Genomic DNA, 57,671 nt, shown 5'->3' with positions numbered 1-57,671 from the left:
ATAAAGCGCTCTGACGGATTGGCGTCGTACAGCTCCGGTACAAGGACTTCCTCTGTCAGTTCAAAGGCGGTCTGGTTCTCAAGATATAAAATATATTCCTCAGACGGATAGTAAAGCACCAATTCCACTTCCCGCGGTGATTTTTCAATCGAAAGAAGGATGCTGTTCACAATGGTAATGAAAATCTGGATGGAAAACGGGTTAAAAAAGTAAAACCGGTTGTCCTCCGGATGGAGAGGATACTCTTCTGCGAGGATGTTTTCGAAATGGATGGTCTCCCTGCTTCTTTTTGTTTTCTTTCCGTAGCGCTCCAGGTTATCAAGCGCTCCTTCGAAGAGGCCTTTATTCATTTCAATTCCGGTGACGGTGCAGCCGAAGAGGTAATGCGTATAAAAAATGATCCGGCCCTTTCCGCTGCCGAAGTCGACCACACGGTCCTGTTTATCAAGTTTATACGTTTCGTAGAGAGCTTCAAGTGCTCTGTACGGAGTCGGTTCATACCGGTGGTAATGATAGTGCACCGCCTGAAGGATTTCCTTTTGGTTCCTTCCGGTTTTCACGTTCATGATGTGGTCATAGTAGGCTTCTTTCATATGGTCACTCCTGTTGATCCTTTGTTCCCATATTATCCTATGAAAACCTGCGGCGGTGCAACCATCACCTTTTTAAGAGAGCTTTAACTTGAAGGTCTTAATCTCAAAAGGTTTCAGTTCAAAAGAAAACTGGTTCTTTTCCACCTTAATTGATGATAATTCGTTTTCCATCAGATCGCACTCTGTTACGGCCTGGACAGGGCTGTTGAATGACAGGACTGCTTTGGTCCGGCGTTTGAAGCTCTCGTACACGCGGATAATGACATCATCGCTGTCTTCTGCCTTTTTGATCACTTCCGTAATGACGTTTGGCTGATTCGACTGGACAAAGGAATATTCTGACGGGAGTGCTCCTGCATGGGCCTCCTCCGTAATCGAGATGAGAGGATTGTTAAAGGCATAGGCTTCCTCAACCGTTCCCGCTTCCCTCCAGTCCCCGCTGTGCGGATAAAGCGAATAGGAAAATTCATGTGTTCCTTTGTCCGCATCGGGACTCGGGTAAGTTCCTGACTTCAGCAGAGTCAGGCGCATCACACCGTCTTTAATGTCGTGGCCGTATTTGCAGTCGTTAATCAGGCTGACACCGTAGTTATCCTCTGAGAGGTCGGCCCATTTATGTGCGCACACTTCGAACTTCGCTGCGTCCCAGCTTGTGTTGGAGTGTGTCGGTCTTTCTACATTTCCGTATTGAATCTCATATGTCGCTTTATCCGTCTGGACATCGATTGGGAAGGCTGCTTTTACGAGAATTTGCTGTTCCTTCCAGTCCACTTTTGTATGGAAGTCAATGGCCGGCTTATGTTCATACAAGTAGATGGTCTGCTCGATAACAGAATCCATAAAACGCTTTTTAATGGTGAGTCCAGTTCGGAGCGAGCCTTTTCCGGCGGACTCTATGCTTACGACTTCGTTAATTTCCCACATTTTTTCTTCGTAGTATTTATTGATGTCCCAGGCATCGAACAGAACAGGCTTGTCTTCAAATGCCTGCAGAACATTCCCTCTCGAACCGGGCTTGAGCAGTTCTCTTTCGTTCTTTTTGTCATAGATTGAAATCATGTTTCCTGCTTCGTCAAATTGAATGTCAAAAAATGAGTTGGAAAGCCTTTGAAGATCTTCTTTTGCTTCAACTGCTTTATGCTCTGCTTTGCGGAGTGTAAACACCCTGTAGCCTTTCGCTGGAACGTTCTCCGCTAAAAACAGCCCTTTTCCTGTTGGATCCTGCTCCATTTTCATAACGTTTCCTGCTTCATCTGACACTTCCGCATGTTCAAAACCTTCGGGCAGCTGAAGCTCTGCCAGATCGGTCCGGTTCGTGCTATGCGGATTAAAAACAATGACAGATGTCTCTTTCAGGTCCATATTCGATGCAATCTGCTTCATAGCAGCATGCAGCATCTCCCGGCCGCTGCCAATCAGTTCCTCATATTGACGGTGTGAAGTTTCGTATACTTGCGGAATCGAGCACCCCGGCAGAATATCATGGAACTGGTTCAGCAGAATCAGTTCCCAGCCTTTATGGAGCTGTTCTGCAGGATAACGGAACGACTGATCCAGGTTTTTCGCCATTACAGACAGCCATTCTACTGTCTGGTAAAGAAACTCAGAAGTCCGGTTGTACTTCTTGTTTTTCGCCATGCTCGTGTACGTTCCGCGATGATACTCGAGATAAAGCTCCCCTGTCCATTTCGGCAGACGCGGATGACCTGCTGTATCCTGATCGAGCTTTTCAAAGAAATCGAGGGCTTTTCCCATTTTCACTTTTGGGCTTCCCGGAACTCCCTTCTGCAGACGGCGTCCGTTCTCAAGCATCTCTCTTGTAGGCCCGCCTCCCCCATCGCCGTATCCGTAAGGGAACAGCACTTCACTGTTCAGCTCTTTTTGCTGATATCTCTGCCAGGCTCCGGCTGTCTGGGAAGGATTCAGCATGCCCCCGTAAACCGTATAGAAACCATCGACAACTCTTTCATATTCCCGTGCCATGATAAAGTGAGTCAAAACTTCTGTTCCGTCGATTCCCTTCCACATGAACGTATCATAAGGCATCTTGTTGTACTCATTCCAGCTGAGCTTTGAAGTGAGGAAGTAATCGATGCCAGACTTTTTTAAGATTTGGGGCATCGCTGCACTGTAGCCGAAAACATCCGGCAGCCAGACGATTTTATTTTGCACTCCGAATTCTTTTTGGAAAAATCTCGTACCCATTAAAATCTGCCGGACGAGCGACTCCCCAGAAATCAAATTGCAGTCCGGCTCGACCCACATGGCACCTTCCGGCTCCCAGCGGCCTTCCTTTATTTTCTGCCTGATCTTTTCATATAAATCCGGTCTTTCTTCCTTAACGAATTGATACAGCTGGGGCTGGCTTGACATGAATATGTACTCTGGATACTCTTCCATCAGCTTAATGGCGGTCGAAAAACTTCTGACCACTTTATGTCTTGTCTGGGCGACCGTCCATCTCCAAGCCACATCGATGTGTGTATGCCCAATCGCCTGTAAGGTTGTTCCCTCATGCCACATGTCTCCGCTGTATACGGTCTTTTCCAGATACGCATTCGCCTCTCTGACAGATGTATGGAATGCATCCGACTGCGGTTTTCGCAGATCCAGCAGATTCACGGCATGGTTCAGCATCTCAATTAGATCCGCTCGGCGTTTATCTGTATCCGCCAGGGCGCCGCTTGATTCCAATGCTACTTTCAGATTGAAGTAAAGAGCTTCTGTTTCTGTTTCTAAAACGGATATTCTCGTCTTCAAATCTACTTGAACGTCTTCCAGCCCGGAGTGGGCATGCAGAACAATCTCATAGTGTTTTCCCGCTTCGGCTGATTCCGTAAGTCTTACAATTCGGTGGTTGTGGTCGAGCCCCTGAACCAATTCTCCGTTCACAAAGACCTTAAATTGAGGATTGATGCTGTCCCAAAAGGACTCCCTGCCTGTAATGACTTCGTATACGACAGGCTTTCCGTGCATTTCCTCAGGGACGGAGAATCCGGTTCGGAACCAGAAATTTTTGTCATACCCTCCCCAGCGGTCCTTCCCCGCTGTAAACGGACTCCAGTTTTCCGGATTATCGATCGGAGCCTCTTCTTCTCCGGGACCTGCTTCGGTTATTTGATAGTCTGCCAGAGTATGAGAATGGCAGTACCTGTAAGAATCCAGTTCCGAAATGATTTTCTGTATACGTTCTTTGAGCATAAGCATAGCTGTCCCTCTTTTCTTTTATTATCCTTTCGTTGCTCCAGCCCTTAAGCCGTCTTCCATAAAACGCTGGGAAAGCAGGAACAATAGTGTAATCGGGATCGCGACCAGCACCGCACCCGCTGCAAATGTAGTAAACTCGGAGTTTCCTCTTCCTGTTACCATTTCATAGAGACCTATGGCTAGTGTCTTATTTTCATCCGAACGGAGCAGCAGCCTTGCAAAAATGAAGTCCATCCATGGCCCGATAAAATTGCTGATTGCAATAAACACCATGATTGGTTTTGAAAGCGGCAGCATGATTTTCCAAAAGATCTGAAGATGGCTCGCTCCGTCAAGCTTGGCTGCTTCTTCAAGCCCCTTGGGCAGTCCATCAAAATAGCCTTTGACCAGCCAGGCCCCGAAAGGAATGGATCCGCCTGCATAGACGAGAATCATTCCCCAGAGATTATCAAGCAGGCCAAGCTGTAATAGGAGGATATAGACCGCAATCATCCCCATAAACCCGGGAAACATCTGCAGAATCAGCATCGCCATCAGCCCCTGCTGCCTGCCGGGAAAGCGGAACCTGGAAAACGCATATGCCGCCGTTACAACCAGAACGGTGGAAATGACCATGTTGAAGAAAGCGATCATCAAGGTGTTTTTATACCAGATGACGTAATCTGTTTCTGCAAATAAATAGCGAAAGTGCTCCAATGTGAGGCGATCCGGAAAGAGCTTGGTCGAAAACAGAGAATTTCCGGGATTTAAGGAACCGATAATAATCCAGTAAACCGGGTAAAGCACACTGATTGCGATAAGCCCTAAAAACAGATAGATAAACAGGTTCGTCCATTTTTTCTTTTTCATCATGACAGCATGTCCTCTTCCTTAAACGCCTTTGTTCTTCGGAAATTCCACAAGGAAATTCCTCCTACGATGAGAAAAATCAAGATTGAAACGACTGAGGCCATCGCAAATTGGCTCTGGTCGAGCGTCATTTTGTAAATCCAGCTGATCAGAATATCGGTTGACCCTGCGTAACTGTAGTCTACATTTACCGGGTTCCCCTCCGTCATCAGGTAAATGATGTTGAAGTTATTAAAGTTGCTCGCAAAATTCATTATCAGCAGTGGTGCCGTCGAAAACATAATCAGCGGAAGAGTGATTTTCCGGAATTTTTGCCCTTCAGTTGCACCATCAATTGAAGAAGCTTCATATAATTCTTTATCAATCGACGTCATCACTCCGCTCATCAGCACCATCCAAAAAGGAAAGCCAAACCAGAGGTTCACCATGATCAGAGTCGTTTTCGCCCACATCGGATCTGACAGCCAGGGGATGGCACCGAGACCAATTAGTTCGAGATACTGATTTATGGGACCGAATTCTCCGTTAAACAGATTCCGCATGATCAGGATGGAAACGAGCTGCGGGATCGCCCAGGGCAAAATAAAAATTCCTTTCCATACTCCTTTAAAGCGGATGCCTTGCCGGTTGATAAAAACGGCCAGAATCAGACCAGCCATAAAGGTGGTAACTGTGGCTAGAACTGCCCAGATAATCGTCCATGAGAAAACGCCGTAAAAGGTACTGCTCCAAGTATTCATGCTGAAAAGGCTGATAAATGTGTCAAGGCCAACCCAGTCCACCAACGCCTTTGGCGGGAGATAATTAGGGGCTGAGTAGTTAGTGAAGGCAATCAGCACACCGAAAATCAGCGGCAGGACTGTCAGAAAGGCAGTAAAGAGCAGGGCAGGCGTCAATAGAATATATGGAAAACCATACTCCATCACATGCCGCCAAGTCTGTGAAAAGCTGTTCGGTGTCACCCCAGCCTCTCTTAACCGCCCAACCTTATAGGCGTCTTTAACCGTTAAATAGTAGATCCATAGAAAAAGACAAAAAAGAATGAAAAAGATGATCCCTTCAATCAGCAGGAAGATCGAGTGGTCACCTCTTGTGACCTCAAAACCAACTTGCTTTTGAGGGGTCTCCCCCAGTGTAGTCAGGCCCCACATCGCCCACCTGAATGGAAGTGTCCAGAAAACAAAAAGGTAAACTTCCAGAAGCATGAGCAGAATCCCTTTTACAAATTGACGGTGATACAATTGCCCAAGGCCCATAAAAATAAGGGACAGGACGGCCCCTATTACGGCCGGAGAACGTCTGGACGGCTGCGGATAAGGTTTTGCTGTTTCAGCACCAAGATGCATGTTCCTCTCCCCTTTCTTAAATGAACAGGGGACAAACCAACTCGGCCCGGCCCCTATTGATTATTTTTGCTGTGTGCGGATGGTATCTTCTATCTGTTTAATCGCTGAGTTTAACGTACTCTCCGGCTCTTGGTTATTGTTCCAGATTGCCGTAAGCGCTTTATTCATTGGCTCCCATACAGCCTGCATTTCAGGAATATTCGGCATACTCTCTGCAGACTGTGCCTGCTTTAGAAAGCTTTGGGCATATTCATCATTCTTAATGGCATCACTATCAAGCAGGGCTTTGTATGGAGGAATCTGTCCGGTCATTTCAAACCGCTTTTCCATCATTTCATTGCTTGAAGCAAATTGAGCCAGCAGCGTAGCAGCTTTTGGATAGTCAGAATAAGCGTTTACAAAATAAGCTTTCGTTCCGGCAAAGCTTTTAGGGGTCTGGCCGTTATCAAGCTTTGGAAGCGGAACGACGCCAAAATTCACACCTGCATCCGCATAAGTTTTAATATCCCATGGACCGTTGATCCGGTATGCCAGATTGCCTTCGCTGAAAAAGGATGTGACAACATCCCCTGTCAAGTCCTCACTTTTAAGCGGCAGCAGTTCTTTATGAAAGCGCTGAAGCAGTTTTGCACCCTTGACAGCCCCTTCATTGTTTAAACCGATATCAGCAGCATCTGTTCCTTCCTTGCCAAAAACATAGGCGCCGTAGCCAGCCATAAATGAGTAGTTCGTATAAAGCATATTCGGCTCCAGCATAAAGCCATATTTGCCGTCGCTTCCGCTTTGGATCTTTTTGGATTGCTCAATCAATTCATCCATTGTCTCTGCTGGCTTTTCAACGAGATCTTTGTTGTAATACAACGCATACGTTTCAATCGTCGCAGGGAACCCGTAGACTTTTTTCTCGCCATTTTCCAAGTAGGAAATCCCATTCAGAGCAGCTTCCATCACTTCGGTTTCATAGTTTTCCGCAACCATGTTTTCAAGAATCAGACCTGACTTAACGAGTTTCCCTACCTGATCATGCGGAGCTAAAAATACATCTCCCCCAAGGCCGGCCGGGCCGTCTACTTCAAGCTTTTTCAATGCATCGATATCTGCTACTTGCTGGGTTTTAACCGGAATTCCATATTTTTCTGTAAATTTTTCCGCCACCATTTTTGCCCATTCCGTTTCTTTTCCGCTGTTGTTCCAAAAAATAAGCTCGGCATTCTCTTCTGGCTTGATTTCACCTGTTGCTTGGCTGTTTTGGTTTTCCTGCCCCTTACTTTCTGTGCTTCCTCCCGGTTTGCTGCATCCTGCTAAAGCAATCAGCAGCACCAGCATCCATAGACATGCCTTTTTCATCTCATCCCCACCCCTTTAATTAATTCAATGAATAAATCAATTATATATATAAGAAGGAGCTGATTACTCAACTCCTATGAAACCTTACTCTACTATTTTCGAGTAAAACTCATTCCAAAGTGCAAGCGCTCCCGCTCCGGCCACTTCAATATCTCTTCCAAAAATAGAATGAGCGACCTCAATTGGCTGTTTTTTTGCTAAAAATGATTTATTGTTGACTCCCTCGCTTATTTTTTCTACGATGGGAAGATTTTGATCTGCGAGCATGCCGCCAACGACAATCTTCTGGACGTGAATCATATTCACAAGCGAAGAAAGGACAATCGAAATTTTTTCTCCCGCCTCTTCAAGAACTTTCACAGCACCGTTATCGCCTTCATGCACTCTGCCAATGACTTCTTCAATGGAACCGGCACCTAGTTCTTCCAGCAAAATCAGCTCAGACACATACTGTTCAAGGCACCCTTCATTCCCGCACCAGCACTTTCTGCCGCCCGGCATATACGTCATATGGCCGAACTCTCCAGCACCTGTAACTCCGCTTCTGTATAAATCATCGTTTAAAATCAATCCGCCGCCCACTCCCTGGCCGATATAAATATACATAAAATCCATCATCGTCCTGCTAAGGCCGAACATCTTTTCGGAAAGCGCCATGGAACTTACATAGTTATCAAGAAAGACCGGCAAATCAAATTCTTTTCGAAGATTGGATAATAAATCAATATCCGGCCACCCCGTTTCTTCATTACCAAAGATCCGTCCTGCCATGTAATCGACAATGCCAGTGGAACTGATTCCGATACCGGAAGGGTTTCGATGGGAATGGGCAGACAAGTACTCATTAATCTCCGTGATGATAAAATGGACATATTCATCCTGATTAAAGCAGGGTTCTGCTTTTTTCTCATACAGATCCTCCACTTCGCCCTTCAGGTTCACTAGTCCTATTTTCAATTCAAACATGCTAATGTGGATGCCAATCACCCATACTGCATCACTTTTTAAATCTAGTCCGACCGACCTCCTGCCTGCACTGTTTTTTTCTGTAATCAGAGCTCCTGTTTCCTGAACAACCCCTTCCTCGATCAGCTGGGAAGTGATGTATGTAATGGTTGCTCTCGTCAAGTGAGTCATTTCAGCAATTCTTTGTCTCGGAATCGGTCCATACCTTAATAAAGTCTGGAGGACCAGTGATTTATTCATTCGTTTTGTACGGCTTGTGTTTTGTCCTTTTGCCAGCATTCTTAAAACTCCTATTGGTAAATGTTTGTTTTCATTATACCAAGTGTTCGGTTATGGTAGAATGCCTGATCTGATTATTTTGTTAATTCAATGAATTAATTATAATTATAAGACGTTCTATTCTTTTTGCAAGCGATTTCACTAAATCTTCAAATTTTTTCTGACTTAAGCTAAAAACTGAAGAGAGTTGGCTGAACTCTCTTCAGGCTTAAAATCATCTGATCTTTTGCAGGGAATGCAGGATAAACTGTGCAGCCTCTTTTGCTCCCTGTTCTTTTCTGATCTTCTCTCCCAGTTCCCCGGCAGTATGGACTATATCAGAATGCAGTGCGCGGTTTACAGCAGCTGTCAGTTTTTCAGCAGTCAATTGCTTTCGTCTGATCGGTTCAGGTCCGACACCGAGTTCGCGGACACGCCGCCCCCAGGCAAATTGATCGTTGCTGTGCGGGACGATGATACTCGGTATACCGGCTCTTAATCCTTCGGCCGTAGTCCCGGCCCCGCCGTGATGGATGACTGCGGCCATCTTTGGAAACAGCCAGGAATGCGGTGCGCTCTTCAGAATAAAAACATCCTCCGGAATTTCTTCGGATTCAGCGAGTCCATTCCAGCCTGTAGCCAGAATGCCGCGCTGGCCCGTTTCCTTAAGGGCATCGAGAATCATGCGGGTAGTTTCCTTAGCTTCCTTCGGATTGGATACACTTCCGAACCCCGCATACACGGGAGGCTTTCCCGCTTGAAGGAACTGAACAAGATCGGCTGGAGGCGTCCATTTTTCGTGATCGTGGAACCAATAGCCAAACGCATCCGAATCTTCCGGCCAGTCTTTCGGCCTCGGGAACACATGGCGGCTGATGGAAGATACGGCAGGCTGTTTACTGAAAGGCGCAGTAAAATTTTTCGGAACAGGACCAAGCTCCTTCTCCCAGAACTTTTTACCCGGCCTTTTTGAAGCCATCCACATTCCTTTTTCAAACAATTTGTGTGTCAGCCAATTGTACGTCCGGCCAAGCCGCCTGCTGTCATAAAAAATCAAAGCCGGATACTCTTTTGTCGGAGTCATCGGAAAAGGGCTGGCCAGAATCACCGGGATGTTCAGCTTTTGCCCGATGTAATAGCCAAGAGCCGCACCCGGATGATAAACAATCGCATCCGCACCGATACACGCTTCATAAAAATCCTTTTGCAGTCCTTCCATCAAAGGCATGAGCTTGCGGAAGCTCCGGAAAAATTTGATCGGGTGATCGGCCTTCATGGCATCCTCAACCAGGTCGCTTTGGGTCAGCTGTGAGACATCCCCTTTTATCGGATGGTAATCAAGCCCCGCTTCTCTTACAAACGCTTCGAAATTTTCAAAGGCTGCTACTTTTACTTTTGCCCCTGCAAGCTGTAATTCCTTTCCCAATGCCAGATAAGGCTGGGTGTCTCCTCTTGTACCGGTTGTCAGAATGGTAATATTCATTTCAATCCCTACTTATTAGTTTGGCAAACTAACTTTAAATTAGCGGCTAAGCCTATTTAAACAGCTTAACCAGTTTGCCTAAGATGTGCTGCAATTGTTCTGCCTCTTCCTTAGAAAGGGCACCGTTAATAAACTCTCCATATTTTTTCAAAGCCTGGTATTTTGCATCGATCAGCGTGGTTCCATCCTCTGTCAGGCTGACATGAAAAACACGCTTATCCTCCTGAGACTGCACCTTTTTAACATAGCCCATGCTGATTAATTTGTTCAGCCCTGCTGTGACAGAGGCTTTTGTAAAATTCATCCGCTCCGCCACTTCGGTGAGGGTGGGGTTCCCTAACTGGTGAACCGCATCAATATAATGAAACTGATTGATGGTCAGTTTAGCGGTTCCGGCTTTTACCCCCGCTTCAGATTGAATTTTTGTCAGTGAGTCTTCGAGCGTTTGTATGAACTCAATTAGCAGTTTTTCCAAAGGTAGTCACCCTTAATTAGTTTGTTAAACTAATAATATTACATCGTTATCATCTCCGTCAACTGGAATTCCCTTCCGGCATTAATAGAAAAAGCCGGAATAGACTCCCGGCTTTTTTTCACTCAAACCCCCGAGTACGCACTAAACCCTCCATCCACCGGAATCACCGTGCCCGTCACAAATCTTGAAGCTTCCTCACATGTCAGCCAGAGCAGGGTGCCGGTGAGGTCATCCGGGATGCCGAACCGCCCGAGCGGGGTCTGGGAAAGTATTTTTTCTGCCCGGTCTGTATAGGTTCCGTCCGGGTTAGTTAAGAGCTGCCTGTTCTGTTCAGTCAGGAAAAAGCCCGGGGCGATGGCGTTGACACGGATACCGGCCTTGGCCAGATGAACGGCGAGCCATTGGGTGAAGTTGCTGACGGCGGCTTTTGCTCCGCTGTAGGCGGGGATTTTGGTGAGCGGTGTAAAGGCGCTCATAGAAGAGATGTTAATAATGGTGCCGCCTCGGTTCATGTCTCTCCCAAAAATTTGCGAGGCCTGAAAGGTGCCGAGGAAATTCAGGTCAAATACAGCACTTACGCCTTCCGTTGACAGGTCGAAAAAGGAGCGGGAAGGTTCTTCCGAAGCAAAAGATTCCACTTCCGTTGTCCCCCCTGGATGGTTTCCTCCCACCCCGTTGATTAAGATGCTGCATGGGCCGAGCTGTTCATGAATGGCGCGCTTTGCCTCTGCCATGCTGTCCCAATCGAGTACATCTGCGGCGTAAGCTCTGGCGGTTCCTCCATCTGCCCGGATGTCTGCTGCTGTCTTTTCGGCTGCTTCATGCCGCCTGCCGAGGACGGCGACATGAGCTCCACTGGCAGCGAGTGCCTTCGCAAAACCTCTGCCGAGAACACCGCTGCCTCCGGTGACAACCGCTGTTTTCCCGGATAAGTCCGTCTGAAACGTACTTTTCATCCTTTTGCCGCCCCCTTCGTCACCGCTTCCCATAAGCCGTTCAGGTAAACGGCACCGAGCGCGCGGTCATATAGACCATAGCCGGGCTTCCCGGTCTCCCCCCAGATCATCCGGCCGTGATCAGGCCGGTATGGACCGGTATAGGCAGTCTCACTAAGCGCCTGGACAATCTCGAACATATCGAGCGACCCTTTTTCGGAAAGATGCGCCGATTCCTGGAATGATTTCTCACCCGTCCGCAGAATGTTCCTCAGATGCATAAAATTAATTCTGCCCTTCCTGCCAAAATGGCGGACGAGTTCCGGAAAATCAATGGACGGTTCCGCTCCAAGCGAACCGCTGCACAGGCATAACCCGTTGTGGGGACTGTCGTATAAACGGATAAACCGTTCAAGGTTCTCTTTGCTGCGGATGATTCTCGGCAGCCCGAAGATCGGCCACGGCGGGTCATCCGGATGGATCGCCATGAAGATGCCCACCTCTTCTGCGACCGGGAGGATTTCTTTTATAAAGTACGCGAGGTTCTCCCACAAGTCTTCTTCCGTCACCGTTTGATAGTGTTCAAGCAGGCTTTTCAGCTCCCCGGGTTCATAGCTTGAATCCCACCCCGGCAGTGACAATTCTCCGTTCAGCGGGTTCATCCGCCTTACTTTTTCCTCTTCATAAATAAGGGCGTTCGAGCCGTCCTCCAGTTCAAAATTGAGCGATGACCTTGTCCAGTCGAATACCGGCATAAAGTTGTAGCATACCGTCTTCACCCCTGCCCGGGAAAGATTCCGGAGCGTTGTTTTATAGTTTTCGATATACTGGCTCCTCCCCGGCATTCCAAGCTTAATGTCTTCATGAACCGGCACGCTTTCAATGACACTGAGCTTCAGTCCGGCCGCCTCAATTGTTTGCTTCAATTCAGCGATCACTTCGTAAGGCCAGACTTCCCCCGGCGGAACGTCATAAACTGCTGATACGATTCCCTTCATCCCCGGGATTTGGCGGATAAATTTGAGCGGCACAGGGTCCGATGCCCCGTACCAGCGAAAAGTCATTTCCATTATGCTCCCTCCAATCCAAAATAGGCGCTGGCATTGTGATAGCAAATGTCCTGAACGATTTTTCCGGCCAGTTCATAATCACCCGGCATCTCTCCTTTTTCAATCCAGCCGCCCATCATATTGCAAAGGATCCTCCGGAAATATTCATGCCTCGTGTAAGAAAGAAAGCTGCGCGAATCTGTCACCATTCCGGTAAAGTGGCTTAAAAACCCCATTCCGGCAAGGTCCGCCATCTGCTTGATCATCCCATCCTTCTGATCGTTGAACCACCAGCCTGCACCGAACTGAATTTTTCCTCGGATGCCTTCTCCCTGAAAATTGCCGATCGTCGAGGCGAGGACGGGATTATGAGCCGGATTCAGATTGTACAGGATCGTTTTTGGGAGGGACCCTGTTTTATCGAGCTCGTTCAAAAACCCGTTCAATGGCTGTGCCAGCTGAAAATCCTTCATGCTGTCATACCCTGCATCCGCCCCGAGCAGGCTGAACATCCGGCTGTTGTTATTGCGAAGAGCCCCGATATGGAGCTGCATCGTCCAGCCAAGTGAGGCATAAAGCCTTCCTAAAAAGAGCAGAGTGAACGTTTTATACTGTTTTTCCTCCTGAACGGTAAGAGGCTCCCCGTTTAAAGCCCTCCGGAAAATATGAGCCGCCTTTTGCAGGGTGCATGCTTCAAACGGCAGCTCCTCCAGCCCATGATCTGAAATCCGGCATCCGGCCCTGTGAAATACATGAACCCGCTGTTCCAGGGCATCAAGAAAATCAGTGTACGTTTTGATTTCGCCAGATAAATCCTTAACGAAAGGGATGAACAGTTCCTTCCCAATCTCCAATGCTTTATCTGGCCGGAAAGCAGGAAAAACAGCAGCCGGCGCAGCCGGATTTTCTTTTATTGCTTTATGGCTTTGAAGCGAATCAGCGGGATCGTCAGTTGTAACAATCACGCGGACATTCGACCGTTTAATGAGGCTCTGCGCAGAAAACTCCTTTCTCTGCAGCAGCACATTGCAATGCTCCCAGATGTCATCTGCCGTTTTTTCATTCAGCAGCACATCCACATCGAAATAGCGTTTCAGCTCCAGATGAGTCCAGTGGTACAGCGGATTCCCGGCACAGTTCGGAACTGTAACGGCCCAAGCCCTGAACTTTTCCCGATCGTCCGCCCCGCCGGTTATCCAGTCCTCCCGGATCCCGTTTGCCCGCATCGCTCTCCACTTGTAATGATCGCCTGTGAGCCAAATCTCAGTCAGATTTTGAAACTGCTTATCCTCCGCGATTTCGTCGGGATTCAGGTGACAATGATAGTCATAGATCGGCATGTTTTTCGCAAATTGGTGATACAGGATTTCCGCACTGTCGCTTTCCAGCAGGAAATCCTCGCCCATAAACCTTTTCATGGTTTTCTCCCTCCTTCTTTTAGATGAAAAACGGCTGTCCGGCTCCTGCCATAATCCGTTCCATTAATGACGAGCTTTCGTTTTTCTGCTTCCGGAAACCGGAGTTCGATCGTTTTGTACGGAAGCACAAATCCCCCTTCTTTCCAGATCTGCAGCTGAATTTCTTCGGCATTGGAAAGGAGTTCGGCGTGCAAAACGGCAAAGCTTCCTTTTTGAAGAAGGGATTCACCATCATCCTCGAAAAAATGGAACGAAGAGTAGGCTTTCTCTTTTGCCGGAAAAACAAGCAGTCCTCTTTCTTCAGCCAGTTGGACAGGAAGGATGCTGCCGCCTTTTACGAGAAGCGGTACCTGTCCGAGCGGTGCCGGCATAATAGCAGTCCTCCCTCCCTCGTGCCATTTGCCGCTGTGGTACTCATACCAGCCTCCTTCATGCACTGGCAGATAGACGGAGCGCTCTGTCTGCCCCGGCTCCGTGACGGAAGCAGCAAGGAGCGAATCCCCCAGCATAAAATCATCGCAATCCGTGAAGGTCTTTTCATCTTGTTCATGGTCATAGAACACAGGCCGGATCACCGGTTTATCATCCATGTGGGCTTCATAAAGTGCGGTGTAAAGATACGGAAGGATTTCAGTCCTGAAATCCATCAGTTTCTTCACGTAAGGAAGCATGTCGGGATACATCCACGGCTCGTTCACCGTCCCATCCTCATTCCAGGAGTGAATCGTAAAACGAGGATGCATGACGCCATTTTCAATCCAGCGGACGAACAGCTCCGGATCGGGAGCAGGTCCCGAAAATCCGCCGACATCATGGCCGAAATTGTATATACCTGAGAGGCTTAGCCCGATTCCCATCCGGATGTTGTACTTCAGCGTCTTCCAGCTCGTCCGGTTATCGCCCGTCCAAGTCTGAACATATCGCTGCATCCCTGGCGCACCTGAGCGGGAGATGAGATAAGGCCTTTTCTCCGGGCTGTGTTCCTTTTGTGCTTCAAAGGACGCCTTCATCATAAGGAGCGGCTGCAGGGCCCGGACGAGATGGAAAGGAAGGGTCTCACTGCATACAGCCGTCCTGCCCCAGATTTCGTACTCGTTGTTGTCATTCCAGAGCGAGGCGATTCCATAGTGAAGGAGGGTCTCTGTCACTTTTGCTTTCCACCAGCTCACGGTTTCCGCTTTTGTAAAATCGAGAAACGCTGCAGCACCGTCCCAGTATTGAGCCATTTCCGGTTCCCCAGTGTCCGCATTTTGGATAAACAGCTCTTTCGCTTCTTCAAAAAGTGGATGGTCCTTTAGAAGAGCCGGCTTTACATTGGCACACAGCTTCACCCCGGATGCCGCGAACGTTTCGGCGAGCTCTCCCGGATCGGGAAATTTTGACCGGTTCCAATGAAACACATAGCGTCTGCCGCCAATTGAGGTATAACCTGAAGAAAGCTGAAAAGAGGAGCAAGGTATGTCGTGCCGGCTGCAACTTTCAAGAAATTCACCGAGCTTCTCCTGTGAATCCGGTGCCTCTGTATAGCTCATCGATGAGCCGGAGTAGCCGAGACTCCACTTTGGCGGAAAAACAGTTCTTCCTGTCATCCATGCATAGGTCTCTGTCACATCTCTCACCTGCGGACCGGCCAGAAAGTAATAGTCCAGATCCCCCGCCTCTGCCTGAAAATAGCGGTATAACCCGTGATACTGATCGAGCTCGGCCCCCATATCAAAGACCGATGTGCAGTAGTGGTCATAGAACAGTCCATAGGAAATCCCGGACTTCGGATTTCTGGTGATATAAAAAGGAAGATGCTTGTAGAGCGGATCCGTCGTTTCCGCATCATACCCCATCGCATCCATCGGCTGCATCCGGTACCGGCGGCCGTGCTTATTCACCGGACCCGTCTTCTCCCCAAGCCCGAAATACTGCTCTTCCGGATCCCGCTCTAAATAGTGGGCAGGTCCTTCACTGAAGATGTACGCCTGGGTGCGGCGGTCCCGGGCAACTGGGATCCAATCGCCGCCTCCTTCTTTAAAGAACCAGCTGATTTTAAAGCCATCCAGCTCGATTTCAAGCTGAAGCCTGCCGGTCCGGATGGAAAAAACCTGGCCGGTCTGCTGCATAAAATAATCGGGAAGCGAAAATCCCGACGTATCAAGGCGGTCACGCCCTTCAAACGGAAGGTCTTCCAAACCCGGTGCAATGCTCCACGTTCTGCCAAGCTGCGGCTCAGGCCCTTTCGTAAAAAGCACACGGATCAGTCCATGCTCTAAAATGAATAGTCGAACAATCGTCTCCTGTCCCCTAAATTGCAGGACATTTCCGTTGCTGCCAGTGAACAAAAAATAATGATGCGGAAGTAAACTCATCCGGTTCATATCCTCCCCGCCTTGATCACGAGCCAAAAGAGGCTAGTCCAGACCATTTTATTCAGGGGGAAGGGCGATTATTTCGGTTTTTGGGTTTTAGGGGGATTGGCGAATGGGGTTGGGGGTTTGGCTTTGGGGAGTCGAACTGGTTTTGGGGCTGGGATTCGGTTTGGGGAGTCGAACTAGTTTGGGGCTGGGATTTGGTTTGGGGAGTCGAATTGGGTTTGGGGCTGGGAATCTGGTTTGAGTGAGTCGAACTAAATAAAGTCGGCGAAATTTGTCGAAAAGTCGATATATCAGGATTTTGACCGATATATTTAGATTTTGACCGATATATCCATATTTTGACTGATATCCTGTGGATTTGACCGATATATTCAAATTTCCGCCGATATCCGTTTGAAGAGGGCCTCTGTGTTACTGCTGATGAGCTTCATGTGCATCTATTTTTTATATTCCTTCTTTCTTGAAGTGAGTCCTTGCTCATTTGTCTGGAAAGCGCCCTTCTTTCGCACCTTTTGGGTAATCAATCAGCATAAACCACCAAAACCCGCCTGTATTTCCTATTCCCGCCTCAGCTTATGTAGATATTTATCGGCATGTTTTTGCAGGAGAAAAAAGAACCGCCAAGTAATTAATAGATAGGGAGAAAGAACGCCCTATCAAAGAGAAAGGTGGCAAAAAAGGGTGAATACAGATATGACACTGCAGCAAATTGTTGAGGGGATACCCAAATCGTTACTGAACGCTTCGGACCGGGACCTGGAAGGGTTCCAAAAAATATTGGAAGAAACCATTAAACTGAGAGAAGGACACCGGAACCTGCAGAAGATGATCAAAAACTTCTCTACGTCCGCTATCCAGCGCTCCTGACCTTTTCAGCTGTTGATTACTCAACGGCTTTTTCTTTTAGATGTTTTGTTTTAAAAACGGGGATAACAACGGTATCCCCGTGCAGTGTTCAGCATCCTCTTTTTGGATAGAATTGATTTCTGCCTCTTGCTTCTTATGTACTACCTTATTTGTTCGCCTTTATCGCAGGAGTTCAGTTCGTGGGGGTTGATGAAAAGAATAGGCAGTCCTATATGAAAAATCAGAAATGGAGCCGTACCCGTTTGCTGACAGCAAGGAAAAGTCCGTTCAGAAAAGCAATGTGGAATACACTTGTATAACAAAAAGCTGCTGTCTTCGCGGGAGGCACAGCTTTTTTCTATGATTCCATGCTTTCCATGGCCTCTTCGATAAATGAAATGACTCTTCGATCAATAGGGAACAGGTTTGCTGAGACATCTTCGGACTTTCTAACTTCCCAAAACTTTTCCATAAGCGAATGGTTGCCATCAAACATTTCCTCTGAAAGAATACGGATATCTTCTGCAATTAGCCTGCCTTCCTTTGAATTCGGGCTCTTCCCTTCCTCTATACACCATTCAATCCGCTTCAGCAGGTTGATCCACTTTTGCGTTATTCCACTTTCGCTCTCCAGTTTAGGCAGCTTTTCCATCAGCAGAGCTTGTTCTTCCGTACTAAACCATTCACCAAGGTCTTTCTTTCTCTCTTTAGCTTCCGATCCGTTCTTAATAAGCAGAAGCAGCTGCTCCCAGCGGAGGGTCCCTTCAATTTTAACAACATTCAACAGAGTGTTTGTATGCTGAAGAGCGTGTTCCATACGAATGATTGCCTCTTTCAACTCCATCCGGTGAATGGACAGCACTTCCTGAATCGTCACTTTTTGAATAACCTTCTTGATGTCTTCGAGAGACAAAGAGGCCTCTTTAAGGAGAATGATCTTCTCAAGCTGTAATAAATCTTCATCCGAATAATACCTTTTACCGCTCTCCTGCTTATGTGCCGGACGTACGAGTCCAATCTGGTCATAGTAGCGGAGTGTGCGCACCGAAATGTTTAGCTTCTTTGCTGCTTCTCCCGTTGAATATCCCAACATGATCCCTGCCTTTTAAAAAAAGATTTGCAGGTGACGCTGCGTCACCCTTTATAGTAAAAGTAACATACTTTATGGAGGCATGATTCATGAGTCAGCAAGTATTCAGAACAACGGAATGGACATGGAAGGAATTTACTCTTTTGCTAGTACTCGCTCTTGCAGCTGTACCGGTCATAATTGAAAACAGCTTTTACTCTTATGTATACGGATACCTTCAGGATTCTCTTTTGGCAGGTACGCTAACGGGTTTAGCGATTGCTTTGTTCCTTACCGCAGGGGTATATGTCGTAGCCATCAGACCTCATAAGCTGTCTTGGAGGGATATCGGGCTCCGCAGCTTTTCCCCGCGATACTGGATTCATATCTTCGGAGGCACCATTGCCCTTATTGCAGCCAGCATCCTGATCCTTCTTTTGATGAGTGAACTTGGGATAGGGGCTGAAAATCAGAAAACCAAAGCACTCGAATCCTCACCTGCCCAGACAGCAGTCCTGATCGGATTCGTTTCAGCAGCCGTCATCTCTCCTATATATGAAGAAATCTTTTACAGAGGATTCATCTATAAATGGATAAGAATGAAATGGGGTATATCCGCAGGCATCCTAATCAGTTCCATCATTTTTACCATCGTACACATCCCAACCTACAATACCCTGCCAGTCAACTTTGTTTCCGGTGTCATTTTTGCCTGGGTGTACGAAAAATCAGGATCCGTCTGGCCCGGGATCATTATACATGCACTGTTTAACGGAATAGCGGTAGCATTGACTGCTGCGGGATAAACAAGTCAAGTGGCGGTGCTTTTAAATAGATCGTCCTAAGGAATTTGACGGCTGGTTGCGGAAAGAGCACCGAATTTGTCAATTCTTGTTTATTTAGACGCCCCCTGTTTATTTTGGCTGTTCCGGTAAGAAATTTGGCTGGTCTGTTTTTTTCCCGTTCCTGAACTGACTCTGGCCGATTCTGCCGAAATTTAAGTTACCCTTTGGCCATGCAGGTTTCAACAACGAGAAAAACCGGGAAAAAGCTTCCCGGTTTTGTTTATATCTCCATCGTCCACCGCTCCTGCTCTGTCTCCTTAAGCTGCTTCTCCGTCTCTTCAGGGTGAACGGTACGGAACTTGTGGTGGTCGGCCGGGATAATCTCGATCATTTTTTCGATCATATCCTGAGGGTCAAACTGATCCTTCAGCCCCTCTGACTGCTTCAGCATATCTTCTTTTTTCGTAAAATGCTTTTCTTCGTCAAACCACTTCCATTTTTCTTCTGCACTCCGGTCGTTGAACCCGGTATCATAGGCTCCCGGGTTAATGGTCGCTACCTGGACTCCAAAATCCTTCAGCTCCGCCTGCATCGTTTGGGCGATGCCTTCCACTGCGTGCTTCGTTGCGGTATATGGACCTACATACGGCGTGGCGGAGATACCCGCCATCGAACTCATAAAGATGATTTTCCCGCTTCCCTTTTTCACCATATTGCGCGCTGCAACCTGGACGGTTTCAAGCGTTGCAAAAACATTCACTTCAAACAGCTCGCGGAACCGGTCCATCGGCACTTCTGCAAGCGGACCGCCCTCGTTGATGGCCGCGTTGGCCACGAATACATCTATATCATATTTTTCAATCTGAGCACGGTCCCTGTCATTTTGGATATCAAGTTTAAATACTTCTATATTTAAGCCCTGCTTTTCAGCTTCCAGCATTAAATCCGTTTTTTGCGAAGTCGTTTCCGTGGTGGCAATGATGTGATGGCCCTGTTTTGCAAGTCCAAGCGCTACCCCTCTTCCAAGTCCGCTTCCTGCTCCAGTAATAAAAATAGTTTTCCCCATAAATAGTCGCCTCCGTTTTACTTGCTATCCCTCTTCTTCCCACTGCATGAGAGACTAAAACTCCCGGAGGTGCAGGTTACTCAGTCTAATGACTGTTCAATCGAGGAGTACAAAACCTGTATTCCCTCAGAGGTGGCTGAAAATTCATGGGCACACTCTGCCTGGATCCCCAGACTGTCTGCCTCCTGCATGACATCAATATTGGCGCCCAGGAATAGAAATTCCCAGCTGTACGCCTCTCTCTGATGGGAGATCAATTCCTTCACTTTTGCATACGTGAAATTTCGGCTCGCGTTCTCCATCCCGTCTGTTGTGATCACAAAGGTCACCTTGCCCGGCCTTTCATTCTCTGGTGTATCGTTCAGCCGGAGGCCTACATCGGTAATGGTCTTGCCAATCGCATCAAGCATGGCCGTAGCCCCGCGCACATAATAATCTTCTTCCGTCAGACGGACTTCCGCTGCATCCGCTCCGTTCCACAGCAATTCATATTGGTCATCAAAAAGGACAACGGTCGCTTTTAAGTCGCCGCCGCGCTCGGTCTGGTTCTTCATCATCGCATTAAAGCCGCCGATTGTATCCTGTTCAAGGCCAGCCATCGATCCACTGCGGTCCAGTAAAAACACAACCTCTTTAAGCTTCTGATTCATGTGTATTTCCCCTTTCTCCTTGCATGATATAATCATAATCAAATAGAGAATGGAAATGGTCGCCTGAAAAGCGACATTTTAGGAGGTCCCATGCATACGGAATTTTTAAAGGAGCTTGAGCAATACCTTCAGGATCACCTGCACCGCGAATATCAAGTGATTGAAGCCCCCCTCTACTCCTATCCTTCCTATGAAGAGATGGATAATTTTCTTAAAAAGAATAAACAGCCTGTCTTCAGTGAAACACTGTTCCGTTTTATTGAAGAAAAGAAACTAACCGATGCCGAGGTATATAAAAAAGCAGGGATTGACCGCCGTCACTTCTCCAAAATCCGCAATCCCGAGTATAAGCCACGAAAGAAAACCGCTCTCCTATTAGCACTTGCATTGGAGCTGACAGCTGATGAAACAGACGCCCTGCTTTCTTCTGCGGGATATTCGCTTTCCGGAAGCAGCCGCCGTGATTTGATCGTGCAATTTTTTATGAAACAAGGGATTTATGACTTGAATGAGATTGAAGAGGCACTGGCCATTCATATGGAAGAAGGATTGAGGTTTTAGGGAGATTTCCGGTACTCGCGGGAGTCTCTTTTTTTTGCAGAGAATCTCGGCCGTTAAACAGGGGAAGGTTCTTCCGTAAAAATGTTTGTTACCCAGCACGAAACTGCAAAATTAAGTTTTTCCGATTAAAAATTGGATTCTTATATAAGGATAACTTCAGGGGAAATCATCCAATCCACTGCCTCTAAAATCCCCAGTCTCCCTTGCAAATTAACAATTTACTATTGGTCTAAATTCCATTACAATCAAGTAGGTTATAAGAACCAAAAATGAATTTTGGAGGAAAAATGAAGAAGATTTTAGCATTTTTGCTGTTCATTGCTGCGTCTTTTACGATTGTTGCCCTGTTTGGCAATTATGGAATCGCTTTTACTGTGGCAGCTTTGCTGCTGTGGGGAGCCAGAGTTATTTCTGCCAAACGCTATTTAACGTTCCGATATAAATTATTGCCGGTTCTTTTCTCAATTTTTGCATTCATGTTGGTGACCGGATGCTCGATGTCGGCAGAGCCTGCTGAAGAAAAACAGGCAGCCAAGGAAGAAAAGATTGCCGGAGATACAGCTAAGAAACCGGAAGAAACACAAGAAGCGAAAGAAGAACCGAAAGCTGAAAAAGCTGCTCCAGCCACTGCACCTGCTTCAGATTCAGCTCCTGCTAAAAAAGAAGCCGTAAAGCCGAAAGCAGTCTCTAAAGGCCTTAAAGCAACAGTGATTCGCGCAGTAGACGGAGACACTCTTGAAGTGAAGGTTTCTGACACAGGGAAAACAGAGAAAATCCGTTTGATTCTCGTCGACACACCAGAAACGAAGCACCCTCAGCTTGGGGTTCAGCCGTTTGGAAAAGAAGCAAGCGCGTTTACTGCTGATGAGCTGACTGGAAAAAACGTCGAGCTTGAGAAGGATGTAACGGAACGGGACCGGTACGGAAGGGTCCTGGCCTATGTATGGATCGACGGAGTGAATTTCAATAAGCTCCTCATTGAAAAAGGTTTGGCGAGAGTCGCCATCTACCAGCCGGATGTAAAGCATGTAGATGAATTCCGGGCAGCACAGGAGAAAGCGCAGCAGGCCGGCAAAGGCATCTGGAGTATTGAAAACTACGTCCAGGAAGACGGGTATGTAACGAAAGAAGAGCCGAAGCCAGAACCAAAACCGGAAGCCCAGCCGGCACCTAAGCAGGGAGCCGCTTCAAAACAGGAAGAACAGCCATCTGGATCCTGTGATATCAAAGGGAACCAGAGCGGAATCTACCACGTTCCGCGGAGCACTTACTACGAACGTACGAAAGCTGAAGTAATGTTCTGTTCAGTGGAAGAAGCGGAAGCCGCGGGGTATCGGGCGCCTAAGCGGTAGATGAAAAAAGCACTCCTTTCGGGAGTGCTTTTTTCGGCTGCAAACGCTGCTGCCGATCCACCGAAGAAAAGGAAAGACTCCATGAGGATCACCTGCCCTGCTAAGTCTAATAAAATAGGGATGCAGCTTCATACTGCAAAATCAGTTTTAATAGCTTATTTCCACCCTCTTCTCCTCATAAGGAGAGCTGAATACGACTTTTTGATCGGACCATTTGCTGTTTTCTACTCCCAGTACGGTTAAGCTGTCGTCGTTCGTGCCTCGCGTTATAATGCTAACGGGGTCTTTGTTTAGTTTTTTCATTACGATTGGAATTGCAGTGACACGGTAAAAGGTATAGAAGTGACTCGTTTCACCCAGCGTGGCGGTCCGGTGTTCGATGACCAAACTGGGGGATCCATTAGGAGCTTGAACCTTATCATAGGAGTACTCAAAAAAAATCGGTTTTAACGACAACCATCCTATGAGGATCAACGCTGCAAATGCTCCGGTTATGATCCAAAATTTCCTTACATTAAATGCTGCAGCTACTAAATACATGGAAAGGATCGTAACCAGAACAGGCATAATAACGCCAGTCGACTGTAAAAAAGTTACATAGTAACTATTCAGGTTTAATAGGATCAAAATGAAATCGAATAGAAGAACTGCGATAAAAATAACCAATACATTTTTTCTTTTACTAAGCACTTTTTTCCCCCTAACTACTATAGCGGCCAATTGTACAAAATCCATTCAAAAGCTAAAAACACAGCCCATTCAAGCAGTGGTGACATGTCTTAAATTCAGGTACGCACAGTACTTTTCAATCCTGATCACTTTTCTTCGGAGAGAATCGCACGACGATTGCAGCGATTAAGCATACAACCGGGACAAGGGTTTTCATTTCGTAGGTAGCGGTTGAGAAACCCACGATTGTAATGGTGAGCATGAGAATGATGCATATCCATTGTTTACTGCCTTCTGTCATAAGTTCCCCCCTCTCCTTAAGTCCGTTTCAGCATAAAACTGGAAAATTCCACATAAGGTTGAGATTTTTCAGCATAAATGGAAGCAGCTCTTCTAATCCCTCTCTCTACAGTCTATCATTTGATTTTTTACCAGTGAAATGGTTTTTTCCAACTTGTCCCGTACCCTCTTCAGTCTTAATGAATAGAGTAGAGTGTTGACCTTCAGAGCACGTGAGAAAAATTAAACGATAGAACATGGGGTTAGATACAAATGAAAATCGTTTGTTTTGGTGACAGTTTAACGAGGGGTGTATCGGTGGTCAAAGGGAGATTGAGAATTACGAAAAAGAACTACCCTTATTATTTAAAGGAGTTTTTAGCATCTGACATAGCTGTAGTAAACAAGGGCGTGTTCAATGCTCATTCTGAATCTCTTTTAAAGCGGCTGGATAAAGATATACTGGAGGAAAATCCGGATTACGTGATCATCGGCATCGGAGGAAATGACTGTAATTTCAATTGGAATGAAGTGTTGGAGCATCCTGAACAGGAGCACCAGCCCATTGTCCCGGCTGAGCGATACGATGCAAATGTGAGAACCATGATCGAGACAATAAAAGCGGCAGGGATTACCCCGATTGTAATGACCCTTCCCCCGCTCGATCCAGTACGGTACTACCAGTATTTATTCAGTCAGCACGGCAGTTCGATCGGTCATTTGATCAGTCTGCTTGGAGGTATGGAGCATTGGCATGGTATGTACAATGACCGCCTGATCAAACTGGCGGATGAATTGCAGATTGTGAAAATTGACGTCCGGACCGCATTGAGACAAGCTGGCAGCCTGGCCCATCTAATCAGTGATGACGGGATCCACTTAACTCCTGCTGGTTACAGGGAAGTGGGGCGGGTGGTTTCGCATTTCTTTAATGGATTGCAGGGAACATGAGTATAGTGCATAGCATAATCCAAAAGCACTTGGCTTAGAAGCTAAGTGCTTTTTAGTGTCCATGCTGGCCCTCCTCCGGTACAGGGTTGAATGACTCTCGGGATTATTCTTCTCTTACTCCAGCAGCCTCCGATTAGGAGCGGTTAACCGGACAAACCCCTCCTGCTCTCGGTCTCTGTACAAGCTCTCCTCCGCAATTCGGACATACACCTGACATTTCAGATGCACAGCTATGGCAAAATGTACATTCATGGATACAAATGAATGCGATTGTTTGGTTATCCAAAGGATTTTCGCATTTCTCACAATTTGTTCTCATTTCAAGTCCCATCTTTTCAATCTCCCCTCTAAGTCCATTACTTCTTCGGCAGTCATTGTTTCGGCAAATTCTCCGTGCAGATTAGCAAGCGTCATTTGGTGGATCTCTTCAGCCTTATACCGTTTGCCGTCAGGGCCGGTCCGATCAAAAGCGGCGGCAGCATCTGAAACAAGAACGGGATTAAAACCGAGATTCCCCGCCATTCGGACAGTTGTTTCTACACAATGATTCGTAGTCAACCCACAAATAAACAGCCTCTCACATACAAGTTCATGAAGAATGGACTCTAAATCTGTTCCGATAAAAGCACTGTTTACAGATTTCTCAATGACTATTTCATCCGGTAAAGGCAGAACAAGATCTTTTATTTTGCTGGAGTCCCTGTTTCGGTAAAATAACGATTGAGGATGATCGGATACATGTGCAACATGAATGACTGGCCATCCTGATCTCCTCCATAATTGCAGCAAACCGGCAATGTTTTTTTCTGCATCACCGTTGTTTCGCTTCCCCCAGCTTGAGTCATCGAATGCATTCTGAACATCTATGATCAGCAGTGGTGTCCGTTTATTCATGCCCCATCTCCCCCTCTCTGTTTCTCTCTCTTATTGTATTTCGAATCAATACCATTTAACATAAGGTTTATTAGGCAAACAAAAAGAAAACAAACCTTTTTTTCGTCATTTATACTTCATCACCTTATATTTTAAAGAGGGGGTTTATCATGGATGCTTTGGATCAAAAAATCATCTATCAATTGCAAATGGATGCGCGAATTTCCATGACCGAGCTCGGTCAACGGATCAATTTGTCGGTACCAGCCGTGAAGGAAAGAATTAGGAAACTTGAGGATAAAGGAGTGATTACAGGCTATAGAGCCATCATTAACCCTGAAAAAATTCAAAAACATGTTACGGCTTTTGTTTTATTTGATTCCAGGAGATGTAAGGCATTCCGCGAATTCTGCAGCGGTTATCCTGAGGTTATTGAATGCCACCGTCTTGCCGGACAATACAGCTATCTTGTAAAAGTCGTCACCGAATCGGTCCATAATCTAGAGGATTTTATTGATGCCGCCATGGAGTATGGCCAGCCATCCACATTGATCAACTTATCCTCTTCACTTGAGCACAAGCCTTTTTTCGGGGATGCTCTTTCCAGCTGAAGAAGAACCACAACGTTTGCGGTAAAATCAGCCGCAGGTAAATACTCCAATCTAAAATACTTTACTAAAATAAAAAACCAATCCTGCCCTGCAGAATTGGTTTTTTATCTTTATAAAATCATCATCACAAGTGTTCACCCATCGCAGCATAGGTTTGATCATTGTAAGTAAAGAGATAAAATTCCGTTTTATCAATCTGATAGATGCATCCGCTTTTCACTTTATTCTCATAATGCTGAGCCCTCCGCTGCGACTCTTTTAACTCGTTTATAAAGTCCGGACCCATTTTCCGGCAGCTTTTGCAAATGTGCTGCCGGCGGCCCTTCCCGCTGAATTTTTCATTTGGCTTGTCTTCCATGCAGATCCAGCAGTAGTGTCCCATGATGTATACTCCTAGCTTTCTTTTAATAATCCTTTTTTCAAGTCCTCTTCCATTATCTTTAGCAGTGCCTCCTGGTAGCCTGCCATTTTCCTTAGCTGCATTTCAGCTGCTATCTCCATGAGACCGTTTTCCGAAAAACCCTTTAGCTTAGCCAGCCGATCTTCTGTAAGTGGTACAGATGGCTCGCAGTTTAGATAAGATTCGGTGTCCATCCGCCAATAGTGCACTGCTTCCGGATAGCGCTGCTTAAGCCTTGCCGCCATTGCGAGGCCTTCCGGATCAAAATCTCCCGCATAATAGATCCTGTGTCCTGAAGCAGCGATCATATCAAGAAGCTTTAATCCCGATAACTTAAATTGACCATGTGTGCAGATCAGAGGTGCATCCGGTACTTGATCGAGGAGACTGGAGAAGACCCCTGAATTTTCGACCACCCACACTGCCTTCAAGTTATTTTTTGGGGACACCTTTTTAATTTTCAGCAGCTCTCGCATCGGAACGTTCATGACACTTGAAGTTTCCGATGCTGCCATCCACAGTGGATGGTCGGCTGTTAAGTTGGCGATGGTAACATAGTTTGTGATGTCATCTCGTAAAAGTTTATATTCCAGCAATAAATCATTTATTTTCTCCGTATCCGTGGGAGGTACCCCTTCTCCTTTCTTAACGATTAGAACATGTATCCAAAGTTTTCCGAGTTCGGAGGTTAAATCAAAGGAATGCGGATTTCCGTTTATTCTCTGACTGAACACGGGCAACCGCTCAAAATCTTCCGGCAGATGCTCCAATGCTTTGGCTAAAACGCCACTGCATTCCAAGAATCGGTCTTCCATCATCATTAATCGATGGATCCAATACGTATCTGCCGTTCGCTTTTGAAGATAGTCAAACCAAAAGGTAAGCGCAGGGAACTGCGTGCTCAGCTTTAGTATCTTGTTCTCCATTTGAATTTTTTTCTCATACTCTGCCTCTTTTTTTGAAACAAGTGATACTGCAAAATAGGCTTCAAGCAAGCTCTTTAAATCAATGCTTTCATACTTCGTTTCCTTCAATTTCCGTTCAAAAGAAAGCAAAGTCACGCTCCCCTTGCTTTTTAAAGCGGCCGGTTCCAATCCATAAAAACGGGCGATCGATTCCATATCGGATTCATTAAAACCGCCAATCTTTACAGAGCCTCCAATTCGGCCGTATGACTCGTATTTCGCTTTAAATAGACAAAAAAGGCGGTGAAAACCGGTGTCACCGCCAAAATACGTTAATGCGTCTTTCATTAATTGATCTGTCATTTCATAACCTCTTACGTGAGTATTAGATTCTCTTCCTCAGCATTCAGGCTTAATTTATTCCCGTCCCACCGATAGCGGAGAACAGATACATAATCTGCATTTTTCGGGCGAACGAGTTCGCATACGGAAAGGGAAGATATCGTATCATAATCGCCCCAAAGCACCTGGGAATTCATGATATAGTCAAAACCGAGATGTTCGACAATCTCAAACATCTCCCGAATGTTGTTTTCATCCACTCCAGCAAATGCTTCGTCCAGTGAAATAATATAAGGTGCGGTACCGGCGGCTTCCTGATATCTTGAATAGCAAGCCGTAAACAGCGGAATGTACATCGCCATCGCTTTTTCCCCGCCGCTGAACGTAAAGAATTTGTTGTTCGTCAGCTCCCGCTTCGGCTCATTCGTCCGCTGAAAAGAAAGGACAAATGAAAACCACCTGCGGTAATCGAGGACTTCTCTCAGTACTTGCAGCAGGGTATGGCCTTCCCCTTTTTCCTCGATCCACTTTTTTGCTTTACTGATTTTCGAACGGAAATGAGACGTAATCCGCTCCAGATCCTGTTCTTTCAAAAGCTGGGCATCCTGCTTTAGAATATGGACGAGGTCCTTCGTATCCATCTCTTCTTCCGTATCTGCAGTACGCGGCCTCCATTTGATGGAGAAGGTCAAGCCTGAGGAAGAATTGCGGCTTTCCATCAGTGCATTCATTTTTTCGGACCACTGCTCGGCTCGGCGGATGCGGCTTCTGAGCTTGCTTCCAACAGATTTGAACAGGATTTCTTCGTATAGCTCCTTATCCTTTTCATCCAGCAAGCTCTCCTGGCGCGCATATTCGCTTTCAAGATTTTGCTGAACAAAATACGGACTGACCTGCTGTCCGCGCAGATCGAGTTCAATTATCCTTCTGGATGTTTTCTGCTTCCACTGCTCAATGACCGGGCGGAACCGGTCCTCTTCCTGCTCTCCCATCCATTCCGGAACAGGTTGGCTTTTTAAATAATCACGCATCCGGTACTCCATCAAATCACTTTGTTTATCAAAGAATTCGCTTGTGAGGCGGGCATCTGTCTGGCTCTTTTCTTTCTCTTTGAGAAGCATCCCATATTTCTTCTCAATTTGGGTGGCCAAGCTTTCTGCTGTTTCTTCTTCTGAAACCCTATCTGTCAGGCCTCTCCTCAGTTCATCCTTAAATGCCGCTTTCCAGGCATTCTGCATATTTCTCCAAAACGCGCACTCTTTTTCTTTCTCCCCAATATCTTTTTGCAGATAAGCATAATCTGATTCTAATTTAGGAAGCAGCGTGCTGCTATCACTCAACGCATTCTGAATAGCCGTTAGTTTTCCTTGGACCTCCTGAATCTGTTTTCGGATGTCCAATGCTCCAGCTTGCCTCAATTGTTCCTCGATTTGAGAAATATTCTTTTGGAGGCGGGCGATATCATCCTTAAGAATGTTCATTTCTCCAGTCAATGCGAGAAGATCTTCTTCCGCTTCATCAAGGCGCCTTTCAATTTCTGCTATTTCTTTTTTGCCGTTTAGAAATTTTGTATGAATGGTTTCAAGTCCCGGTAGTTCTTTTTCATATCGAATCATAATCGTTTTGGCTGTTTGATACACTTCAGCACTTAATTCGAGATTCAATGAGCGTGCTTGTTCGCCAATGCTGTGCTTGAGCATCCGGTATTTTTCATCCAGTTCTTTTAGCTGGTGGGACAGCTTCTGCAGAATGTCCTGATGATGCTTAATTGCCAGTCGGACTTTTTCAATCTGCAGGTGGCTTTCCTGCAAGTCTTTATCATTTGGAAACTGCCTCCATGCCGACTCTGCAGACTCCATTGCCTGTCTTGCAACATCTTTTTCCCCCTGAAGGCCCGCTTTTTCCGACTCCAGATGAGCCAGTTCCTCCTGCAGCTGCATAATCATTGCCTCACGGTATTTCTTTCTTGCCGTCCGGCCTATATACCGTACCTGCTCTACAGGAATTGCATGGCCTTTTATGAGCCCGATTTGAAACCTCCCATTTTCCTGAATGGACATAGGACCTTCTTCGGCTTCGCCAATGACGATGCTTCGCAGCAAATCGTCCACTTTCTCAGCTGTGATCTCCTGTCCATCCAGCAGATCCGGCTTTAAATAATCCGCGAGTGTATGGGCCATCATGTTAGGGCTTGCGATAAGCGTTCGGTCATGCAGGACGGCAAAATCCCCGTCTGTTACAAGGGCATTAAGGATGCCACTATCAATCATCGCTGCTTCAATTTTCTTCCGGGTATCTGACGGCACTTCTTCATGAAATTCAATAAGTGAATAAAGAGGGGCAAATGCCGCACCGGAGTTTCTTAGTGCATGTCTAGCTTCTACTGTCTTAGGATGGATCTCTGGTTCAGGATCTTTTTTATTCTTCCATTCCTGAAGCTGCTGTTCTTTTTCTTCCATTTTATTGTTCAACTGTTTTACAACAGCGTTTAATTCAGAGATCTGGTCACGAAGGCCATTTTGGACCTGAATGACATGTGGAAAAATGGTGTCCTTTACTTCACTGTAGGCAGCAGACTCATAAAGGGCATAAAGGATTCTTGAAGTTTTCTGAAAGGTGTCTTCACTCAAATCAAATTCCGGATGTGCTTCAGCCCACTGATAAATTTCCTGCAGCTGGCGATCTTTATCCTGCTCGAAGATCCGAAGCCAATCGGCTTCTTCATGTCTTTTTTGCTCGAGGCCAAATTGTTCATCCGCAAGTTCTTTATTTTTACTCTGAACTTGTTCTTTCACGCGCTCGAATATTCTTAGCTTTTCTTCCATTTCTGAAAGCTTGGCTGTATGCTGTTCAGCTTCTTTCTTCCAAACAGCAAAATCGAAGCCCGAGTTCTGCTTCCGTTTGAAATCCTCTTCATTCATGGCATGCTGTGCAAAAGATGCTTCCAAAGCATCGCTTTCCATGCCGGAAAGATGGTCTTCCATTTCTCTGTTTAAATGGTCGTTGTCCACTTCAATAGCATCTTTTCTCTGTTCGTCCTTCCACTTTGAGCTCTTTAATTTGCTAAGCTGCTGGTCGCTTCGGGTAAAGTGTGCATTCGACCGATTCAGCCTCTCCAGCTCTTGGTTTTTTTCTCCCTCAAGGTTCCACACTTTATGAGATTGAAGTCTTTGTCTCTGCTTTTCGAATGTATCCTGGTCCTGTTTGAGGGCTTGAATCCTTGCGGAAAGGGTTTCAATCTCCTTTTCAAGTCCCTCTCGTTTTTGATTTTGTTCTTCAAGGTCTTTTTCTTCTTGCTGTACTTTTTTGGCGGCCTTCCTGAGTTCCATTGCCTGATCGGCAATAAAGCGCTGGTTATAGAGGTCATACGCCTTATTCAGCTTTCCAAGCGAGTCCAGTTCCCGCTCCAGCTGTTCAATTTGCTGTTTCGTCTGATCCATTTGTTCGATTGTATCAGAAAGATGGCGCAGATCATCATCTGATAGCGGCGGAAGGGCCGCTTCCAGAATTTCATAAATGACGGTCGGCCTGAATTCTTTTGATAGCTTCGGGCTTCTTAGCTGAATCAGCAATTTGATCAGTTCTTCATACGCCTCAACCGATTCAAACCCGAATATATGCTTATTCACGAGTTTCATATATTCAGTTTGTGTCTGGACGACTTGCCCACCCGTTCCAATCAGTGTTTCAAGCTCTGCTTTTGAGCGGGGTACTTTTTTGAGTTCAGTTCCCTGACGCTCCTTTTTGTAAAGTTCAAGGTCTGTTCCGATTCTTCGGTTGTCTGTGATAATGAACCCCCAGAATTTCAAAGGCTTATGTCGTTTCGCCTGCAGCCCGATTCCCGTAGTTACAAACTGTTCCATGCCACTTCGTTTATATTCAATGAAGAGATAGCCTGTGCGCTCATCCCGGTCGACAATCTCTTTCTCCCCAAGCAGGTAATCCTCCATCTTCCGTGCTTTTGAACCAAATGGATCCAGCCGGTCAGGAGACTTTTTCCCATCAAGCAGAACCGGAAGAAAGCTTTGCATCGTAACAGATTTCCCCGATCCGTTGCTTCCTCTTAAGAGAAGCTTTCCATCAGAAAAATCAAAAGTCTCCTCATCGTAATACCAAAAATTCAGCAGCCCTGCCCGATTCATTTGCCAGCGGTTTTGATCTCTCATGCCGAACCCTCCTCTTTTACATAATCCTTCGGGTAAACCCCAATCATCCGGCCAAGTCCAGATTGCAGGACAATCAAGTCTGTTTCAGGTTCCATATAGGCGAGCTCCCAATCTCCCAGGAGCTGGAGCCATTCCTCTGTAACCTGAGCTGCTGAGCTTTCGCGGTACTGCTTGCTCCAGCCATGCCCGTTTTCTCCCTTCACATCCGCAATCAGCTGTTCAGCCTCAGAGTAGGTAATACGGATTTCTCCCCTTTCATCAGCCTGGAATCTTTCTTTTTCCAATCTGATCCACGCAGCAATTTGAAGGGAAATGTCTGAAATTCCGCGCTGGTCTGGATAGAGGGTATAGCGCTGTTTCCGCTCCGGCATGATGAGCAGGGCAGCGTTTTTGTATACCTCCAGCCGAAACGGAGTATGCTCTTCCAAATCATCACGCAGACGATTCCGGAAGTTCCGGATATAGGCAAAGTCCGGATCATCCTCGCTCTCCCTGTATACAATTGGCGAAAACATGAGCTTCCTGTACACTCTTTTTCTTCGCTCATCCTGCTGCCTGCTCCATTCGCTCACAAGAATTTCTTCGATCGTTTCATACCTGAAAAGGTCCTCCGGATACGAACGCATGAAATATCGTGCATACACCGTTACCTCATAAAGCACTTCTTCCTCTTCACTGGCAGCAAAAAGATCAATCTCGCCGTCCACTGCTTTTATCAGCTTCAGTTCCATTAATTTTTTCAGTGCCCGGACAAGCGACTTACGGTGCTGAAAATTGGTCCAGTCCAGAGGAAACTCACCAGGATACATCTCTTGAACGTCCTCTGTAAGATCGGATAGCAAAAACTGCTCGTCCACTGAACGGCGCTCTGAAAAAGCCAGTGCACAGCAAAATACCGCGTAATCCATCGGCTCTGTGAATTCCTGAATTCCCATCCATGACTTCGGATCGACAGGAATCTTCTCAAGCTTTATAAAATGCTGATGAATGATCAGATCAAAACCGAACTTCTCTGAAAGATACCGTTTCAGACTGTGCTCCCGCTCGCGAATGAGATGGTAGGCTGCCGGATCATCCGATCGAAGAACCCAGAACTGCTCAAATAGAATTCCCAGCGCATCCTCTGTTTTTTCATCAAATGGCAATACCGTTTCCATTAAACACCCGCCTCCTCTTCAACGAACACGAACGTCGCATCCGGCATTTCAAGGCTTCCGTCATCAGCGGCCAAAATGACCCGCTCCTTTTCATGCAGGATGACCCTTACTTTTCTGCCAAACTCTGTTTTTACCGTTTTGTCTTCTCTTGCCATCGCTTTGCCAATCCATACAAGCAGCAGTTTCCTCACATGCGCCTCCACTTTCGGCAGATCCTTAATCCGAATTTCCCCGCCTTGGATATACTGCTCAATCACCTTCTTTTCACGGCGGCGCTGTTCAAGGTGTGTCTGTTTCATTTTTGCAATTTTCTCCTGATTGTCCTCGATGCTCCCGGCACGCGTTCTTTCCCGGAATGACCGGATCCTCGGTTTTGTCTGATGCTCCATTGGAGCTTCATCCCATATATCTGCGTAGATATCCTCCGTTCCCGTTTCATCTGCGTGAAAATGCCTCGTATGGAAAACTCCGAAAGCAACAGATGATAGTTTGTGGGCCTCTTCAATTGTTCCCATCCCGTCAAACCACTTCGCCAAATGCAAATAATCATTTTTTCTGCTTCTGAACTGCTGGTGGCGCTCGCCTAAACGTTGAACCGTCCTCGTTATTCTCCTAATGGCCTCGTCCGTCCGGTTCTGAAGCCGTTCAAACTCACTCTCCCCATGCTTATTGCCAAGAAACCATGCTATTAGGTTCGTCCATTTCTCCATCATCTCTTCCATTGGATCGGTAATCAGCTCCGTTTCAAATCGAAACGTCTGCTCCTGATGGTGAATAACCTGCTTGAAAAACGGCTCCAGTTTTTCTGCCGGCAAGCGGGAAAGAAGTTCCTGGATTTGCATCGCAGTGCGCTGAAGGGCAATAATAAAGTCCCTCAGATAGGCGGTAAATTGATCTTTATACGCTAAAAATGCTTCTGTCTTCATTCGGTCGGCTACTTCTTCACTATGTATATAAGCAATATAGTCAGATGTATTTTGTGTGATCTGGCGGAAGTAGGTCATGGCATCCTCCCATACCTGCGCACTTTCTTCGTCCTTTTCAATCTGATCGTCTGCTATCGTTCCGGCGATCGTTACCAGAACCTGATAAAGACGCTCAAACTGTGTTCTTTCAAGCGATCCGCCAAAGCTCTCTCCCATGTTTTCGAGCTGCATCATCATCCGCTCAAATTCGACTGTGTACGGGGTGCACTGATAGCGGAAGCTCTTCTTCTTGTATTCATCGATTGTCTTCGCCTTGCGATGCTCCTGGCTCGCAATCAAGTTCCCCCATCTCGTAAGGGAATCTAAATCCTGCTGCAGTGACTCAACCGTATAATCACTGAATTCACTAAAACGGCTAAGATATTCATAGATTTCCTCAGGAAGCAAAAACTCCCGCATCCGCTCATGCTGTATATAAAAATATCGAAGGATCGGCCGGTAGCTCCACGCTTTATCCGCTGTCAAATAGGTAGCTTCTTTAATCTTTTTCTGCAGGTGGGGCTGCATGGAAACACCTCATCACGTTTACGTATATAATCATCCTTCCATTATAAAGGATTTGGTGATGGCTATTAACCATTGAATCTTAATTTGTTGGGGTTCTTACTGCTAGTGATGGGGGATTTTTCTTATTTTAAGTGGGGAGACTCAGCATACAGTTTGTTATTTAATATTAAAGTTACGTGTATGCGAGTCTTAGGTTACTCTATATTTCAATCATTATCTGGAGTTTTAACCTCTTTTACTAATTCTGCCTTCAAAATCCTGCTTCATCTGTTCAAGCCAGTCATTCGTTTTGTATTTTTGATCTTGGACCATCATGACCATGTAGTCCTCCAATTCCTTATTGCTTAGATTAATATCGTATCCATGCATTCTAAGGAATAGGACAAAGATTGTAGCTGCTGTCCGCTTATTTCCATTGTGAAAGATATGCTGTGAGGCAATAGAATGGAGGTAGCATAGTGCCTTATCTTCGAGTGTTGGAAAAGCGTCCTCCCCAAATACACTTGTTTGCGGCCTGGCCAGCATAGCTTGGTATTTATCCAGATATTTGACCCCTGCCTGTTCCTTATCATCATATTTATTCATCATCACAAAATGGGCAAGTAACACTTCATTTTCAGAAAGATATCTGATTCTCAAGAAAATTCTCCCCTTCTAATCCTTACCGGTCTTTGAGATTTTTAAGTGCCTCGTCATAGTCAGTCAGCACCCCATCCAGCAGCTCCAAAAATTCCGGAGAAACTCCTTCAGGCAGTCCAGCCTTCTTCCTTAACGTTAGCTCTTGTGTTTCCTCTTTAATAATCCACTCCATTTCCTCACCCTTCTTTAATCCCATAGCATTTGCCACTTCATTTGGGATTCCAACTCCTAAGCTATTTCCTTGCTGGAAGACTTTCCTTGAGTATTGTTTAGCCATTAAAATCATCCCATTCCTTTCCTATTCCGTACTATATTTTATAAATTTATGCATAATCAGTACCAATAATATTACGTCATGTTTGTAAGAATTGTATGTACTCATTATAAAGGGAGTTGCTAAAATTGTAAATTATTTTCCTGCAAACAAAAAACCAACCCCTTCCCGCCAATGAGCAGAAAAGAATTGGTTCCCCTTTTACAAAATCATCATCGCTATCAATCCCGCTGCTATCCCCAGCAGAACAGTGGATCCGGCTACAAAAACGAGCACTTTCTTCGGAAAAGAGCCTGCGACGATCAGCAGGGACGGGAGGCTGATGGCCGGGAGCGTGATGAGGAGTGCTCCGGCCGGGCCGGCTCCGAGGCCTGCTGCCATGAACGTTTGGATGATCGGGATTTCAGCTGCGGTCGGGATGACGAAAAGCATACCGGCGACAGCGAAAAAGATCAGGATGAGAATGCTGTTTGCGGCAGCTTCCCCGACATTCGGGAACAGCCAGACGCGTGCTGCACCAAGCAGCAGAACCGAAAGGACATAGGCCGGGACGACATAGAGCAGCATCGTTCCGAGGCTTTTCCCCCATCTTGAAAGGAAAGAGCCGGCTGGTGCCTGTTCGGGTTCTTTCATGAGCTTTTCAGCTGGAAGCGGTGTGTCCTCTTTCATGAATCGGTTGGCCAGGTAGCTGACGCCGAAGGTCAGTATGAGGCCAAAAACGAGCCGGAGCACGGTAAACTTCCAGGAGAGCACGAAGGTCATGAAAACGAGAACAGCCGGGTTCAGCACCGGATTGCCGATCCAGAAAGCGAGACTTGCTCCCGCTGACACATTCTTTTTCCGCATGCCAACCGCCATCGGGGCGGCGCAGCATGTGCACATCATACCGGGCAAAGAAGCGAGACCACCGGCTGCCGTGCTTCCGAACGTCGTTTTCCCTAGCACGCGAAGGAGCCAATGGGACGGCAGCAGTACTTGAATAAGCGAGCCAAGGACGATGCCCAAAATGGCCGCTTTCCAGACCGCTTTAAAATAGACAGTCGTATATTCCCAGGCACTGCTCCACGATGGAGCGGCGTTTGCATCCGGACTGCCAAGAATCGAGTCGCCGATCGAGTGGGTGGAAGCAGCGATCCATGATTTTTCAACGTACGGCACCCATTTTACATAAGATAGACCTGCAGCCGCGATGATAAGGAACAATATGACAAGCCAGACCGTTTTTTTACCGGACGGACTGGTCTGCTGAAGTGCACTTTGAGCCAATTTCATTCCCCATTTTTTATAGAATAAGAACAATATCACATTATATCATGGCTACAGCGGTGCATGCCTCTTCCATGCTTTTTTGTGGAAGGTATTTTATAATGAAGAGAGTGATAATAGAAAGGTTGGCGTCATAATGACTCAAAATATAAAATTAACATCCCTATCAACGAAAGGCGGCTGCGGCTGCAAAATCGGACCAGCTGATCTGCAGGAGGTTATCCGCACCCTTCCCCCTTCCGTACCGAACCCTGATTTGCTTGTCGGCCTCGACACGAGTGACGATGCCGGTGTGTATCGTCTGACGGACGACCTTGCAATTGTTCAGACGCTTGATTTTTTCACCCCGATCGTTGACGATCCGTATTCCTTCGGCCAGGTGGCAGCTGCGAACGCGATCCGCGACATTTATGCGATGGGAGGCACACCGCTTACGGCCCTGAATATCGTTGCTTTCCCGATCGCAGATCTGGACAAGCAGATTCTCGCTGACATCCTCCGCGGTGCAGGCGATAAGCTGAAAGAAGCTGGTGCAACGCTTGTCGGCGGCCATTCCATCGAGGATAAAGAACCAAAATTCGGTTTGGCAGTAACCGGAACGGTCCATCTTGATAAAGTACGTGCCAATGCTGGCGCAAAACCAGGTGACAAATTGATCTTAACGAAGCCGATCGGTGTTGGCATCCTGACTTCTTCCATTAAGAGAGATCTGCTGACAGAGGAAGAAATCTCCCGTGTTACAGAAGTGATGGCCACCTTGAATAAAACAGCGGCCGAAACGATGGCACAGTATGACGTGCGTGCTTGCACAGATGTGACAGGCTTCGGGCTGCTCGGCCACACCTCTGAAATGGCAAAAGGGAGCAAAGCGGGCGTCCGGATTGCAAAAGAAGCGGTCCCTGTTCTCCCGAGAGTGCGGGAGCTTGCCGAACAAGGCGTTATTCCGGGCGGAACGAAAAACAACTTCGCTCATCTGCAGGGAGACGTAACCTTCCCGGAGAGCATGGATCAGATTGATCAATACATTTTGTGTGACGCAGTGACGTCCGGCGGGCTGCTCATTTCCGTGGCAGGCAGCGAAGCAGATGCTCTACTGAAGGATCTGCTCGATGCAGGCGTGGAAGCGGCTATAGTCGGAGACGTTACAGCAGATCATCCGGGGCACATCACGGTTTCTGAGAAGCTTTAACGGGAGAAGGGCGGAATTACGGTGTTTCAGGACTTACAGGTTGACCAGTTATTAGAGATGCAAAACGAAAAGAAAATCACGGCGGTGGATGTCCGTTCCCCGTCTGAATACAGAGAAGCGACCATTCCGGGGGCCTTGAACATTCCCCTCTTTAACGATGAAGAACGTGCCGAGATTGGCACCATCTATAAACAAGTCGGCGTTCAGGCAGCTAAAGACCGCGGCCTCGAAATCGTGTCGGCAAAGCTGCCGGAATTTATCAAGACGTTCAGCGCAATCCCCGGACATAAGGCCGTCTTCTGCTGGAGAGGCGGGATGCGGAGCCGGACGTCTGCGACAGTGCTCGACCTCATGGGCCTCAAAACGTTCCGGCTCGACGGAGGCGTCAGAGCCTACCGCCGCTGGGTTGTCGACAAAATCGAAACCATTGACTTCCAGCCGGATGCCTATGTACTGAACGGCTACACTGGCTCAGGCAAAACATGGCTGCTGCACAGGCTGAAGGAGCAGGGCTATCCGGTCCTGGACCTCGAAGGAATGGCAAACCACCGGGGTTCCATCTTTGGCCAGATCGGGCTTGAGCCCCATAATCAGAAGACCTTCGACTCTCTTTTGATGAAGGACACCCTTCCGCTCCAAACCTCCCCTTTCGTTGTCCTGGAAGCGGAAAGCAAGCGGATTGGGAAAGCTGTTCTGCCTGAGTTCATCGCCAAAAAGAAAGAACAGGGCACCCAGCTGTTCCTCGACATCCCAAGAGCCGAGCGCGCCCGGTTCCTCGTCGAAGACTACAAACCATGGGAACACCACGACGAATGCATGAAGGCCTTCAACCGGATCAAAACCCGGATCCACACCCCGGCCGCCGCACAAATCAAAGCCTCCCTTCAATCCGGGGACTACACTGAAGCGGTTGAGCTGCTGCTGGAATACTATTATGATCCGCGCTACGAGCATACCGCCCAGCGGTATCCGGAGGAGAACAGAATCATGATTTCTGTGGAAAATGCGGAGGATGCACTTGGGGAATTGGTGAAGGTTTTGCCTGTGCCGGTTAGGAAATGATTGTTGATTGAAGCACTTTGCTGGGAACAGTGAGGTGCTTTTTTACTTAACACAAAACTTGAGGTCAAATTGCTTTCTCATATTTATCATATCTATTGACTAAAATATAACGATTTAGTTATATTTTGGCTATAAATAATAACATATTAGTCACCAACTTTTTCCTTTGGATGGGAAGGAAATAAAATCGTTTTACTTCACACCTTTAGAAAACAAACACAAAAAACTCCCCAAAGAGAAATTGACCGAGCAGAAAAAGAGATGGCTAATTGGCTGATCAATGGCAAAAGAAGAATGCAGGGCACCACATAATTTAATCGGGAAAAGGGGTGAAGCATATAGATTGGGCTGACTTCAAAAAGCAAATTACATCTTTAGATCAATCTGAGATCGAGCAGATTGAACTTGTCGCTCAGCTAATCATTCGTCGGAAGACGTTAGGCTTAACTCAAAGAGAACTGGCAGAAAGAACCGGACTAAAGCAAGCAGCTATTGCACGCCTAGAAAGAGAAGGGGCTATTCCCCGCCTGGATACCCTCGAAAAAGTTGCAAAAGCATTAGGTCTTAAGCTCACGCTTATAGATGAAAACGCAACTTCAAAAGAGGTCGTTTCATCCTGACTTGTTAAACAAAGGACTAATCACCTTCCGCTCCGGAAAGGTGATTTTCTTTGGTTAGAGCGAGCTCTAATGCCCTTATTAAGAAATTTTCGCCAGTTCAATACTTCAAGACTATCAATCTTTCATCTGTTATCATGATGATAAGCGAATACTAAAATAATTTCTTTCAGAATCATATAAAGGAGCATTAACCCGATGACTGTTTTCCTAAAAACCATACAGCCCTACATTTTAAGCAAGGACCCAATCATTCAGGATTTCGCCATGCATACCATTGATAAAGCCCGTCTCGGAAATGAAGAGACCTTCCATCTGGCTTTGGATGCGAACGATCAAAACATCCCTCAAAAAATGACAAATAAAATCTTGCCGTATACAAAACATTATCAAATCGGACATAAGGAAATGCAGCGGCTTGTAGGTCATATTAAAAGAAATGATGATAACTTTGTATGGTATCTGTTAATGTTATCCCCTATAAATTCCGACCTGATTGAGGAGTATTACGAAGAGATCAGTTCGTCTGTCGATGAAAAATACCTCGTTCCATTGGAGAACATCATCGCTTTGAATCACCTTTCAGCTGAAGAACTTCAGGAGGAACTTGCTGGCGTCCTTAAGGAAATTGAAAAACAGCGATTTTATGACCATAATCTTTTCTCCGGTGCCAAACGGATTTATGACCGGATGATTAAATTGAATGCCATTACCGCGGAAGAAATTCAGAAAATCATTCAGCAGGAATTGCATAAGGAGTATTTTTCATATGAAGGTTTCTTAGCTGTGTATGCTGCAGGTGAACTGAAGATCCACTCACTAGTTAAGGATTTAGCAAAGCTGCTATTACGCGGAGATGAAGAAATTTTAATTGGAGAACTTGAAGAAGCACTCATTAAAATTGGATCGGATGAAGTCATTGCCGAAGTCGCTCCCTACGCACTGGATCCAAATGAATTTTACTCACCCATCGCCACAATGAAAAATATTAAATCTGACCTTTCTGTCGAAAAACTTTTATCACTATTCGATCAAGCAACCGATCTTACAGCGAAAACACTAATGGCAGAAGCATTATGCAGCCAGCTCTCAACGGAGGCCATTCCTAAAGTGGCAGACTTTATGGAGGAAGGATATGACGATGGTCTTCTTGAACTGGAAAAACACCTGTATGCAACGTGCATCATCACCGGCGTCGACCACCCAAAACTGAATATATGGAAATCGGTCATTGAAAAAAGAGAGGCGAAAAGAAACAATCGGAAAATCGTATTCACACCGCCACCACCCTCCACTGAGCCACCAGAAAAAATCAGCCGCAATGCTCCCTGCCCTTGCGGAAGCGGGAAGAAGTATAAAAAGTGCTGCGGGAAATAGGATGTGAAAAAACCACCTGGGAGGGTGGTTTTTTTGTGCTTCAGTACAAAATTTTCTCTCTTTTCTCTTCCTCATAGACCCTTTCTGCCACAAACTGCTTCAATAACGTCTGATAGGGTACATTCTTCTTTTCAGCCACCTTCTGAAGCCGGGACAGAAGGTCGCTTTCTATTCTAAGGTTGATGGGCTTAGTGGACTGCTTTCGGGGTAAAGGCAAATCTTCCTCATCTTCAATGTGTGTGGCATTCAGCAAGTCTTCGCTCATAGCATGCTTCTCCCAAAATCGCTTTGTTTCATCTTCTGTCATATTTTGAGGAATTTCATTTAAGTCATCAATAAAAATTCTTCCTAACTCATCTATTCTTTTCTCATTTTTTCTAGCCTTGTCCATCTTTATTCCCTCCTTTTCTTTTGCATAATATCTGTTCTGTTTTCGTATCTAATTTGCTTAGTTATTCCATACGTATCTACCTTGGTATATACATTCTAACTTTAATCAACACTCAACACCAATGCCGGACTGAACTACCTCATATCCGCTTCAATAACTGCAATCCAGAAAAAATAAAAAGAACGCTGCATCAGCGTTCCATTCATCTACCTACTTTTTCAGAATAAAAATCCTTAATCACACCAGCCCATGCGGCACATACAACTCTTCCAAACTTCTAATCTCTTCATCCGTCAATCTTACTGACAGGGCCGCCACTGCATCCTCAAGATGACCCAACTTTGTCGCACCAATAATCGGAGCTGTGACTTCCTCCTTCTGCAGCAGCCAGGCCAGTGCAACTTGAGCACGCGGGATATCTCGTGCAGCTGCCACTTCCGCTACTCTCTCTGCTACTTTCCGGTCTGCTTCCTCAGATTTGGCAAATAGCCCCTTTGCGATCTGATCCCTTTCTGACCTTGCCGTCTGCTCATCCCAGTCTCTTGTCAGGCGGCCGGCCGCCAACGGGAGATAGGGCGTGACCCCGATGCCTTCTTCTTTGCACAGCGGCAGCATCTCCCTCTCTTCTTCCCTGTAAAGCAGGTTCAGCCTGTTTTCCATCGAAATGAACTTTGTCCAGCCGTTGCGGTCTGCGGCATGCTGGGCTTTCAGGAATTGCCAGGCAAGCATAGAGGATGCCCCAATGTAACGCACCTTCCCCGCCTTCACTAAATCATGCAGAGCTTCCATCGTTTCTTCAATCGGTGTATGAGGATCCCATCGGTGAATCTGGTACAGATCCACATAATCCATCCCGAGCCTCCGCAGGCTATTGTCAATCTCAGTCATGATCGCTTTGCGGGAGAGCCCCATTCCGTTCGGCCCCTTCCGCATCGGGACGAAAACCTTCGTTACCACAACCACTTCTTCGCGCCGCGCGAAATCCTTTAATGCCCTCCCAACAATCTCCTCACTCGTTCCATCTGAATACATATTCGCCGTACTGAAAAAATTGATCCCCAGATCAAGTGCTTTCTGAATGATCGGCCGGCTCTCCTCTTCCTTCAGCGACCACGGTGCATTTCCCCGTTCAGGCACCCCGAAGCCCATACATCCAAGACACAGCTGCGAAACATCCAAACCCGACCGTCCAAGCTTCACATACTTCATCACGTTAGCATCCCCCATCCCTCATCAGGTTGATATGTCAACCTAAACACATTGTAGCCTCTTGAGGTTGATACGTCAACCATGATAAAATACTCTCATGAAAAAAAATCTGATCAGTCAAGAAGAAATGAATATATGGCACATGTGGAAAGGGTCCTACAAGACCATCTTCGGCCGCGTCGTCAAAGACCTTACCGACAAAACCGGGCTCTCTGAAGGAGACTTCGGCATCCTCGACCGGCTCGATCAATTCGGCAATGGAGAGCTTCGCCAGCAGGAACTCGCAGACTCCATGGACTGGGACAAAAGCAGATTATCCCACCATCTCACCCGAATGGAAAAACGCGGACTCGTCCGCAGAAAACCAGCAGACACAGACCGCGGGGTACAGGTTATCCTTACAGTTGCCGGAAAAACGGCGTTGGATGAAGCCAGACCCGTAGTATCAGCAGCGATTAAGGAACATTTTTTGAGTTTGCTTACAGAGGAGGATGTGGCGTCGATTAGGAGGATTGGGGAGAGGGTGAAAGAGGACTAGCCCCCAAAAAAAACAGACTCTCCGTTTTAGGAAGTCTGTTTTTTTACAGTAGTCATCGCACTTAATGACCGTTAAATTTCCTTTGTCCTACCTTTATTCACTTACCTGCTCTTCCCCATTCACTAGGTACTGATAGATCTTATAATCGATCGGCTGCTCCATCACCATATGAACATGGACAACCGGAAGTTCTTTTCCATTAGCGATCATCTTGCTTTGGTTAATGTTCTCCTTATCGGGGTGGGCCTTGCCTAGGTAATAAAAATCACTACCTTCCCCGTCTTCTTTTTTCACAAAGATATGAAGATCAATGTTGGCTTCGTCAGCTTGGATAATCTCCTTTACTTCTTTTGATTCCAGGGTTCGATTGCTTCTCGTAAACCATTTTAGTAGATCCTGACTTAAAAATTCGTCCCCATAATTTATGCTTTCTTCTACTTCACTTTTCTTATGATACGTAATGAAAATAGGGCATGTTTGGTGCTTTGTTTTGTACCCATATACTGTTGAGCTTTCGTCATTTTTCCAATTGAGGAGCTTACAGACATCCTTTCGCGAATACTTCTGATTAATGGTTAGCAGCTGATTGCATTGAAAGGATTTCGCCTTAACTTTGGCACTTTTAATAAGATCTTCAACCATTCTTCTAAAATAAGAATTGGTTGAAAGCCGATCCTTCACCAGCTGGCTAAAAGCAAAGTCTGTTCCTTCTAATTCAATAATTGGTAGCTCTCCGTATTTTTTTCGGCTAACTTGTGTAAAAAAGGAAAGATCGAATACTCGACGAACAGAGGTAAGGGTCTCTGCACTCATTTGACAATTAAGATCAAGCAGTCTTTCTGTAAATAGCGGAACACTTACTTTATCTTGCATCATCAAAAGGTCTAGTAATACAATTTCATGCAGCCGTTGTCCATTTAAGATCTCTAATGAGAGCATCGTGAGGACCTTGCTTTCATAATCCGTAATAACTGGAACATCCACTTTCATTTTTTGTAAAAACTGATAGTAATTGAAATGCTCCTCTACGATAACGACTGGATCTATGGAGTTATGCTGGATAAAATCATAAAGCTCGGGAACTCTTCCGATGCGATTTTCCAGCTCCTTATAAGCTTCTTTTAACACTTTGAATGATGTTAACTTACTGTTCGTAATCGCCTTAAATATTTGCTTTTTAGCGATTTCTTCAAAATTGATCGTTGATACGCCTTTAATATAGCTTGTATCCTTCACATGACGGCGGATGTTGTCCTTGTTTTGTGACTTGTCCCCTGATAAGGCGACTGGGATCAAATAGTTGTTTTTATAGTTACCGATAAAATCAATAATGGTTACATACTCTTTGGAGAGATGTTTACGAAGACCTCTTCCTAGCTGCTGAATGAAAACGATGCTGGATTGTGTTTGCCTAAGCATCACCACTTGATTGACACAAGGAATATCAATGCCCTCGTTGAAAATATCAACTGTTAGAATATAATCTAAAGCCTCGTTTTCCAGCTGGTTTACTGCAAGAATTCTTACATCCTGCGAGTCGTCTCCCGTTAAAGAAACAGTACGTAACCCTCTATTGTTTAGTTCAATGGAAAGCTTCGCTGCTTCATCTTTTCTACTACAGAAGATCAACCCTTTAACTGTGTCCCCAGAGTGTCCATAGTAGTTGAGCTTCTCTACAATATGATCCACTCTTTCTGTATCAACCAATTTTGAGAAAGAGACCTCTTCATCTAACAGTTGCCCGTCATACACCATGTCGGTGACGCCAAAATAATGAAAAGGACATAGCATATCTTCCTCTAATGCTTCCTGCAAGCGAATTTCGTAGGCAATGTTGTAATCAAATAGTTGATAAACATTAAAATGATCTGTCCGTTCAGGTGTAGCGGTCATCCCCATCATAAACTTCGGTTGAAAGTACTCAATGACTCGACGGTAAGAAGCAGCCCCAGCCTTATGCACTTCATCAATTAAAATATAATCAAATTCTCTAGGATCAAACTGATTTAGATTTGCCTCTTTTGAAATGGTTTGGATTGTCGCAAACAAATATTTTGCTTGTGTCTGTTTGTTGTTCCCTGAGTAAATTCCAAAATCAGATTCGATCCCTCCCAGAATCTTCAGGAAGTCAGATTTCGCCTTCGAAAGAATTTGTTCACGGTGGACAATAAAGAGCATTCTCTTTGGAGCATAACGGCGTACGTCAAACGCTGATAAATAAGTTTTCCCTGTCCCAGTTGCAGAGATAATGATGCCTTTATCTTTTCCGTTCTCTCTCACAGCAGCAATTTGCGATAGGGCTGCCTCCTGCATCTTATTCGGGACAATCTTCAGAGCTTCCTTCAAAGCATTCGTTTCATAGGAAGCAGGCATTTCAACTAGTTGATTAATTTCATTTGGTCGTGCTGGAGGGATGTATGACTTTTCGTAATTTTCTATCCACTCAGAAGTAAGCTGATGGGCATTCTCCCACACCTCTTCAAACTGATTTTTGAAATGGTGAATGATCTCCCCATCTTCATGAGAAGTGAGCTTCACATTCCACTCGTAATTTACCTTTAGGGCATGAGCTGTTAAGTTCGAACTGCCTACGATAAGTGAATAATGCGTATCGTGTTTGAAAATATACCCCTTAGAGTGGAAACCTTTTATATCCGTTGTCCGCACGTCTACATTTTCTAGCTTTAGCAGCTCTTTGAATACTTTTGGCTGGTTAAAGTTTAAAAAGGTGGACGTTAAAATTCGTCCACGAATTCCCTTTTGCTTTAAATCTAGCAAATGGGATTTTAATGTGGCTAATCCACTCTCAGTAATAAACGCCACGGAAAAAATAAAGTCGATGCTTTTCTCCAATTCCTCCAGTACAGCGTTTAAAACATTTTCGTTTTTCCGAGTGTTATTTACCAATAATTCAGGTCGAAAATGACCTGAGACTGTTTGCTTATCAATAAATCCTTTATGTAAAGAATTCTTTAATTTCTCAACCAAATTTGACATAATATCCCCTTATTTACCAAGTATTCTTTTATTGTAAGATAATTTGGTAGACCCTGCAAATTTAGGAGAATAATAAAAAGCTACCCACAATTTGTGAGTAGCTCTCTATCAATGAACAATAAATTCTTTTGAGATCTTTTCAATAGCTGGAATATCCGCTGGAGCCCAATCCAGTGTGTGCAACTCACTAGGCAATAGCCACTTCATTGCCGCATGCTCGGTTAACACTGGCTTGCCTTCCTTTAGCTGGCAGTAAAAAGTGGTAAGATGGACGATTCCGAAATCATATTCATAAACCGTTGTTTCAATTTTTTCTCCGATTTCTACCTTGCAAAGCATCTCTTCTTCTATCTCCCGGCGCAGCGCTTCTTGAGGAGTTTCCCCCTCTTCAATTTTCCCACCTGGGAATTCCCACTTTAGAGGAAGCGCCTTCCCATCTCCCCGCTGGGCACAGAGGATCTTGCCGTCTTCAATGATTACTGCGCCTACTACATGGATGTTCTTTTTCATAGCAGCCTCCTAAAACCGTCGTAATTCTGTTTTTATTATAACTTACCTCAGAGACAGTTGAAACGAACGTGCAAGATAGCCTTTCAAAATTCACTTTTTACAAACCTTCATTATTCGCGTAGAATTAAAATAGAAGATTTATCCAAAAATACCTCTTAGAAAGGATCTACTCAATTGAAAAAACACACAAAAAAGTATGCTTATTCTGCTCTATTTTCAATCCTTCTCCTGCTCACTGCTTGCCAAAGCGATCAGACCGAAGCGGCAAAACCAGAGGCTCCTGAGGAGAAGGCGGCTTCTGAATCTGTAAAAGAAACGAATGCAGCTGAAGAAGACCGTGTAAAAGAAGAAGGTGAATCGGAAGCAGAGGAACCTGCGGTAGAAATCAAAAAAGAGGAAGCGAGTAGTTCAACTGAACAAGAGAAAGAAACAAAGACTGAAGAAGTAAGCAGCCCAGCTGAACAAGAGGAAGAACCAAAGACTGAGGATGCAGGCAGTACAGCTGTAAATGATGAAGATCCTTTAGCTGGCTATTCATCCAACGAAATCGAATACGCGAGAGTCTGGCTGCAGCTTGGGCCGAATCAGGAGATCGATGAATTGAATGTCCGCCTGATTCCAGCTGGAACAGCGCTCAATCCTGATGATGACACTAGTGCAGTTTACCCGGAGGATGTCATTCAGCTAGCGGGTTCCCGCTTGGTGGATGGATCGATCACGTACAGCGGAAATGGAGACGGCACGGTTAATGTGTACAACGTCCCTTTACGCTGGGATGGCCAGTATCCGGCGGGGAAAGAATTTTATGAGGATTTACTGAAGCAAACAAAAAAAGTATCCATAGATACTGGGAATGATGAGGAAGTTATAAAGCTCATTAAAAAGATAAAGCTAGGGTAGTGTAAGGCAGCTCTCGCAGAAAAAGCAGTTGGAATCGAGTGGTTCGATCCCAACTGCTTTTCTTTTCACATAAATCGTTTCCAATTCCCCTCAGAAACCACTTCCACCACACCATCCACCACCTTAATCGCTGTCTCATCATCAATCGCATAAGCCGGTCCCTTCATCCCGGCTGCCCACTTCTCTGCAGCGGCCATCGTGTTATGCGGGAGCATCTCGTGATCCACATGCGGGAAGATGGAAAAATCGACGAGATTCAGTGTTTCATCGCCGCCGTTGGGTGGAGTCCAGCCGACGAAGAAGTCCCCGATATGAGGTGCCATTACCATGCTTCCGGCGCTCATTCCCACATAGACTGAACTAAGGGAGGGCAAGAGGTCTGCCAGTCCGGACTGCCGCATCCAGTAACTCAGGTAGAGGGCGTCGCCTCCACTCACGAGCAGGACGTCTGTCTCCCTGACGAGCGGCATCCAGCGTTCTTCGCCGATGCTTGGCAGTGCTGTGAGTTCTAGGATACCTACGGATTTCCAGCCCAGGTTGACCATAGGATTCTCTTCTTTTCCGGTGATGAACTTCCAGGCTTGGACGCCGGGACCAATCCAGGGGTGTCCATACATTGCAGTGGGGATACAAAGAGCACTGCAGTCAGCGATCGGTTTGTCCAGCATGTCTTCCAGTGCGGCATGGATGCTTTTGTTTTTGACACCGCCAGATGTAAGCAGAAGTTTCATATCATGACTCCTTCCGTTTCATTATTCTGGTTTACCTATTCTGCATGCTCCGCTGTTATCCTTCTGCTTCCATACAATACCTATAGTAAAAAGCGGCACACCGGTCATTCGTTACCGTTGTGCCGCCAAAAATTAAGCGTCTGTTTCCTCTTTTAAAACAATCTTCGCGACCGCTTCACAGTGCATCGTCTGCGGGAACATGTCGACCGGCTGGACTTCCACCGTCTCATAGCCTCCCTGTTCGAGCACCTGCAGGTCTCTCGCAAGTGTTCCAGGGTTGCAGCTTACGTACACCACCCGCTTCGGCTTCATATCGAGGATGGTTTTCAGCAGCGCTTCGTCGCAGCCTTTGCGCGGCGGATCGACGACAATCGTGTCCGCTTTTATGCCCTGCTTGTACCAGTTCGGGATGACGACTTCGGCTTCTCCTACACCAAACTCTGCGTTGTTCAGTCCGTTCAGTTCCGCGTTGCGTTTCGCGTCTTCGATGGCTTCGGGGACGATTTCGACGCCGTATACTTTTTTCGCTTTCTGGGCGAGGAACAGGGAGATCGTTCCGATGCCGCAGTAGGCGTCGATGACCGTTTCTTCTCCAGTGAGCTCGGCGTATTCCAGTGCTTTGTCGTAGAGCACTTTCGTTTGCTCCGGGTTGACCTGGTAGAACGACCTTGCCGAGATCGCAAAGCGGATGTCACCGATGCTGTCGTAGATGTATTCTTCGCCCCAGAGGACGTTTGTTTCGTCGCCGAAGATGACGTTCGTGCGCTTGATGTTGATGTTTTGGACAATGGATTTCACCTGTCCGAACCGGCTCGTGATTTCTTCGATGATTTCGGTTTTGTGCGGGAAGTCGTTCGTTCTTGTCACAAAGACGACCATCATTTCCCCGCTCACCTGGCCGTAGCGTACCATGATGTGGCGGAGCCAGCCTTTGTGGGTTTCTTCCTTATACGCCCGGATGCCGCGGCGGCTGCAGATCTCTTTGACTGCCTGGACAACATCATCGTTTTCCGCCTGCTGGATGAGGCATTTCTGCATGTCGATGATTTCATGGGAACGCTGCTGGTAGAAGCCGGCAACGAGTGCGCCTTCGCGTTCGCCGACCGGAACCTGGGCTTTGTTGCGGTAGTTCCACGGATCATTCATGCCGAGTGTCGGATGGACCGTTATCCGGTCAAGGTCCAGCTTGCCGATCCGGCTGAGGACGTTTTCGACCTGCTTTTGCTTGAAGTCGAGCTGGCCTTTATAGCTCAGATGCTGCAGCTGGCAGCCGCCGCACTCCTTGTAGATCGGGCACGGAGCCTCGACCCGTTCCGGGCTCTCCTCCGTCAGTGCCATGAGGCGCCCGAAGGCGAAACCTTTTTTCACCTTGATGATCTTGACTTTCGCACTCTCCCCCGGGAGAACGTTCTGCACAAATATAGGAAACCCCTGAACCTTCGCCACTCCGGCTCCTTCGTGGGTCAGATCTTCAAAGGTTAAATCGTAGTATTCATTCTTCTGTACGGGTACTTCTGTTTTAGGCATTTTTCTCGTCCTTTTCAAAGTATGCTTTCTCCATTTTATCATATTCAGGTGAGAAACATTCAAGGGAACGAACCTCTTACATAAAATGGTATACTGTGAAAAAGGGGGAATTTCGTTGAAGAAGATAGATATCGGATTTTTCACAACGCTGGGTGTGATCTTTATATGCAACTTGATTTTCAGGGAGTACACGGATACGATCACCAAATTCTACGCAGCGTTACTTGCGGTTTTTTACGCTTACAGAGCCTGGGAAGTCAGGGGGCAAAAATGGCGGCCGGTTGTATACGGACTGACAGCCTTTACATTAGCCGCGATTTTCACCTTTGGCCTGGTTTTTTAACCATCCAAAAAAGAGCTCCCCTCATAAAGGAAGCTCCTCTTGCATTTCTTTTTGCCTGACCGGCTTATAGTATTTCATTAAGTATAGAACGGCAGCCGCGGCAGCGAAGATATTCAGTCCTGTATAGCCGATCAGTGCCGTCTGGATTGTAAACGTATCGGACAGCCAGCCTGCGAGAGCGGACGTGATTCCCCCGCCGATCCCTAAATAGGCAGCGATCGAGACCATCTGCATCGTCGTCCGGTATCCCGGTGCTGCGACATCATCTGTCAGCTGTTTGGAAGCGGTCATAAAGAGCGGCATCGTGATGCCCTGCAGCACGCCGGAAAGTATCAATACCGTCACATCCTGGAAGAAGAACAGGACAGCAATGCGGAGCAGCATGAACAGGATCGCTGCGAGAAGGATGGACATGTGGGTCCACCTGCTGACAAGGGTTCTGGCGAGAAAGAACATCGGGATTTCCGAGAACGCGACGAGTGCCGTGAACAGCCCGATATGAAAGGCGGTTCCGCCGCCCTGTTCGATCAAAAGCACCGTGTACATCCCGATCATCCCGAGCAGCATATAAAAGAGAATATAAATCCAATTCAGCCAGAGAAAGCGGCGGTTTTGCAGGATGCGGAACAAGTCTTTCGCTTTAATTTCTGGAGCAGCCTGCTTGGATGACGGGTTTTCCAATGTCCGGATCACAGCGAGAAGCAGCAGGGCAAACAGGAAAAAAAGATATGGCACGAGCCAATAGCCAGTTATGCTTAAAATTCCGCCTGTAACGATCATTGAAATCCCGAAGCCGAGTGAGCCGAATGCACGGATTTCTCCGAATCGGCTTTTTACTTCTTCATCCGTTTCAATGATCCAGCTGTCAATCAGGCCGATCAGGGCGGACTGAAAGAAAGAGACAGCGATAACGGCCGTGATAAACAGCGGAAGGAGTTCCACGGTATACAGCAGGAGTGTCACCGCACTCAGCAGCACGACCCAGATGATAAAAATGCTCTTCATTTTCTTCAGCCAGTCGCAGAGAATCCCCGTGCCGATCTGGCCTGCAATTCCTGTAATGGTGTTGATGGCAAGAATCCAGCCGATCGCTGTGTTCGAATATCCCTTGCTGATCAGATAGGCAAGGAAGAAGCCTTGCGAGACGGCCAGCATCCAGCTGAAGGAAAAATAAAAGGTTTGATACGGCCGGATCTTTTTAGCTGCCAATATACCGGTCCAGCTTCTCCGCATCCAGTATCAGGTCTGCCGCGCTCTTGTAAATGGTCTCCATTACAACGATCCCCCCGTACGCTTTGTTTTTCAGGGCCTGGAACATCCGCGTGTAATCAATGTTCCCTTTTCCCATGCTTAAATGAAGATCACATGACCCATCATTGTCATTAATATGAACATGGCCAAGCTTTGATTCCAGTGTATGGATGAAGTCAGCCGGATCAATCCCGCACCGGTTGGAATGCCCACAGTCAAAAAGCGCCTCGACATTTTTCCGGTTCACGGCTTTTAGCATGTCATCAAGCTCGCCAGGGGAATAGACGATTTCCTGCGGCAATAGCACATTTTCAAGCGCCAGTTTCATGGTGCTTCCGGCCAGATAGTCGGACAGCTGCACAATGCTTTTTACCGTCGCTTCCCGCGCCTGCAGCTTTTTCTTTTCGCTTGCCGCAATCAGCAGTTCTTTGATTTCACTGCCGTCGCGATCAGGGATATCCATCGTTCCGATTGTACCGGGGTGGATCGGAAGGTACGATACATCGTACTCCCCGGCAAAATCGATGGACCGCTTGATCTCATCCATGATCACGCTGTGAACAGCCGGATTCGCATGGCCGATATCGAGGTTCGTCGGAATATGCATGGTCACTTCCGGTGAAAATTGCTTCATTAACTCACCGATTCCGTTCAGATAACTCTCCGAATCATAGGACTCCATGCCAAATGGATACTTGATTTCAATCGCTTCATAATAACCGCCGCTTAAAAGCTCTGTCCCGATTTCGATAATCTCTCTCTCTTTAAACCCAAGGGGAATATGGTATCCTTTTATCATAAAATGCACCTTCTTTTTAAATTTTGGCTCTTTTAAACTTGGCTGTTGATTGCAGCTAGCAGGCGTTCGCTCCAATCAACAGGTGTTATTAAGGAATGCCATACTTTTACATAGCTTAAAATTTAAAGTCCCCAATTTTCCCAAGCTTCTGGCTGAGCAGGATGATGGCAGCGGTAATGACCACTTGTATCACTCCGTATGTCATCGATAAACCGATGTTAAAGTTGTACATTTTACTGATCATCTCAACTGAGATCGGAACGTTATGCACCGTATACATGAGGGCCGATGACGTGTAGTCCCCCAAAGCTCCGACAAAGCCAAGCAGGGCACCCGCCATGATTCCCGGCATGGCGATCGGGATGACGATTTTCCTGAAGGTCGCAAACCAGCTCGCCCCAAGACTCCTGGAAGCTTCTTCGATGGACGAATGGAGCTGCAGCAGAGAAGCATTGGTGGAGCGGACGATGAGGGTCAGCATGCCGACAAAATACGTAAGCGGAAGAATCCAGTAGCTTCCCGCCAGCACCTGGTTAAACGTGAAAACCGTCGGAACGTTAAAGCCAATCACCATGTTGATCGCAACGGTGCTCGCCGGAAGCGCCCACGGCAGCAGGACGAGTACTTCGATCAGCCATTTTACTTTAAGCTTTGTTTTGATAATGATATAAGAGGAAATGCTCCCCACTACTACCGCAAGTGCCGTCGAAAGAACCGCCATGTTGAAGCTGTTGATGAACGGCTGCATGACCCTCGGCTCCGTAAAGAAAGCCGTATAGTTCTCCAGGCTGAACTGCGTCGGATAGATTTCAGCAATCCACGTCCCCTGCTTCACAAAGGACAGCAGGATGAGTGCGAACACCGGAAGGATGATCATCAGCACCACTGTGCCGGAAAGGATTCCGAAAATCCACTTCATCCAGGCTTTTTCAATTTTAATGGTGCCGACCACTCTCCCCTTCGTTGAGATCGTGTAATCCTTGCGCGACTCATACCATCTCATGAAAAGCAGGAACAGGATGGAAATAAGCGAGAGCATGATGCCCTGTACCGCGGCCAATTCAATGAAGTTGTTCACCTTGGACATGAGGATCTGGACACTCATCACCCGGAACGAGCCTCCGACTAAAGCGGGGGCGGCGAACGATCCGACGGCGGTCATAAAGGTCAGGATCGAGGCGGCGACAAGGGCCGGTGTCATGAGCGGCAGGATCACGGTCCGGAAGACGTTCCAGTTGGACGCACCCATATTTTTCGCCGCTTCAATCAGTGAATAATCAATCCGTTTCAGGCCTGCTGAAATGTTCACGTAAAAAAAGATATATTGGGTGTACGCATGAATAAACATGATTCCCCAAAACCCCTTCAGCTCAAAGGGAGGTTCATTCATGGAAAACAGCAGCTGGACCGTCTTTGTGACCAGTCCGCTCTCGCTGTACAGCTGCATGAAGACGAGTGTCGTGACTACACCCGGAAGCATGATCGGAGAAAGCAGCATCAGATTGACGAGCCTTTTTCCGGGAAACTCAAAGGCATTCGTGAAAAAGGCGAGCGCCGTCCCGATTACACCGCAGATCAGAACCGTTGCAAACCCGATTAGAATCGTGTTCCCAAATGCCTCCATGTTTTTCGTATACGTAAAAAACTGCTGATAATAGTCCAGTACAAAACCCTTTTCAGTAAAAAGGCTGATCGCAAGCGTATTGAGTGCAGGATATAAAATAAAGCCGATCAGGATCCAAAGCAGGGGAATCAGTGCCAGTCCGGTCAGGAGGTTTTTCTTCGTTTTACCGCTCATCTTCATCCCCCCCTACACCCCTGGCACAAGGTCAATGTCATCCGGATGGATGGAGATAAAAATGGAATCTCCCGGCTGATAGTGGCCTTCTGTTTGATGGAAGGAGTTGATTTTCCAGTTCAGCCCTTCAGCTGCAGCCGTGTAGGCGGTATGGGTCCCGTAAAATTGCTTATCCGTAATCGTACCCGGAAAACAGTTCAGGTCCTGCAGCTTCAATTTTGATAGCGAGATGGAAGCAGGGCGGATGAGTGCAAAGTCTCCGCTCCTTTTTGCACCGGTTTTCAAGAAGGTGCTTCCGCCAACAGAGATTCCTTCCGGCTCTTTTTTTACGGGGAACAGGTTCGCTTCCCCAATAAATGAAGCGACAAATTCATTCGCCGGCTGATCATAGAGTGTCTCAGGAGTACTGATCTGCTGGCAGACTCCCTTGTTGAAAACGGCGATCTTATCAGACATCGTTAAAGCCTCCGTCTGGTCATGGGTGACATAGATCGTCGTGATCCCTAAGTCTTTTTGAATCTTTTTCAGCTCGACGCGCATCGTTTCTCTCAATTTTGCATCGAGGTTGGAGAGCGGTTCATCCAGAAGAAGGATGCGGGGCTCCATCGCAAGCGAGCGTGCCAGTGCGATCCGCTGCTGCTGGCCGCCGGAAAGCTCGGAGATTTTCCTGCTTTCATAGCCGCCGAGCTCAACCATGTGCAAATACTTTTCGACCCGGTCTTTGATTTCCGCTTTCTTGAACTTTTTCATTTTCAGTCCGTATGCCACGTTCTCAAACACGTTCATATGGGGAAACAGGGCGTAATTTTGAAACACCATCCCGATATCCCGCTTTTCAGGGGCTGTATAGGTTACATTTTCATCGCCGATGTACACCGTTCCCTCATCAGGATAGGCGAATCCGGATATCATTCTTAGTGTGGTCGTTTTCCCGCAGCCTGATGGTCCGAGAAAGGTGAAAAATTCCCCTTCCCCCACTTTAAGCTCAAGCCGGTCTACCGCCTTGTAATCGCCAAATTGCTTGCTTACTCCGTTCATTCTCACAGATGACATGAAAGCTCCTCCTATCTTAAAAAGAGAAAGAGGGGTTGTTAGCCCCTCCGGATTTATTGTTCTACTTTTGAAGAGTCCCTCACGTTATCTTCATAGTTTTGAAGCCATTCGGAAGAGTTTTCAGCGAGGTTCTCCCAGTCGACATCCATCGCTTTGTAATCAAAGTTTTTCATCCAGTCCGGTGAGGATTGCAGTGCTTCTTTGTTTGTAGGCATACGGTTGAAGTCGTTTGCCAGTTTTTCCTGAACTTCTTTGCTTCCGGCGAATTCGATGAATTTTTCAGCAGCGCTTTGATTTTTCGCCCCTTCGATCACAGCAATTCCATCAGTGATAACCGGGCTCCCGCTCTCTGCGTTTACCATCGTAAATGGCATGTTGTTGTTTTCCACGTTGTCGATGACACCGTCAAGCGTCCAGAAGCCGATGCTTCCTTCTTCTCTAGCAATCGCCTGGAACACCATGGAAGAATCAGAGACTTGCTTTTTAATGTTGCTGTCCATTTGCTTGATGAAGTCCCAGCCTTCTTTTTCCAGCGTCCCTTGTTGATCATATTGGTCAATCAGGCTCGCGAAGGTTGCACGGGATGCTGCAGATGTTGTGCTGCGCACGATGATTTGATCTTTATATTTTGGATCTGCGAGGTCTTTCCAGTCTTTCGGTGCATCCTGTTCACTCAGGACGTCGTGGTTGTAAAACATGACGACTGGCGTCTGGATTGTTCCGTACCAGCGGTTATCCTGGTCTTTGAACATCGGGTCGATTTCTTTCGCCCACGTTGGAGAGGATTCAGCGAGAAGGTTATCGTTTTTCATTTCGTTAAAAACGGATGAGGGGTTTCCATAAATGATGTCAGCCTGCGGGTTCGCTTTTTCAGCACGGATCCGGTCAACGAGTTCACCGCCGCCCATTGTAAGAAATTCCATTTCAATCCCTGTTTCTTCTTTGAACATCCCTGCCACTTCCTGAAGCATTTCTTCACCGTGGGGAGAATACACCACTACTTTTTGGTCTCCCTCTTCCTTTGAAGCATTGCTGCCCGAAGGCTGATCCGCAGCACTTGATGAACAGCCGGTCAAAGCCACTATCACTATTAGGAAAAAAGATAAGAACTTCACGTTTCTGAACATGTTGTTACCTCCCGTATTCGTTTCTTCTTACACGTTTAATCATATAGAGGCTGTGTAAAACAGAAATGAAAGAAGCATAAACATTATGTAAATAAAGCGTAAATAATCACGCAAATAAAATTATTATTACGTAAAAACAGCAGCCTACCGGCTGCTGTTTCGAATCATGATTTCGTATGGGATCACTACTTTTCTCGGAAAGTCGGTTTTCTCTGACAGTTCTCCCATGAGCAAATCGACTGCTGAGGCTCCCATATGTTCCGTATGGATTTTAACGGTGCTGAGAGAAGGAAAGGTATATTGTGCAATCGGGAGATCATCAAAGCTGATGATCGACACATCGCCCGGTATCTTCACTCCCGCTTCCTGAAAGGCGCTCAGAACGCCTATTGCCACCGTATCTGAAAAAACGATAAACGCATCAGGCATGTTTTCTGTCATCGAATGGCTGGCAATCTTAAATCCTGCGGAAGGGGTTGGATCTTCTATAACGTAAAGATAATCCGGATGATAAATCCCTTCAGCGATGGCAATCAGCTTATAGCTTTCCTCTTTCAGGTCCGGATACTCTTCAGAACCGTCCCCTACATACTCCTTCTTTCCGATATACCCGATTTTCTTATGTCCGGTGCCGATCAAGTAACGGATGATGGATTTCATGGCATCGAAGAAATCAGCGGTTACACTGCTGTACGCGAGCGGATCCGGTGAGGAATCCACGAAAACGAGATGTGAGGTTATGGCAGACAGCCGCTCGACCTCCGCTGCCGAGAACTTCCCCACCGCGATAATCCCGTCTGCGTTTTCCGGCAGGTGCTTCAAAGAATAATAGCTGGAAAACGAAATCGCTTCTCCTGCGAACCGCCTCTCCATTCCGCGCCTGATTTCCCTGTAATACAAATAATCCTCTTCCTGGGCTTCTTCAAACCAAAATACGGCTGCAATGGTCAATCCGGAAGCAGCAGCCGGTTCTTGTTTCTGCTTCTTTTTCCTGGGAGGACCATAGTTCAGCTCCGCGGCTGCGTTCCTGACCCGGTCGATGGTGGCCTGGGAAAAGGTATACGTTTTGTTTCCGCTTAAGATTCTTGATACGGTTGCGATTGAAACATCTGCTTTTACGGCAATGTCTTTAATAGTTGTCATATCCAGCCCCACCATTTTCTTTAATCAGCGTTACTAGAAAGATAGCCCAGTTTGCGTAAAATAGAAACAGATTTGCGTAACTTTTACAAAATATTAAAACAAGTATTAATTCCTGGAAGGCCCTGCTTAACCTTTTTTTATTTAGCATGTTACCGAATTGATACTCTGCTGTAACACAAAACTTGGTATAATATACCTAATGAAAAGGAGAGGAGAGGATGCAGTGATTACGATCGAGGCATTGGGAGCAGAGAGTCTGACAGAGGGAGATCATTTCATTCATTATCTGAACAGCGATACGCGGTTCGTGTTTACATACAATGGCAAATCGGTTCAATTTTTGACCGAGGTTTCGAAGAATATTCTGTATGATGTAGCGATGAAACTGATCCGCAAGTTTGATTCATTCGAAGTAACGCCTTTTGGAGTGGAATCAGATCATTCGGTCGTCTTCCGCTTCAGTGAG

At 46.5% G+C, this 57,671-nt stretch carries 53 protein-coding genes and 1 pseudogene (2 of these 54 cut by a window edge); 15 read left to right on the top strand and 39 right to left on the bottom strand.

The window, feature by feature from the left end; genetic code table 11:
* The 12 genes from GKZ89_RS12795 to GKZ89_RS12740 form a co-directional block, all read right to left on the bottom strand.
* Window positions 1-593: the 5' portion of a class I SAM-dependent methyltransferase gene (locus GKZ89_RS12795; protein WP_155112793.1), read on the bottom strand. Its footprint begins 22 nt before the window's first position; the window shows 593 of its 615 coding nt (coding positions 1-593); its start codon is at window positions 591-593; its stop codon lies beyond the left edge, outside the window.
* A gap of 72 nt (window positions 594-665) precedes the next feature.
* The gene (locus tag GKZ89_RS12790; RefSeq protein WP_155112792.1) at window positions 666-3,800 is read right to left on the bottom strand and encodes an alpha-mannosidase; all 3,135 of its coding nucleotides are present in this window, start codon (window positions 3,798-3,800) and stop codon (window positions 666-668) included.
* Between the two features lie 21 nt (window positions 3,801-3,821).
* Entirely contained in the window at window positions 3,822-4,649 is an 828-nt protein-coding gene (locus GKZ89_RS12785) for a sugar ABC transporter permease (protein ID WP_430697266.1), read from the bottom strand.
* Entirely contained in the window at window positions 4,649-5,995 is a 1,347-nt protein-coding gene (locus tag GKZ89_RS12780; RefSeq protein WP_155112790.1) for a carbohydrate ABC transporter permease, read from the bottom strand. The genes GKZ89_RS12785 and GKZ89_RS12780 overlap by 1 nt, the downstream gene beginning before the upstream one ends.
* 60 nt (window positions 5,996-6,055) lie before the next feature.
* Complete coding sequence (locus tag GKZ89_RS12775; RefSeq protein ID WP_155112789.1) at window positions 6,056-7,342, bottom strand: sugar ABC transporter substrate-binding protein; 1,287 nt, start codon at window positions 7,340-7,342, stop codon at window positions 6,056-6,058.
* 84 nt (window positions 7,343-7,426) lie between these two features.
* Entirely contained in the window at window positions 7,427-8,587 is a 1,161-nt protein-coding gene (locus GKZ89_RS12770) for an ROK family transcriptional regulator (RefSeq protein ID WP_155112788.1), read from the bottom strand.
* 214 nt (window positions 8,588-8,801) lie between these two features.
* Complete coding sequence (locus GKZ89_RS12765) at window positions 8,802-10,049, bottom strand: glycosyltransferase (RefSeq protein WP_155112787.1); 1,248 nt, start codon at window positions 10,047-10,049, stop codon at window positions 8,802-8,804.
* Between the two features lie 52 nt (window positions 10,050-10,101).
* Entirely contained in the window at window positions 10,102-10,524 is a 423-nt protein-coding gene (locus GKZ89_RS12760) for a MarR family winged helix-turn-helix transcriptional regulator (protein WP_155112786.1), read from the bottom strand.
* Window positions 10,525-10,646: 122 nt separating this feature from the next.
* On the bottom strand, window positions 10,647-11,480 hold the full coding sequence (locus GKZ89_RS12755) for an SDR family oxidoreductase (protein ID WP_155112785.1): 834 nt from the start codon (window positions 11,478-11,480) through the stop codon (window positions 10,647-10,649).
* Window positions 11,477-12,529, bottom strand: a complete 1,053-nt coding sequence (uxuA, locus tag GKZ89_RS12750; protein WP_155112784.1) for a mannonate dehydratase — start codon at window positions 12,527-12,529, stop codon at window positions 11,477-11,479. Before uxuA ends, GKZ89_RS12755 begins: the two co-directional genes overlap by 4 nt.
* Window positions 12,529-13,926, bottom strand: coding sequence for a glucuronate isomerase (uxaC, locus tag GKZ89_RS12745; RefSeq protein ID WP_155112783.1), 1,398 nt, complete (start codon window positions 13,924-13,926; stop codon window positions 12,529-12,531). The genes uxuA and uxaC overlap by 1 nt, the downstream gene beginning before the upstream one ends.
* Window positions 13,923-16,283 carry a glycoside hydrolase family 31 protein gene (locus GKZ89_RS12740; protein WP_155112782.1) on the bottom strand — a complete coding sequence of 787 codons (2,361 nt, stop codon included), beginning with the start codon at window positions 16,281-16,283 and terminating at the stop codon, window positions 13,923-13,925. Before GKZ89_RS12740 ends, uxaC begins: the two co-directional genes overlap by 4 nt.
* 687 nt (window positions 16,284-16,970) lie before the next feature.
* On the opposite strand from GKZ89_RS12740, the gene GKZ89_RS12735 reads away from it, so the two are divergent.
* The gene (locus tag GKZ89_RS12735; protein ID WP_155112781.1) at window positions 16,971-17,156 is read left to right on the top strand and encodes a hypothetical protein; all 186 of its coding nucleotides are present in this window, start codon (window positions 16,971-16,973) and stop codon (window positions 17,154-17,156) included.
* Window positions 17,157-17,493: 337 nt separating this feature from the next.
* Here the strand turns inward: GKZ89_RS12735 and GKZ89_RS12730 are convergent, their stop codons facing one another.
* Window positions 17,494-18,228, bottom strand: a complete 735-nt coding sequence (locus tag GKZ89_RS12730) for a MerR family transcriptional regulator (protein ID WP_155112780.1) — start codon at window positions 18,226-18,228, stop codon at window positions 17,494-17,496.
* A gap of 86 nt (window positions 18,229-18,314) precedes the next feature.
* Here GKZ89_RS12730 and GKZ89_RS12725 point away from each other — a divergent pair, with 86 nt between their 5' ends.
* Window positions 18,315-19,010 carry a CPBP family intramembrane glutamic endopeptidase gene (locus tag GKZ89_RS12725; RefSeq protein ID WP_155112779.1) on the top strand — a complete coding sequence of 232 codons (696 nt, stop codon included), beginning with the start codon at window positions 18,315-18,317 and terminating at the stop codon, window positions 19,008-19,010.
* A gap of 259 nt (window positions 19,011-19,269) precedes the next feature.
* Here the strand turns inward: GKZ89_RS12725 and GKZ89_RS12720 are convergent, their stop codons facing one another.
* Both GKZ89_RS12720 and GKZ89_RS12715 read right to left on the bottom strand, forming a co-directional pair.
* Window positions 19,270-20,055, bottom strand: coding sequence for an SDR family oxidoreductase (locus GKZ89_RS12720; RefSeq protein ID WP_155112778.1), 786 nt, complete (start codon window positions 20,053-20,055; stop codon window positions 19,270-19,272).
* 80 nt (window positions 20,056-20,135) lie between these two features.
* Window positions 20,136-20,705, bottom strand: coding sequence for a vWA domain-containing protein (locus GKZ89_RS12715; protein ID WP_155112777.1), 570 nt, complete (start codon window positions 20,703-20,705; stop codon window positions 20,136-20,138).
* A gap of 90 nt (window positions 20,706-20,795) precedes the next feature.
* On the opposite strand from GKZ89_RS12715, the gene GKZ89_RS12710 reads away from it, so the two are divergent.
* Both GKZ89_RS12710 and GKZ89_RS12705 read left to right on the top strand, forming a co-directional pair.
* Window positions 20,796-21,266, top strand: coding sequence for an XRE family transcriptional regulator (locus tag GKZ89_RS12710; protein ID WP_155112776.1), 471 nt, complete (start codon window positions 20,796-20,798; stop codon window positions 21,264-21,266).
* Between the two features lie 287 nt (window positions 21,267-21,553).
* Window positions 21,554-22,618, top strand: a complete 1,065-nt coding sequence (locus GKZ89_RS12705; protein WP_162356819.1) for a thermonuclease family protein — start codon at window positions 21,554-21,556, stop codon at window positions 22,616-22,618.
* Between the two features lie 147 nt (window positions 22,619-22,765).
* Here GKZ89_RS12705 and GKZ89_RS12700 read toward each other — a convergent pair whose 3' ends face one another.
* Both GKZ89_RS12700 and GKZ89_RS12695 read right to left on the bottom strand, forming a co-directional pair.
* The gene (locus GKZ89_RS12700) at window positions 22,766-23,308 is read right to left on the bottom strand and encodes a hypothetical protein (RefSeq protein ID WP_155112774.1); all 543 of its coding nucleotides are present in this window, start codon (window positions 23,306-23,308) and stop codon (window positions 22,766-22,768) included.
* 115 nt (window positions 23,309-23,423) lie between these two features.
* On the bottom strand, window positions 23,424-23,588 hold the full coding sequence (locus GKZ89_RS12695; protein ID WP_155112773.1) for a hypothetical protein: 165 nt from the start codon (window positions 23,586-23,588) through the stop codon (window positions 23,424-23,426).
* 251 nt (window positions 23,589-23,839) lie between these two features.
* Between GKZ89_RS12695 and GKZ89_RS12690 the strand changes: the two genes are divergently transcribed.
* Complete coding sequence (locus GKZ89_RS12690) at window positions 23,840-24,517, top strand: SGNH/GDSL hydrolase family protein (protein ID WP_155112772.1); 678 nt, start codon at window positions 23,840-23,842, stop codon at window positions 24,515-24,517.
* Window positions 24,518-24,650: 133 nt separating this feature from the next.
* Here GKZ89_RS12690 and GKZ89_RS12685 read toward each other — a convergent pair whose 3' ends face one another.
* Window positions 24,651-24,848 (bottom strand): DUF1272 domain-containing protein, encoded by a 198-nt coding sequence (locus GKZ89_RS12685; RefSeq protein WP_155112771.1) that lies wholly within the window; start codon window positions 24,846-24,848, stop codon window positions 24,651-24,653.
* Window positions 24,833-25,411 (bottom strand): cysteine hydrolase family protein, encoded by a 579-nt coding sequence (locus GKZ89_RS12680; RefSeq protein ID WP_155112770.1) that lies wholly within the window; start codon window positions 25,409-25,411, stop codon window positions 24,833-24,835. The genes GKZ89_RS12685 and GKZ89_RS12680 overlap by 16 nt, the downstream gene beginning before the upstream one ends.
* A 149-nt stretch (window positions 25,412-25,560) precedes the next feature.
* Here GKZ89_RS12680 and GKZ89_RS12675 point away from each other — a divergent pair, with 149 nt between their 5' ends.
* Window positions 25,561-26,001, top strand: coding sequence for an Lrp/AsnC family transcriptional regulator (locus GKZ89_RS12675; RefSeq protein WP_155112769.1), 441 nt, complete (start codon window positions 25,561-25,563; stop codon window positions 25,999-26,001).
* Between the two features lie 124 nt (window positions 26,002-26,125).
* On the opposite strand, the gene GKZ89_RS12670 is transcribed toward GKZ89_RS12675, so the two are convergent.
* The 8 genes from GKZ89_RS12670 to GKZ89_RS12635 form a co-directional block, all read right to left on the bottom strand.
* Window positions 26,126-26,383, bottom strand: coding sequence for a hypothetical protein (locus GKZ89_RS12670; protein ID WP_155112768.1), 258 nt, complete (start codon window positions 26,381-26,383; stop codon window positions 26,126-26,128).
* An 11-nt stretch (window positions 26,384-26,394) separates the two neighbouring features.
* A complete protein-coding gene (locus GKZ89_RS12665; protein ID WP_155112767.1) occupies window positions 26,395-27,669 on the bottom strand; it encodes a DUF2399 domain-containing protein in 1,275 nt (424 codons plus the stop codon).
* Window positions 27,670-27,680: 11 nt separating this feature from the next.
* Window positions 27,681-31,814 carry a TIGR02680 family protein gene (locus tag GKZ89_RS12660; protein WP_155112766.1) on the bottom strand — a complete coding sequence of 1,378 codons (4,134 nt, stop codon included), beginning with the start codon at window positions 31,812-31,814 and terminating at the stop codon, window positions 27,681-27,683.
* Entirely contained in the window at window positions 31,811-32,971 is a 1,161-nt protein-coding gene (locus GKZ89_RS12655; RefSeq protein ID WP_155112765.1) for a TIGR02678 family protein, read from the bottom strand. The genes GKZ89_RS12660 and GKZ89_RS12655 overlap by 4 nt, the downstream gene beginning before the upstream one ends.
* Complete coding sequence (locus tag GKZ89_RS12650; protein WP_155112764.1) at window positions 32,971-34,464, bottom strand: TIGR02677 family protein; 1,494 nt, start codon at window positions 34,462-34,464, stop codon at window positions 32,971-32,973. The genes GKZ89_RS12655 and GKZ89_RS12650 overlap by 1 nt, the downstream gene beginning before the upstream one ends.
* A gap of 225 nt (window positions 34,465-34,689) precedes the next feature.
* Window positions 34,690-35,103 carry a type II toxin-antitoxin system death-on-curing family toxin gene (locus GKZ89_RS12645; RefSeq protein WP_241680239.1) on the bottom strand — a complete coding sequence of 138 codons (414 nt, stop codon included), beginning with the start codon at window positions 35,101-35,103 and terminating at the stop codon, window positions 34,690-34,692.
* Between the two features lie 22 nt (window positions 35,104-35,125).
* Window positions 35,126-35,389 carry an AbrB/MazE/SpoVT family DNA-binding domain-containing protein gene (locus tag GKZ89_RS12640; RefSeq protein ID WP_155112763.1) on the bottom strand — a complete coding sequence of 88 codons (264 nt, stop codon included), beginning with the start codon at window positions 35,387-35,389 and terminating at the stop codon, window positions 35,126-35,128.
* Between the two features lie 189 nt (window positions 35,390-35,578).
* Window positions 35,579-36,649, bottom strand: coding sequence for a permease (locus tag GKZ89_RS12635; protein ID WP_155112762.1), 1,071 nt, complete (start codon window positions 36,647-36,649; stop codon window positions 35,579-35,581).
* A 130-nt stretch (window positions 36,650-36,779) separates the two neighbouring features.
* On the opposite strand from GKZ89_RS12635, the gene selD reads away from it, so the two are divergent.
* The 5 genes and pseudogenes from selD to GKZ89_RS12610 all read left to right on the top strand — a co-directional run bounded on the left by selD (window position 36,780) and on the right by GKZ89_RS12610 (window position 40,888).
* A complete protein-coding gene (gene selD, locus GKZ89_RS12630; protein WP_155112761.1) occupies window positions 36,780-37,832 on the top strand; it encodes a selenide, water dikinase SelD in 1,053 nt (350 codons plus the stop codon).
* A gap of 21 nt (window positions 37,833-37,853) precedes the next feature.
* Window positions 37,854-38,894: a tRNA 2-selenouridine(34) synthase MnmH gene (gene mnmH / locus GKZ89_RS12625; RefSeq protein WP_162356816.1), complete on the top strand. Its 1,041-nt coding sequence runs from the start codon at window positions 37,854-37,856 to the stop codon at window positions 38,892-38,894.
* Window positions 38,895-39,071: 177 nt separating this feature from the next.
* Window positions 39,072-39,206 (top strand): annotated as a pseudogene (locus tag GKZ89_RS21605) (type II toxin-antitoxin system RelE/ParE family toxin); the annotation flags it as partial.
* A 17-nt stretch (window positions 39,207-39,223) separates the two neighbouring features.
* Window positions 39,224-39,514: a helix-turn-helix domain-containing protein gene (locus tag GKZ89_RS21250; protein ID WP_338324925.1), complete on the top strand. Its 291-nt coding sequence runs from the start codon at window positions 39,224-39,226 to the stop codon at window positions 39,512-39,514.
* A gap of 195 nt (window positions 39,515-39,709) precedes the next feature.
* The gene (locus GKZ89_RS12610; protein WP_155112760.1) at window positions 39,710-40,888 is read left to right on the top strand and encodes an SEC-C metal-binding domain-containing protein; all 1,179 of its coding nucleotides are present in this window, start codon (window positions 39,710-39,712) and stop codon (window positions 40,886-40,888) included.
* 40 nt (window positions 40,889-40,928) lie between these two features.
* Here GKZ89_RS12610 and GKZ89_RS12605 read toward each other — a convergent pair whose 3' ends face one another.
* Both GKZ89_RS12605 and GKZ89_RS12600 read right to left on the bottom strand, forming a co-directional pair.
* The gene (locus GKZ89_RS12605) at window positions 40,929-41,279 is read right to left on the bottom strand and encodes a CopG family antitoxin (protein ID WP_194201632.1); all 351 of its coding nucleotides are present in this window, start codon (window positions 41,277-41,279) and stop codon (window positions 40,929-40,931) included.
* A gap of 237 nt (window positions 41,280-41,516) precedes the next feature.
* Window positions 41,517-42,488, bottom strand: a complete 972-nt coding sequence (locus GKZ89_RS12600; RefSeq protein ID WP_155112798.1) for an aldo/keto reductase — start codon at window positions 42,486-42,488, stop codon at window positions 41,517-41,519.
* Between the two features lie 97 nt (window positions 42,489-42,585).
* Between GKZ89_RS12600 and GKZ89_RS12595 the strand changes: the two genes are divergently transcribed.
* The gene (locus tag GKZ89_RS12595; RefSeq protein WP_155112759.1) at window positions 42,586-43,026 is read left to right on the top strand and encodes a MarR family winged helix-turn-helix transcriptional regulator; all 441 of its coding nucleotides are present in this window, start codon (window positions 42,586-42,588) and stop codon (window positions 43,024-43,026) included.
* 93 nt (window positions 43,027-43,119) lie between these two features.
* On the opposite strand, the gene GKZ89_RS12590 is transcribed toward GKZ89_RS12595, so the two are convergent.
* Complete coding sequence (locus GKZ89_RS12590; protein WP_155112758.1) at window positions 43,120-46,023, bottom strand: DEAD/DEAH box helicase; 2,904 nt, start codon at window positions 46,021-46,023, stop codon at window positions 43,120-43,122.
* 108 nt (window positions 46,024-46,131) lie between these two features.
* Window positions 46,132-46,533 carry a (deoxy)nucleoside triphosphate pyrophosphohydrolase gene (locus GKZ89_RS12585; protein ID WP_155112757.1) on the bottom strand — a complete coding sequence of 134 codons (402 nt, stop codon included), beginning with the start codon at window positions 46,531-46,533 and terminating at the stop codon, window positions 46,132-46,134.
* Between the two features lie 174 nt (window positions 46,534-46,707).
* Here GKZ89_RS12585 and GKZ89_RS12580 point away from each other — a divergent pair, with 174 nt between their 5' ends.
* Window positions 46,708-47,433, top strand: coding sequence for a hypothetical protein (locus GKZ89_RS12580; RefSeq protein ID WP_338324924.1), 726 nt, complete (start codon window positions 46,708-46,710; stop codon window positions 47,431-47,433).
* Between the two features lie 65 nt (window positions 47,434-47,498).
* Here GKZ89_RS12580 and GKZ89_RS12575 read toward each other — a convergent pair whose 3' ends face one another.
* Together GKZ89_RS12575 and rlmD are read right to left on the bottom strand one after the other, a co-directional pair.
* A complete protein-coding gene (locus GKZ89_RS12575; RefSeq protein ID WP_155112756.1) occupies window positions 47,499-48,164 on the bottom strand; it encodes a Type 1 glutamine amidotransferase-like domain-containing protein in 666 nt (221 codons plus the stop codon).
* Between the two features lie 132 nt (window positions 48,165-48,296).
* On the bottom strand, window positions 48,297-49,691 hold the full coding sequence (rlmD, locus tag GKZ89_RS12570; protein WP_155112755.1) for a 23S rRNA (uracil(1939)-C(5))-methyltransferase RlmD: 1,395 nt from the start codon (window positions 49,689-49,691) through the stop codon (window positions 48,297-48,299).
* A gap of 115 nt (window positions 49,692-49,806) precedes the next feature.
* On the opposite strand from rlmD, the gene GKZ89_RS12565 reads away from it, so the two are divergent.
* Complete coding sequence (locus tag GKZ89_RS12565; RefSeq protein WP_155112754.1) at window positions 49,807-50,034, top strand: hypothetical protein; 228 nt, start codon at window positions 49,807-49,809, stop codon at window positions 50,032-50,034.
* Window positions 50,035-50,055: 21 nt separating this feature from the next.
* Here the strand turns inward: GKZ89_RS12565 and GKZ89_RS12560 are convergent, their stop codons facing one another.
* The 6 genes from GKZ89_RS12560 to GKZ89_RS12535 form a co-directional block, all read right to left on the bottom strand.
* Window positions 50,056-51,243, bottom strand: coding sequence for an MFS transporter (locus GKZ89_RS12560; RefSeq protein ID WP_162356814.1), 1,188 nt, complete (start codon window positions 51,241-51,243; stop codon window positions 50,056-50,058).
* Complete coding sequence (locus GKZ89_RS12555) at window positions 51,233-52,084, bottom strand: sugar phosphate isomerase/epimerase family protein (RefSeq protein ID WP_155112752.1); 852 nt, start codon at window positions 52,082-52,084, stop codon at window positions 51,233-51,235. Before GKZ89_RS12555 ends, GKZ89_RS12560 begins: the two co-directional genes overlap by 11 nt.
* 115 nt (window positions 52,085-52,199) lie before the next feature.
* Window positions 52,200-53,882 carry an ABC transporter permease gene (locus GKZ89_RS12550; protein WP_162356812.1) on the bottom strand — a complete coding sequence of 561 codons (1,683 nt, stop codon included), beginning with the start codon at window positions 53,880-53,882 and terminating at the stop codon, window positions 52,200-52,202.
* 12 nt (window positions 53,883-53,894) lie between these two features.
* Window positions 53,895-54,935: an ABC transporter ATP-binding protein gene (locus GKZ89_RS12545; RefSeq protein ID WP_155112750.1), complete on the bottom strand. Its 1,041-nt coding sequence runs from the start codon at window positions 54,933-54,935 to the stop codon at window positions 53,895-53,897.
* A 53-nt stretch (window positions 54,936-54,988) separates the two neighbouring features.
* A complete protein-coding gene (locus GKZ89_RS12540) occupies window positions 54,989-56,062 on the bottom strand; it encodes an extracellular solute-binding protein (protein WP_155112749.1) in 1,074 nt (357 codons plus the stop codon).
* A gap of 144 nt (window positions 56,063-56,206) precedes the next feature.
* Complete coding sequence (locus GKZ89_RS12535) at window positions 56,207-57,205, bottom strand: LacI family DNA-binding transcriptional regulator (RefSeq protein WP_162356810.1); 999 nt, start codon at window positions 57,203-57,205, stop codon at window positions 56,207-56,209.
* Between the two features lie 223 nt (window positions 57,206-57,428).
* Between GKZ89_RS12535 and GKZ89_RS12530 the strand changes: the two genes are divergently transcribed.
* Window positions 57,429-57,671, top strand: partial view of a hypothetical protein gene (locus GKZ89_RS12530; RefSeq protein ID WP_155112747.1) — the 5' portion only. The gene runs 213 nt beyond the window's last position; only the first 243 of its 456 coding nucleotides appear in the window; the start codon lies at window positions 57,429-57,431; its stop codon lies off the right edge, out of view.

It is taken from the genome of Metabacillus mangrovi, assembly GCF_009711125.1.
GTDB lineage: Bacteria > Bacillota > Bacilli > Bacillales > Bacillaceae > Metabacillus_B > Metabacillus_B mangrovi.
This window is presented reverse-complemented; position numbering and strand designations above follow the sequence as displayed.

What these genes read in the sequence shown, in the direction of transcription:
- GKZ89_RS12790 (WP_155112792.1), bottom strand. Translation starts at nt 3,800, where the DNA reads ATGCTTATGCTCAAAGAACGTATACAGAAAATCATTTCGGAACTGGAT.
- GKZ89_RS12785 (WP_430697266.1), bottom strand. Translation starts at nt 4,649, where the DNA reads ATGAAAAAGAAAAAATGGACGAACCTGTTTATCTATCTGTTTTTAGGG.
- GKZ89_RS12780 (WP_155112790.1), bottom strand. Translation starts at nt 5,995, where the DNA reads ATGCATCTTGGTGCTGAAACAGCAAAACCTTATCCGCAGCCGTCCAGA.
- GKZ89_RS12775 (WP_155112789.1), bottom strand. Translation starts at nt 7,342, where the DNA reads ATGAAAAAGGCATGTCTATGGATGCTGGTGCTGCTGATTGCTTTAGCA.
- GKZ89_RS12770 (WP_155112788.1), bottom strand. Translation starts at nt 8,587, where the DNA reads ATGCTGGCAAAAGGACAAAACACAAGCCGTACAAAACGAATGAATAAA.
- GKZ89_RS12765 (WP_155112787.1), bottom strand. Translation starts at nt 10,049, where the DNA reads ATGAATATTACCATTCTGACAACCGGTACAAGAGGAGACACCCAGCCT.
- GKZ89_RS12755 (WP_155112785.1), bottom strand. Translation starts at nt 11,480, where the DNA reads ATGAAAAGTACGTTTCAGACGGACTTATCCGGGAAAACAGCGGTTGTC.
- uxuA (WP_155112784.1), bottom strand. Translation starts at nt 12,529, where the DNA reads ATGGAAATGACTTTTCGCTGGTACGGGGCATCGGACCCTGTGCCGCTC.
- uxaC (WP_155112783.1), bottom strand. Translation starts at nt 13,926, where the DNA reads ATGAAAAGGTTTATGGGCGAGGATTTCCTGCTGGAAAGCGACAGTGCG.
- GKZ89_RS12740 (WP_155112782.1), bottom strand. Translation starts at nt 16,283, where the DNA reads ATGAGTTTACTTCCGCATCATTATTTTTTGTTCACTGGCAGCAACGGA.
- GKZ89_RS12730 (WP_155112780.1), bottom strand. Translation starts at nt 18,228, where the DNA reads ATGTTGGGATATTCAACGGGAGAAGCAGCAAAGAAGCTAAACATTTCG.
- GKZ89_RS12725 (WP_155112779.1), top strand. Translation starts at nt 18,315, where the DNA reads ATGAGTCAGCAAGTATTCAGAACAACGGAATGGACATGGAAGGAATTT.
- GKZ89_RS12720 (WP_155112778.1), bottom strand. Translation starts at nt 20,055, where the DNA reads ATGGGGAAAACTATTTTTATTACTGGAGCAGGAAGCGGACTTGGAAGA.
- GKZ89_RS12715 (WP_155112777.1), bottom strand. Translation starts at nt 20,705, where the DNA reads ATGAATCAGAAGCTTAAAGAGGTTGTGTTTTTACTGGACCGCAGTGGA.
- GKZ89_RS12710 (WP_155112776.1), top strand. Translation starts at nt 20,796, where the DNA reads ATGCATACGGAATTTTTAAAGGAGCTTGAGCAATACCTTCAGGATCAC.
- GKZ89_RS12705 (WP_162356819.1), top strand. Translation starts at nt 21,554, where the DNA reads ATGAAGAAGATTTTAGCATTTTTGCTGTTCATTGCTGCGTCTTTTACG.
- GKZ89_RS12695 (WP_155112773.1), bottom strand. Translation starts at nt 23,588, where the DNA reads ATGACAGAAGGCAGTAAACAATGGATATGCATCATTCTCATGCTCACC.
- GKZ89_RS12690 (WP_155112772.1), top strand. Translation starts at nt 23,840, where the DNA reads ATGAAAATCGTTTGTTTTGGTGACAGTTTAACGAGGGGTGTATCGGTG.
- GKZ89_RS12685 (WP_155112771.1), bottom strand. Translation starts at nt 24,848, where the DNA reads ATGGGACTTGAAATGAGAACAAATTGTGAGAAATGCGAAAATCCTTTG.
- GKZ89_RS12680 (WP_155112770.1), bottom strand. Translation starts at nt 25,411, where the DNA reads ATGAATAAACGGACACCACTGCTGATCATAGATGTTCAGAATGCATTC.
- GKZ89_RS12675 (WP_155112769.1), top strand. Translation starts at nt 25,561, where the DNA reads ATGGATGCTTTGGATCAAAAAATCATCTATCAATTGCAAATGGATGCG.
- GKZ89_RS12670 (WP_155112768.1), bottom strand. Translation starts at nt 26,383, where the DNA reads ATGGGACACTACTGCTGGATCTGCATGGAAGACAAGCCAAATGAAAAA.
- GKZ89_RS12665 (WP_155112767.1), bottom strand. Translation starts at nt 27,669, where the DNA reads ATGACAGATCAATTAATGAAAGACGCATTAACGTATTTTGGCGGTGAC.
- GKZ89_RS12660 (WP_155112766.1), bottom strand. Translation starts at nt 31,814, where the DNA reads ATGAGAGATCAAAACCGCTGGCAAATGAATCGGGCAGGGCTGCTGAAT.
- GKZ89_RS12655 (WP_155112765.1), bottom strand. Translation starts at nt 32,971, where the DNA reads ATGGAAACGGTATTGCCATTTGATGAAAAAACAGAGGATGCGCTGGGA.
- GKZ89_RS12650 (WP_155112764.1), bottom strand. Translation starts at nt 34,464, where the DNA reads ATGCAGCCCCACCTGCAGAAAAAGATTAAAGAAGCTACCTATTTGACA.
- GKZ89_RS12640 (WP_155112763.1), bottom strand. Translation starts at nt 35,389, where the DNA reads ATGATTTTAATGGCTAAACAATACTCAAGGAAAGTCTTCCAGCAAGGA.
- GKZ89_RS12635 (WP_155112762.1), bottom strand. Translation starts at nt 36,649, where the DNA reads ATGAAATTGGCTCAAAGTGCACTTCAGCAGACCAGTCCGTCCGGTAAA.
- selD (WP_155112761.1), top strand. Translation starts at nt 36,780, where the DNA reads ATGACTCAAAATATAAAATTAACATCCCTATCAACGAAAGGCGGCTGC.
- GKZ89_RS12610 (WP_155112760.1), top strand. Translation starts at nt 39,710, where the DNA reads ATGACTGTTTTCCTAAAAACCATACAGCCCTACATTTTAAGCAAGGAC.
- GKZ89_RS12605 (WP_194201632.1), bottom strand. Translation starts at nt 41,279, where the DNA reads ATGGACAAGGCTAGAAAAAATGAGAAAAGAATAGATGAGTTAGGAAGA.
- GKZ89_RS12600 (WP_155112798.1), bottom strand. Translation starts at nt 42,488, where the DNA reads ATGAAGTATGTGAAGCTTGGACGGTCGGGTTTGGATGTTTCGCAGCTG.
- GKZ89_RS12595 (WP_155112759.1), top strand. Translation starts at nt 42,586, where the DNA reads ATGAAAAAAAATCTGATCAGTCAAGAAGAAATGAATATATGGCACATG.
- GKZ89_RS12590 (WP_155112758.1), bottom strand. Translation starts at nt 46,023, where the DNA reads ATGTCAAATTTGGTTGAGAAATTAAAGAATTCTTTACATAAAGGATTT.
- GKZ89_RS12585 (WP_155112757.1), bottom strand. Translation starts at nt 46,533, where the DNA reads ATGAAAAAGAACATCCATGTAGTAGGCGCAGTAATCATTGAAGACGGC.
- GKZ89_RS12575 (WP_155112756.1), bottom strand. Translation starts at nt 48,164, where the DNA reads ATGAAACTTCTGCTTACATCTGGCGGTGTCAAAAACAAAAGCATCCAT.
- rlmD (WP_155112755.1), bottom strand. Translation starts at nt 49,691, where the DNA reads ATGCCTAAAACAGAAGTACCCGTACAGAAGAATGAATACTACGATTTA.
- GKZ89_RS12555 (WP_155112752.1), bottom strand. Translation starts at nt 52,084, where the DNA reads ATGATAAAAGGATACCATATTCCCCTTGGGTTTAAAGAGAGAGAGATT.
- GKZ89_RS12550 (WP_162356812.1), bottom strand. Translation starts at nt 53,882, where the DNA reads ATGAGCGGTAAAACGAAGAAAAACCTCCTGACCGGACTGGCACTGATT.
- GKZ89_RS12545 (WP_155112750.1), bottom strand. Translation starts at nt 54,935, where the DNA reads ATGTCATCTGTGAGAATGAACGGAGTAAGCAAGCAATTTGGCGATTAC.
- GKZ89_RS12540 (WP_155112749.1), bottom strand. Translation starts at nt 56,062, where the DNA reads ATGTTCAGAAACGTGAAGTTCTTATCTTTTTTCCTAATAGTGATAGTG.
- GKZ89_RS12535 (WP_162356810.1), bottom strand. Translation starts at nt 57,205, where the DNA reads ATGACAACTATTAAAGACATTGCCGTAAAAGCAGATGTTTCAATCGCA.